This window comes from Pedobacter foliorum (assembly GCF_013266735.1).
In the GTDB taxonomy this organism is placed as follows: Bacteria; Bacteroidota; Bacteroidia; order Sphingobacteriales; family Sphingobacteriaceae; genus Pedobacter; species Pedobacter foliorum.
This window is the reverse complement of the sequence record NZ_JABSNU010000022.1, coordinates 1-57,671: the sequence shown is the minus strand read 5'-3', so window position 1 is coordinate 57,671 and position 57,671 is coordinate 1. Positions and strand designations below refer to the sequence as shown.

Sequence of the window (57,671 nt, the reverse complement as noted above, 5' to 3'; positions counted from 1 at the left end):
ACTGGAAAGGTAATGGTACTTAAATCTTTTAGTCCCGGAAAAAATGGTAAAGATTGGACACACGCTGCCAATCTGCAGTACACGAGTGGTAAATGGAATATTAGCTGGCAGCATGAATATGTGGGGCGTAATTATACTGCCGAGGTAGGTTATGTGCCACGTCAGGGTTACATAAAAATGGCGCCTCAGATTACACGTCTTTTCTTCCCTAAAAAAGGACCGGTGCTGAGCCATGGCCCTCAAATTTCATCAACCAATTTCTTTGACGAGAATATGCACCGTACCGACAATGAACTATTGGGCTCTTATGGCGTGGTATTTAGAAGTAGAAATACACTTACTGTATGGGGGTCTGGTACTTATATTAAATTGTTGCAACCATTTGATCCTGTAAGTACAAAAATAGATACGTTGGTAGCCGGAAGTGAACATAATTGGAGTACTGTTGGTGTCGATTATGCTTCTAAACCTTCGAGCCTATTCACTTATACCTTAAACGCTCGCTATGGCGGATACTATGCCGATGGTAAACGATTAACCTTGGGTGGTGAATTTGGCTACCGTTTTCAACCTTATGTTAGTATTGCGCTGAGTGCAAACTACAATAAGTTGGATATGCCGAAACCATGGGGGTATAACGATTTTTGGTTGGTAGGGCCAAGGTTGGATGTGACTATGACAAATACATTGTTTCTTACCGGCTTTGTGCAATACAATGAACAAATGAAGAATATGAACGTAAATACCAGGTTCCAATGGAGGTATCGCCCTGCATCTGACTTGTTTATTGTATATACTGATAACTATTTGCCAGAGCCTTTTGCTGTGAAAAACAGGGCTTTAGTAGTGAAATTAGTGTATTGGTTAAATATTTAGCAAATCTTCATCAAATCTTCATAATTGGTGAGTACGTTTGTGATGAGAGCGTTAATTTAAATGACCTGCAGCATTAATTTGTTGCGGGTTATTTTATGCCTTGTCAATAGTGCTTTCATAAAACAACTTACAAAGTTTGTTTGTTAGAGTTAAGCCAATCTCTTTGAGATGTTTAAAATAAATCATCCCCTCAAACTCCCTTTTTGGAGGGAGGTAGCCATTGTTGCGATGACTTGTGCACTGTTTTGTCTTTCCTGTACTGCTAAACGTAGTTTTACTTCAATTCCACCGGTTAAACTAAACAAAGCAGTCACTCCAGTTATAAAACAGATAGATAGGATTGATGTAGCATCCGAATTTAAAAAGGTTTTTGAAGCCCGACATCTTGCTTTTAATTATCCGGATCGGATAGATTCTTTTTATAAAATCAACAATTATCAGCCGGTGCTTGTGCCAAGGTTTATGCCGAAACATGAGCTACAAACTTTAGAAGACTATTTAATGAACGCTAATCTTCATGGAATAGCGCCAGACGTTTTTTCGGTAAGTCGTTTGAAAGATCTGTTGGAGAATTACGGTAATAAAAAAACTCGGACAAAAGAACGGGAGGTTTATCGGAATACTATGGAGTTGGAGTTGCTTGTGGCAGATGTGATGATTAAATATAGTACAGCCATGCAGTTTGGCCTTGTTGATCCGACAAGGGTTTACACAAATTATAGCACGCCAACGCTTAGACCCGATAGCACAAGTGTTATGCAGGTATTTGAAGTAAGGGATATTAAAGCTTATCTGGAGAGTATACAGCCAAAGGAGCCTGATTACCTCGCATTGCAAAAAGCGCTTAAAGCAGAAACTGGAGTAGAAAATGATACACTATATCGTGCGTTGGTTGTAAACCTGGAGCGATTAAGGTGGAAGAATAAACCCGTAGCTGGGAAGTATGTTCTGGTAAATATTCCGGAGTTTACATTGAGTGTAATAGATAGTGGAAAACCGGTGCTTAGTATGAAGGTTTGTGTGGGAGAGCCGATCCCGAATAAGGAAACTCCGCAATTGGCGAGTATGATTTACAGCGTGCAGGTTAATCCAGTTTGGAACATTCCAGAAAGTATTGCTGGCAATGAAATCATTAAATATGCAAAAAGGAACAGGTACTATTTTGCCAACAATGACATCAATGTATATAGAAATGGTAAGCAGGTTTATGATCCTGAATCTATAGACTGGAAAACTGAAGAAACAGGTGCTTATTCTTTTAAACAGCAACCTGGTGAACAAAATCCTCTGGGCAGGATCAAGTTTTTATTTAATAATGAGAGCAGTGTTTATTTGCATGATACTCCTGTGCAGTCGCCATTTAAGCAAGATGTAAGGGCGGTAAGTCATGGGTGTGTTCGTGTGGAACAGCCTTTGAACTTAGCTTATGCGTTATTTGGTAAAGGGGATAAGTTTGATCAGATTAAGAAAGCAATGGCCAATGGTTATCCGAAAGCAAAATATATAGGACTGCCGGTTAAAATACCTGTTTGGATTAACTACTGTACGGCTAAGGTTGATGAAAAAGGGAAAGTCCATGTTTTTAAGGATATTTATGGTTTGGATGATGCTTTGTATAGGAAGATATCTTTTCCGTTTTCTCAGCTTTATTAGTGATTCTGTAATTTTTTTGCGAGAATGCCATGATGTTTAGTCTTATTTTTGCCATAAATTCATTTACCCTTATTTTTTTTGATTTGCTAGGGGCATCTTTGCCACCAATTATAATACACAAATCATTTTTTAGGGTAAGGCTCAGGAAATCTTATCGGTAGAAATAAAAACAGAAACAATAATAATGATTCAAAGGTTAGGTAAAATTCTCGTTTCAACTCGTACCACGGGTGTGATGTTGTTGCTTTATGCTTTTTCTATGGCAATGGCCACTTTTGTGGAAAATGACTATGGCACATCAGTCGCTAAAGCACTAATTTATGACTGTTGGTGGTTTGAATTGATTATGGTAATTCTGGTATTGAATTTTATCGGGAATATTGGCAGATACCAACTTTTGCAACGTAAAAAATGGCCTTTGTTGGTGTTTCACCTTGCATTTGTGCTCATTTTTATTGGTGGTTATATCACCAGATATATAAGCTTTGAGGGTTCGATGCATATCCGAGAAGGCGAAACTAGTAAAGACATTATATCAGATAAGACCTTTATTAAGGTGCAGATAGGTAAGGGTGATGCAGCATTGGCATATGATGATGTGCCTGCTAATTTAACTTCTAACCGCATTCCGGTGTATTTAAAGCCTTTTAAAAAGACGTTTACTTCTGAGTACGATTATAACGGAGAGCGTGTTAAGCTAAAGGTTGTCGATTTTTATGCAAGAGCGCAGGATTCATTGGTGCGCGGTACTACTGGTAAACCAACCTTACACCTTGTTGTACTCGAAAATGGTAAACGTGTAAATAAATATATTCCTACGGGTGGTGTGCAGTTGATGCAGAACATGTTGGTTTCTTTTAATAAAGAAACTCCGGGAGCTATTAATATATCAGATGCAAGTGGTGCACTTCAAATTTCTTCGCCATACGAGGGTAATTATATGATTATGGCTACTCAGGAAAGAAAACCTGTTGTTGGTAATAATGTTGCTCAGCCTTTCAATTTAAGAAGTTTGTATACTTACGGCGGACTAGCATTTGTTGTTCCTGAACCTGCAATACCGGGTCGTATTATGTATTTTGAGGGAGATAAGAGGACTCATGAGCATGATTTGGATTTGGTTAAAGTACAAATCACTACACCAACTGCTGTTGATACGGTTTCGTTTTACGGCGGAAAAGGAATGACAAATTTCCAACATCAAAGTGAAGTTGGTGGGTTAAGGATTTCTATGGCTTATGGCTCTAAGATATATAAAGCGCCATTTGAATTGAAATTGGTAGATTTTAAGATGGAGAAATATCCGGGTAGTAATAGTCCGGCTTCTTACTCTTCTGATGTAATGATTTTGGATGGGGCTAATGAAACGCCGTATAAAATATTTATGAACCATGTATTGGATCATTCGGGTTATCGCTTTTTTCAGGCAAGTTTTGATGAGGATGAAAAGGGTACTATTTTGTCTGTAAACCACGATTCGCTGGGTACAAACGTTACTTATGTTGGTTATATTTTACTTTTCTTAGGCATGTTTGTTACGTTGTTCTGGAAAGGGACTCACTTCTCGAAATTGAATGAGCAGTTAAAAACGATCTCTAAATCGAAAGCATTGTTATTGTTGCTTTTCTTCCTGCCTGTTGGCGCGGCTTTTAGTCAGAAGATAGATATGCACGGTACGGATGGTGCAACTACTCATATTCATGAAAATGGTGAGGTTCACGATCATAATCACAATGTTGTACCAAGTGCGGCTAATGCTGTGATGCCTGGTGATAGTGGCACATCTGAGCACAAACATGAGCATAATGATACGCAACTGTTTTTGCCGACTAAAACTTTAGATCCGGTACAATTTGCTTCGTCTATTAAAATAGATGCAGCTCATGCTGATAAATTTGGTCATTTATTGGTGCAAAATATTGACGGTAGGATAGAGCCGGTTAACACGATGGCGTTGGAAATCCTTAGGAAATTACACCGTAAGGATCGTTTCCATACCTTAAATGCTAACCAGTTTTTCTTGTCTATTTCGACCATGCCTTTTAACTGGATCAACGTTCCGTTGATTAAGGTAAATACTAAAGGTGGTCCTGATTTGCTTAATACTGTGAGTGCGAATCCTGAAGGTTATACTTCGATGGTAAATCTGATAAAGATTAATCCTGATGGCACTGCTGAGTTTAGATTAAAAGACGATTATGCAAAGGCTTTTGCTAAGAAACCGGCTGAGCAGAATAGCTATGATAAGGATGTAATTGATCTGAACGATAAGTTACAGGCTATGGAGCAATTGATTTATGGTCAGTATTTACGTGTTTCTCCAATTATTGGTGATGCAAATAATACATGGATTGCTATGACAATTAGTGATTTGGATAGTATTTCGGTTAAGCCAAGTGCTATTAGTCGTTATGTTAAGTCTGTAAATGAGGCGCAGGTATCAGGTAACTGGTCTTCGGCTGATGCAGCGTTAAAAGATATTAATGATGCACAGCAAAAATATGGCAAGAATGTAGTGCCTTCACAGTCGAAAGTTGAATGGGAGATCAGTTATAATTCATGGAATATATTCCTGAATTTGATGATTACTTATGCGATTTTAGGGGTGGTGATACTTTCGCTTGCCTTTATGAAGCTGTTTAAGAATTCTAAATCGCTAGATACACTGGTTAAAGTGGTTTTAATACTGATCGGCATTGCCGCTACTTTGCAGGCTGTTGGTTTGGGCGCTCGTTGGTATATTTCGGGGCATGAGCCTTGGAGTAATGGTTATGAAGCGGTATTGTTTATCAGTTGGATAGGTGTTTTGTCTGGCTTGCTGATGTATAGAAACAGTAATGCATTTATACCTGCTGCGGGTTGTTTAATTGCAGTTATTTTGATGGGATTTGCGCATGGTGGTTCTCAAATGAATCCTCAGATTACTCCGTTGGTTCCTGTGTTAAAGTCGTACTGGTTGATGATCCACGTAGCAATTATTACTTCTAGTTATGGTTTCTTTGGGTTAAGTGCATTGATTGGTACAGTTGTTTTGATACTTTATGTGATTGATAACAATAAAATTAGTGCAAAGGTTAAGGCTTCGATAACTGAATTAACAATTGTTAATGAGATGTCGTTAACGGTAGGTTTGTTTTTACTTACTGTGGGTACGTTTTTAGGTGGTGTGTGGGCAAATGAGAGTTGGGGCCGCTATTGGAGCTGGGATCCGAAAGAAACATGGGCGTTTATTTCTGTTATTGTTTATGCGTTTGTATTGCACGTTCGTTTAATTCCGGGCTTAAGAAGTAAGTACTTGTTTAATTTGCTGTCGCTGTTGGCCTTCTCTAGTATCATCATGACTTACTTTGGGGTTAATTACTACTTAACTGGTTTGCATTCGTATGCGCAGGGTGATCCTGTACCGATTCCTTCGTGGGTTTATATTACGCTGGCGGTAGTTTTTGCTTTGGCATTTGTTTCTTATAAAAGGTATAAGGCCAGGAGTAAGAAGTAATCTCATACCTTTAAGTTATGAGTAAGATTTATTCAATAGCAATATATCCCTTTGGATCTGTAATGGATGAGGTAAGGGCTTTGAAGGACGAGCTTGCCTCTTTAATTGGTTGGTATGGCAGTAGGAATTCAAAAGCCCATATAACAATTGGTGAGTTTGAAGCAGATTTAGAAGGGAAATTGGACAGTATTAAATCCCAACTACGTAAACTTTGCGAGACTGAATTCCCTCTAGATTTAAGATTTGATCACGTAGGTGCATATGAAAAAGGAACAAATAGTGTAATTTGTATATTGCCGGACAATGAATCTGAAACTATACTGAAGCCACTTATGAAGAGAATTCAGAAAGGTCTAAAAGTTAAGTTGACTTATAACAGTTCTAATCCTCACATAACAATAGGTAGAAAGCTAGATGAAGAAAAATTATCAGTAGCAAATACCTTATTTAAGGACAAGAAAATAAAATTAAACTTTTGCTGCGACAGAATAGTTCTTCGTGTTCGTGAAGGTAATAGTCAATTTTTAGTAATTGAAGAGTTTGTTTTTCAAAGCAAACCTAGCTCGTCCTCAGATGAGCAATTGTCAATGTTTTAGGTATATTATCTTTGAGTTAGGATAGTTAAAAAAACATCTTGTTTTTTCGTATTTTTGTAATGAGCAGATCGATGTTTAAGTGATTTAATCGTAATTCTAAGGCATGAAGCACGAAAGAAAAATAGTTATGGTAGTTAATCAGGTTAAAATGGAAGATGAAGATCGTCTTGATGTTTTATTCTGGCTTAGTAGACCTGTTTCGGAGAGATTATCTGAAGTTAGTCGCCTAAGGAAAAATTATTTTACATGGTCAGATGGCGAGTTTCCTGAAAAAATTGAGAAGGTAGTGCACCAAAGGAAATTATGATCTTCGAACAGGATTTTATTGATTTTATAGAATTGCTCAATCTTCATAAGGTTGATTATATGATAGTTGGTGCTCATGCACTTGCATATCATGGTCGCCCGAGACATACAGGAGATTTAGATATTTGGATTAAACCTAGTGCTGAGAATGCATCAAAAATGATCAAGGTATTGAATGATTTTGGTTTTGGGTCTTTAGGTTTAACTGAACAAGATTTTTTAAAAGAAAACTATGTTACTCAATTGGGATATCCTCCTCTAAGAATAGATATCTTAAATGCAATATCAGGAGTTGAATTTGATGAGGCTTATATAAATAGAGTGGACGGTGAGGTAGATAATCTTAAGGTTAACTTTATTAATGTCAGTGAGTTTATCAAAAATAAAGAAGCCTCTGGGAGAAAAAAAGACCTTGGGGATATTGCCTCCATAAAAAAGGGAAAGATTTAGCTTTTAGGTTGTTATAGCATATTTGGTAACATTCTCGTATATTAAGAGTCTGATTATTAAATTGTTTAATATGAAACCCCTATTCTCCTTTCTTATCGTTTTCAATTTGTTATGCGGTGTTACTTTTGCCCAGCAAACTCAGGAAAAATATATCAACGAAATAAAGTATCTGCTTTATTTACCTGAAAACTATAACAAAGATGATCAACAAAAATTTCCTGTGGTATTGTTTTTACATGGAAGCGGTGAGCGCGGAGATGATGTAAGCAAGGTGGCTGTAAATGGCTTGCCTAAGCTGATCGCCAATGGGAAACAGTTCCCTTTTATAGTTGTGTCGCCACAAGTTCCTGAGGGAGAACGTTGGGAAAGTACCGACTTGATGCGCCTGATGAAGGAAGTTAAGAAGAAATATAGAATTGATGAGGATCGTTTGTACTTAACCGGTTTAAGTATGGGGGGGTATGGCAGTTGGGATATGGCTATGAAATACCCTAATATGTTTGCTGCAGTTATACCTATTTGTGGGGGTGGGGATGTATCTAAAGTTTGGACCATTAGACATACACCAGTTTGGGTTTTTCATGGAGGTAAAGATAATATCGTTCCACTTAAACAGAGTCAGGATATGGTTGATGCTTTGAGGCCTGTTAATCCGGATGTTAAGTTTACCGTTTTCCCTGAGGATGGTCATGACAGCTGGACTTCTGCTTACAACACGGATAGTTTGTACACCTGGATGCTGGGCATCAAAAAGTTTAAATACAGCAAGGTTCCTGTAGATCAGAAAATATTGGATACTTATCAGGGTTCTTATTATAATGATCTAGCTAATGATACATTGAAAATAACCGTTGCACCAGGAGTAGTTACTATGATTAGGAAAAAAGGGGCGATTGAGCTTAAGCCTTATGCAAATGATAAGTTTTTTGTAAATGAAAATGATCCGGTGGATGCTGTGTTTTCTGGAAAAAGCCGAAAAATGGAGCTACTAATAAATGCTGACAGACAGTATATCTATAAGAGGATTGGTGATTAAAAATTACAGTTGTTATAAGTGATCATTACCTGTTTAATGTTAAAATTCCTTAAGATGATGTAAGAATTGCTGAATTTTTTTGAGCTTTATTTAGGTATCATTGAAGAACTTTTTACACTAAACCTGTATATCACAAAATGAAACCACACAAGAAACAAATTTATGCACTATTTATTTTCCTGCTATTTCAGCTCAGTCTCACTGCTCAGGTTAAAAAAACAGGGCAAGTCGTGCAGGACTTAAAACTGTGGGATAATAAGCCTGCCAAAGATTGGATGACTGAATCTTATCCGATAGGTAATGGCAGAATTGGCGGGATGGTTTTTGGAGGGGTTAGCCAGGAACATATTCAGTTTAATGACAATACCTTATGGTCAGGAGATGAAAACGACAGGGGAGCTTACCAAGCTTTCGGTGATATATTCATTGATTTTGAGGGTAGGGATTCGAGCTTTACTAGTTATAAAAGGGAGCTTGATCTGAATACAGCTTTACATAGAGTTAACTATGTAAAGAACAATATTAAATTTAACAGAGAATATTTCTGCAGTTTTCCGAGCAAAGTAATGGTTCTTCGTTATACGGCCGATAAAAAAAATGCTTATTCGGCTGTTATTGGGCTTAAAGATGATCACGGAGCACAAGTTTCTGTTGATGGTACAACTTTAACTTTTACCGGACATCTTGGGAATGGTATGACCTATCAGGCTACTGCTTTAGTAAAAATAGAAAATGGCTCGAGCAGTGTGGTTTCGGATAAAAATGGAAGCGCAAAATTGAAGGTTACTAAGGCTGATGCTATTACCATAATCTTTACAGCTGCAACAAATTATAGTAATAAAAGAGAGTTAAACTGGAAAGGAGAGGAGCCTGGTGTCAGGATCAAGCAGATCTTAAATCTGGTTGCTGCTAAGCCATATAAAACGTTGTTGGCTGATCATGTGAAAGATTACCAAAACTTGTTTGGTAGGGTATCATTGAATTTAGGTGCAACAAGTGCTGCTAACCGAAGTTTACCAACAGGAGCACGGGTTATCAATCATAATAAACAAGCAGATCCGGAATTAGAAGCGTTGTTGTTTCAGTACGGTAGATATTTGTTGATTGGTTCTTCGCGTAAAGGTGGGTTGCCAGCCAACTTGCAAGGATTGTGGAATAATAGTTCAAATCCTCCTTGGGGTAGCGACTATCATTCTAACATCAATATTCAAATGAACTACTGGCTTGCTGAACCGACTAATCTTTCGGAATGTCATGTTCCATATCTGGATTACGTAAATAGCATACGTGAAGTTGCGAAACTACACACCAGGAAAGAATATGGTGATGTACGCGGATGGACAGTGAAAACAGAAAACAATGTTTTTGGAGGTGATAGCTTTTTATGGAATACTCCAGGCAGTGCATGGTATGCACAAGCGCTTTGGGAACATTACGATTTTACTAAGGATAAAAACTACTTAAAGACATTTGCTTATCCAATTTTAAAGGAGGTTTCTGAATTTTGGGATGACCATTTAAAGAGAAGACCAGATGGGACGATAGTGGCTCCAAATGGTTGGTCGCCAGAGCATGGCCCTAAAGAAGATGGTGTGTCGCATGATCAGCAGATTATTTACGACTTGTTTACCAATTATATTGAAGCAGCAGATATTTTAGGTATTGATGGAGATTACAAGGCTCATATTGCTGACTTGAAAAGTAAGTTACTAAAACCAAAAATTGGTAAGTGGGGACAATTACAGGAATGGGAGACTGACCGTGATGACCCAACTGATAAACACAGACATGTTTCGCATCTTTATGCATTGCATCCTGGAAAACAAATCAGTATTACACAAACTCCTGAGCTTGCTAAAGCAGCTAAGGTAAGTTTGTTAGCACGTGGTGATGAATCGACAGGGTGGTCTATGGCTTGGAAAATGAACTTCTGGGCAAGATTACAGGATGGTAACCATGCTTATGTTATCCTTAATAATTTTATTAAGCTTGCTGGTGGATCTGGTACTGACTATAACGGAGGTGGTGGAATTTACAGCAACTTGCTTTGTGCACATCCTCCATTTCAAATCGATGGTAACTTTGGCTATACTGCCGGCGTTGCAGAGATGTTGTTGCAGAGTCAAACGGGAGAGATTCAATTGTTGCCTGCTTTACCTGATGCATGGGTAAATGGTGATGTTAAAGGTTTAAAGGCAAGAGGTAATTTTGAAATTGTTGATATGCAGTGGAAAAACGGAAAGATTGTTAAGTTGTCTGTTAAATCTTTATCTGGTGGAGATTGTAATCTTCGCGTTCCTAATACTTTAAAGTCGGTTGTTGCAGTGAAAAGCAGCAAAGATGAGAATGGATATAAGTACGGATTTAAAACTGTAGCCGGTAAAGTTTACAGTTTTGTAGGTCAGTAATTAATAAAGACAGGACGGTGCATGACACATATGTCGAATTAATTACGGATAATAGTGAGTTTTTTGGGCTTTTCCCGAAAACTCACTATTAAACCGAATATGAAATTATGTGTTAAAAAGTTGCTGCAATTCTTTGCAGTATTTGCTCTCTTGTTTGTTTTTAATCTTACTGTTTTTGCTCAAAAATTAAGCGTTAATGACCTTAAGGTTGAGCATCTGGAAGATCCTTTAAGTATAGAAACCCTAAAACCGAGGTTTAGCTGGAAGATAAATTCGACAGTGAAAAATACCTTGCAATCGTCTTATGAGATTAGGGTAGGTGCAAATAAAGCTTCAGTTAAGGCAGGTAAAGATTTGGTGTGGAAAGCGAGTGTTTCTGGTGATCAGTCTGTATTGATAGATTATGCCGGAACTGAGTTGCAATCGAAGAAGAGATATTACTGGCAAGTTAGGGTAAAGGACAATCACGGCAATACTTCGGTATGGTCTGAGCCACGGCTTTTTCAAACAGGTCTGGTAGATTCTGATTGGACTGCACAATGGATAACTGTATCTGGAAAGGATACTTCTAAGGTTAGTCCGCTATTTAGAAAAGAGATTTCATTAAAAAAAGAAGTTAAGTCGGCCACGGCTTATGTTACTGCTAAGGGCTTATATGAGGCTCAAATAAATGGTAAACGCATCAGTGATAGTTATTTTGCACCGGGCTGGACTAGTTATAATAAACATCTTCAATATCAGGTATATGATGTTACTGCTTTTCTGAAAAAGGGTAGTAATGCAATAGGTGTTACCTTGGGTGATGGATGGTATAAGGGGCATATCGGTTTTGCAGGTCAGCATAATTTTTATGGTGATACCAGAGCACTGCTTTTTCAACTTGAGATAGAGTATTCGGATGGAAGCAAGGAAACTGTGCAAACTGATGATCAATGGAAATCATCTAATGGACCGATTTTAGGTTCTGATATTTACAATGGTGAAACTTATGATGCAAGATTTGAGAAACAGGGGTGGGCTTTAGCCGGATATAAGGAAGATCAGAGCTGGACAGGGGTAAGAACTTTAAGTAAAGGCAAGGACCAGTTAGTGAGTATGAGTGGTCCTCTTGTTAAAAAGCATGAGCAGTTTAAGGCTTTAAAGATTATTAAAACACCAAAAGGTGAAACAGTTGTTGATTTTGGACAGAATTTGGTGGGCTGGGTTCAGTTGAAAGCCAGAGGTGCTGCCGGAACAAAAATAACGCTTAGTCATGCTGAGGTACTGGATAAGGAAGGTAACTTTTATACGGTTAATTTAAGGTCGGCAAAACAACAGAATAACTATATTCTTAAAGGTGCTGGTGAGGAAGTTTTTGAACCTCACTTTACGTTTCAGGGTTTTAGGTATGTGAAGGTTGAAGGTTATCCCGGAGATTTGAAGGAAAGTGATCTTACTGCTATTGCTTTGTATTCTGATATGAAAACTACAGGTAAGTTTACTACTTCTAATCCGTTGTTGAATCAATTGCAGCATAACATACAATGGGGACAAAAAGGGAACTTTGTTGATGTGCCTACGGATTGTCCGCAACGTGATGAGCGCTTGGGGTGGACTGGTGATGCGCAGGCTTTTGCCGCCACTGCAGCTTACAATATGGATGTTGCAGGCTTTTTTACGAAATGGCTTAAGGATGTAAAATTAGATCAGTTGCCGAATGGTAGTGTTCCTTTTGTAGTTCCAAATGTTATTGGTGATGGCTCATCTGGCGCAGCAGGATGGGCTGATGTGGCAACTATCATTCCTTGGGATATGTATGTGGCATATGGTGACAAAAGAATATTGGAAAGTCAATATGAAAGTATGGTGGGGTGGGTGAAGTTTATGACTTCGGCCTCCAAAGACAATCTTTGGAATACAGGTTTCCACTTTGGTGATTGGCTTTTTTACAGACCTGATGATGATAATGATGGCAGGGCAGCCGTTACTGATAAATACATGATTGCCCAAACATTTTATGCACACTCTACTCAACTGTTGATTAATGCTGCAAGGGTTTTGGGTAAAAAAGACGATGAAGCAAAGTATACTTCGCTTTTAGCTGATATTAAAGCAGCGTATGTAAAAGAATATATGACTCCTAATGGGAGGTTGATTTCGGGTACTCAAACGGCTTATGTATTGGCCTTGCAGTTTGATATGTTGCCTGAGAATTTAAGACTAAATGCTGCCGGACGTTTGGTGCAGAATATTAGAGATTATGGTAATCACTTGACCACAGGTTTTCTTGGAACACCTTATTTATGTCATGTGTTGAGCAAGTTTGGATATGATAATGTTGCTTATGATCTTTTAATGCAGGAGACTTATCCGTCGTGGCTGTATCCTGTAAAGATGGGTGCTACAACAATTTGGGAGCGCTGGGACGGTATTAAGCCAGATGGTAGTTTCCAGACTCCAGATATGAACTCCTTTAATCATTATGCGTATGGTGCAATTGGTGATTGGATGTATAAAACTATTGCTGGTATTAATGCCGTAGCTGATCAGCCAGGTTATAAGTATATTGTAATATCGCCAAAACCAGGTGGTAAAATTACGAACGCAGCTGCTGAATTAGAAACTGTTTATGGTACAGTGAAATCTTCGTGGACGTTGGAGAATGGATTGTTGAAGCTAGATGTTGCCATACCTGCTAATACTAAAGCAAAAATCGTGTTACCAGGAAATACTCAAGAGATTGGTTCTGGTGTTTATCATTTTGAAAGTAAGATTTAAGAGGGGGTGATAACGAAAATAGGGTGTCCAAAAAGGTTTAATTACTATTTCATTATGCTCATCATCATACTGAAATAAATTCAGAATGATGATTTAGCCTTTTTGGACACCTCCTTTTAAAAATATGAATATTCAGATTCAGGATAGCCTTTGGGGAATTTACCATAAACATTGTAATAAGCTTGAACCTTACCACTTTCTATACATTTAAGGTTTTTTAGACGATCTATTTCTTCTTCAAAGGAGTCTGCAATTTCGGGATATTCCCCTAAATGTTGAAAGCTATCATGGACATGCGAATATGACATAAATTTCAAAAACTTTAGTGGAACAATATTTCCATATACATCTGAGCCTCGTTTTTGTCTTTTAGCGTCGATACTGAGAAAATGATCATTCTCGTCATAATCGTCCCAAATCTTTTGGCGCTCGTGTATTTTAAGCAGCCTATATTTGAGGGCTTCTTCTTCTAACTCTTTGATTTCGTTATACTCATCATCATCATCTAGTTCTTCGTCCTCTAATTCTTCCTCATCCGGCATTGATTCGTTTCTCAGTTGAAGTAGATTTTCGTTTTTATATTCCCATTCTAAACCTTCATCCTTTAATGCTCTGAATATAAATTCGTATATAGGTATAAGATCTATTGATTTAATGTCTGGCATTGCAAAATAACTGTACTTACTTAGATAATCTTTTTCAAGTATTTTAAGATCATTTATCAATTCTGAAAGCTGTAAGTAATAAGATTTTTCAGGGCCTAAAGTCATAGATTGAAGGTTTGAATTGTATACCACACAATAAGTAGTAAAGATATGGCGTATACAAACTTTCATTATGAACATCAATTCAGCTGGCATGCCTTCTGGTACTGGCTTAAAGCACATTTTGAAATCCTCAAATGACTTAAAGTGATCTGGCCAAAGCATGAGCAAATTTTTGTGTCCGTAACTTATTGCTCTACGGTTTTGTTTGTATTTTGAAGCTCGGCGTTTACGATATAAAAGATACTCTTCCTCGAGAGATTTTGGTTTCATAAAGTTGAACTTGGAATTTTCAATTCCATTTGGAGTTAGTTCCTGAAGGAGTTTCGGTATGGATAGAATTAGTTTTCCGATCAATACCCGTGTTTTGCTATGAGGAGCAGGTGTGTAGATTGACATGACGTTAATTGTTAAGTTAGTTTGAACTAAAATAACAAGAATTAATTATACGAACAATGGGGGAAGGCTATTGTTCAATAAATTTATTTGCATGTAAGGTGTTGTAACGTAGGTTTTTAATGTGTTTTTTAGGGGTAAAAGAAAGAGGAGTGTTGTTAAGCACCCCTCTTATTATTTCCAGATCAATTTATAATTCCGGATAATTGCTATTTAACATCAAACCATAGCTTAGTAGTAAGTAGGTCTGCACCTTGTCTGGCTACTGCGGCTTTGTAGTTTACACCGTTAAGTGATTGCTCACGCCCCGGGTATATAAATCTTACCGGTAGTTTTCCACCTAATGTACCGGCAACTGCTGGTGCAAGTTCAGGATAGTCAAGTCTTCTCCACTCAGTAAAGGCTTCTAACCCCTGACCAAATAGAGCGATCCATTTCTGATCTCCAATAGATTTTTTGTAGTTAGTAGCGTCGTATTTTACTGCTGGGAGATTAGTGTAAGTTGTGATGGCTCCTTCTGATATTCCATATTGTCTTAATGATTCTTCTACAGCTTGTTTATAAAGTGCCGCTGCATTTTCAGTACTAAAACCACGTGCGGCTACTTCTGCACGGTCAAACAATACTTCAGAATAGCTGATGATAACTGCAGGGGCAGATGGAGCAAGGAAATAAGCACCCGGTTTAGATGTTTTGTTTAATCCAAGGCTATTGGCATCACTTGTAAGCAAACCATTTGGAACACCAACATAAGTTTCTGGTGTAGCATCTTGAGTTGGACTAGCAAATATTGGTAGGCGAGGATCGCTTAAGCTTTTCAGTTTATCTACTATTGTTTTGCTGATTCTATGGTCGTTACGTGTATCAAAGGTATTGCTGATCGGGTTTTGATTTGGAGAGGTTGAATATACCAATTGTGCTATTTCAGCATTGCTGCTAATGAAATCACCACCTTCAGCTTTAATTTCAGCAAGTACAGCTTTGGTTTTTTCCGGTTCACGATCTGCTATACGTAAAGCAATACGTAATCTTAGCGCATTTGTGAATTTCTTCCAACGATCAATCTTTCCGCTGTAAATGATATCGCCTGCAATTGCTTTACCATCTAGCTTTAAATCAGCTTGTGCTGATTTCAAATCTTCAAGTAATCCGAAATAAACATCTTTCTGTGTATCATATTCGGGGGTTACAAATTGCTTTATCTGAATAGATTGAGAATAAGGGATATCGCCATAAGCATCTGTCAATAAAAGGAATGTCCATGATCTTAATACTTTAGCTACACCTCTGTAGTTGGTATTCTGTTGCGCATCGGCTATCTCAATTAGTTTGTTAAGATTGATAATGCCTTTTGTGTAACCGGTAATCCATAAGTCCTGAAGGTCTGTGTTAGCAAAGATGTAACGATCTGCATCAGTGTATTGTATTTTTGACCATTGTTGGATGAATAATAGACTTGAGTTGATGTTGTTGGTCCCCCAGTATGCATCAGTAGTGTTTTTTATTGCACCAGTTAACAAATAATCAGGCAGTGGATTTTCTGCAGCATTAGGGTTTTTATTGATATCTGCCAGCTCATCTTTGCAAGAGGTGAAAGAGGTTGCTATGATTGCAGAAAATAGGATTGGAATATATTTGAATTTCATGATGTTCTAGAATTTGAAGTTAAGGTTAAAACCAAATGATCTTGTTGTTGGAAGTGTTAAGCTTTCCAGACCTTGAGCATTTCCTGTATTTAATGCAGTTTCAGGATCGATGTTTGGCACATCTTTATGGATAATCCATAGGTTACGTCCTACTAGTGAGAATGTAGCATCCTGCAAGCCAATCTTTTTAACGAATTGAGAAGGAATGTTGTAGCTTAGTTTTACCTCTCTTAGTTTTATATAAGAAGCGCTGTAAACAAATTGCTCATCTGCTTTGGTTGTAGCTTTGTAATACTCTTCGGCAGGAATGATTTTACTGTTCTTTGTGCCATCGGCCAATACGCCATCAAAAATCATCCCGTCGTTAAATGTAGTGCCACCTGCCGTGTAGGTAAGTCCACCATTTTCAGTGTTTCTTCCTCTCATAGTGCTTGCAAGTACTCCTGTGTAAGTTCCTGTAGAGTTGGTTCCTGAGAATATTTTACCACCAATTCTGGCGTCGACAAGGAAGTTTAAATTGAAGTTTTTGTAAGTAAAGCTATTTGTGATTCCACCTACCCAGTTTGGTGTAAATTTACCAAGGATTTGTTTTGATGGATTAATAACAGGTGTGCCATCAGCACTTACCACAATTTGTCCTGCTGCATCACGTTGATAAGCTGTTCCGAAGAAAGTTCCGTAAGGTTGGCCTACTGCTGCCAGTACATCTAAAGTTCCACTTGTACCAATGTTGTAACTGCTAATAAGTCCTTCTTTATCTAGCTCAGTAACCTTACTGCGGTTAAGTGAGTAGTTTAAATTGATGTCCCAGCTGAAATCTTTTTGTTTAACAGGGGTTAGTCCAAGCTGAATTTCTAAACCTTTGTTGTTCATGCTTCCACCGTTAATTAGTTTCTGTGAATATCCGGTAGCCGAACTAACATCAACACTTAAAATTTGGTTGATACTGTTGGTGTTGTATACACTTAGATCTAGCTTAATACGGTTATCAAACAATCCTACTTCAAAACCAGCTTCTGCTGATTTGGTAATCTCAGGTAGAAGATTTGGGTTTAACGCTAGTGGATTTGCTGATTGTTGAGGGTTTCCGTTGAATGGAGTTGTAAAGCTATATGTATCAGTAAGTTGATAAGGGGCTGTTGCTTTACCTACTTTAGACCATCCTCCTCTTACTTTAGCAAAGCTAAGTACATCATTTTTAATGTCGAAAGCTTCAGTAAGAATTAAACTTCCGTTAACAGAAGGGTAGAAGTAAGATAAATTTGGTTTTGGTAAACTAGAATCCCAATCGTTACGTGCTGTTACATTGATGTAAGCATAGTCTCTAAAGCCTAATTGAGCTGATCCAAAGTAACTATAGGTTTTAAGTTTGCTGTAAAAGTTTGAAGATACTAACGGGTCTCTTGAGTTACTTAATGTGTACAAGCCGTTTACAGCTAGTTTAGTTGCTTTTTGATTGTTTTGTTCGAAGGTTGAAGTTCTGATATTAGCTCCAGCCAAAACATCTAATGAGAAGTCTGAGCTTAGTTTTTTAATGTATTCTAAACGACCTTCTGTATTGTTTTCATTAACTGTATATGAATCTTCTTCATATGAACCGAATGGTGTACCATTTGTTCCATAAGCAATTTTGATCTTTCTACGGTCTGTGTAATAATCATTTCCTGTTCTGAAGTTGGCTGATAATGCGCTAGTGATTTTGTAATTCAATTCTGCACTACCAATGATACGATCACGTTTCTGACCAACTGTATTTTCATAAGCAATGAAGTAAGGGTTGCTATAGTAACTGTTGTTCCAGTTAAAGTTGTTTCCGTTTTCGTCTTTATAGTTTTTAAGCTTGCTAATGTCTACTTGTCTTCCGAACCATGTAAATTGAAGCATCGGGCCTGTTGCACGTTTTCCACCGGTAGCAGGCAGGTTATCTGCATTGCTTTTGATGTAGTTTGCTGATGCGTTTAATGTTAACTTAGGTGTAATTCTGTAAGTGGTGTTTAATAATAATGAATTCTTGTCTTGAGAAGAGTTTGGTAATATACCGCCTTGAGTAAGGTTGTTGTAAGAGAATCGGATATCTTGTTTTTCTCCTGATCCGGCAATAGCAATACCATTATTAAGGGTATAACCTGTTTCGAAGAAATTTTTAACGTTGTCTGGATGTGCGATAAATGGAACTGCAACACCTTTGGAGTCAAATTGAGGGATTAAACGGCCATCTAATGCTGGTCCCCAGCTTTCATCAACACCGTCATTTATGCCTCCGCCTTTTCCATCAACAAAGCTAAACTTGCCACTTGTACCTTGTCCGAAAGAGTTTTGATAATCAGGTATGGTTAGCAAGTTTGAAAATGTTGTATTTGAGTTAACGCTGATACCTAGTCCTTTTTGTCCTCTTCCTGTTTTAGTTTTAATAAGTATAACACCTGCTGCAGCGCGTGATCCATATAATGCTGCTGCATTTGGGCCTTTTAGTACACTGATAGACTCTATGTCTTCTGAGTTAATATCTGAAATGGTGTTTGCAAAATCTCTTGAGCCACCTGTGCCAAGGTTTTGTGAGTTATCAACAGGAACTCCATCAACAACAAAAAGTGGTTGGTTGTAGCCTGAGATGGAAGTTTCTCCACGGATGATAATTCTTGAAGAACCCATATCACCCTGACTGCTGGTAGTTTGTACACCTGCAATTTTTCCTGCCAGTGAATTGACTATGTTGGTTTCTTTTGCTGTTGATATATCCTTAGATTTTAGTTCCTGAACTGAGTATCCAAGAGATTTTTTCTCTTTGGAAATGCCAAGGGCTGTAACAACAACTTCACTTAAAGCATTTGCGGAAACATCAAGCTTAATATTTAGTGTAGTGCTTGCAGCTGTAACGGTTACTTCTTTTGTGGTATATCCGATATAGGAAACATTTAATATATCATTAACATCGGCAGTAATAGAGAACTTACCGTTATTGTCGGTAGTGGTTCCTGTTTTTTTGCCTTTTACGGTAATTGAGGCCCCTGGGATGGTCTCTCCATCTGGGTTACTTGTAACAGTACCTGTTATTTTAACAGATTGTGCCTGTACAGTTTGTAGGAAAAAAAAGGATAAAAGAATCCCTACAAAAAATTTGTATGTTTTTAACATTTGAATTAAATAAATGGGTGTATAATAAATTCTTTTAGTTGCACTAGATATTGCAGCAGTGCATTCGTTTTTGACCGGCCATAAAACCGGCAGAGGAGTTGTTAGGTGGAGATGAGCAGCGCATTTCTTTTTGGTGTACTTTCTGTGTCATGTTTTTATACATTTATTGTTTAGGTCAGCCCTTCACATACTTGTCTTGAACAGAATTAGATTTGGTTAATGATGGTTGATAAGTAGCGTAACGCTATTTCATCTTATCTCTTTCGCTTTGCAGCGAATTGGAATTAGCACCTTTTACAATGAATTGTAGAGGTTGCTAAGACATCATAGGGCCAATCCCTCAGTCTTTCTTGATAAGCAGGAAGTTTTAAGAACCATTTGCTGGCACAAATATACAAATAATCTAGTAATCCTATAGGATTTAATAAAATAATTATTTTGTATTTTGAGCAGGACAGTACGGGTTGCTGAAAATGCCCAAGAAAATTAACATTGTAAACACACTAAATTTCACTTGAACTATTTTAATGAAACTTCTTTATTCTTTTTTGCTATTGCTCTTTGCTTTTTCTGCTGTAGAAAAGGCGTATTCTAATGAAACTAGACCGTCAAGTTTACAATGTGAACATTTAATAAATCCAATAGGTGTTGATTTATTAAACCCGCGTTTATCATGGATGATGACGGATGATCGTCAGGGTGCTAAGCAAACTGCCTATAGAGTTATTGTAGGTAAAGATTCTGCAGAGGTTGTAAGGAAAAAGGGGCTTGCATGGGAATCGGGAAAAGTGGTTTCTTCTGCCAGTCTTGTTAATTATAATGGAAAACCGCTTGAGGCATTTACCAAATATTTTTGGGCAGTTGAGCTTTGGGATAAAGATGGTAAACTTATTTCATCAGCTCCGGTAGCAAGTTTTGAAACCGGGATGATGAAAATTGGTAACTGGAAAGGTACCTGGATCAGTGATGGAAATGATATCGATAAACGTGAGGCTCCATATTTTAGAAAAGTATTTCAACCTGCTAAAAAGGTTAAATCGGCAAGGGCATATATCGCGGCTGCGGGTTTGTATGAATTATATTTGAATGGTAAAAAGGTAGGAAACCACAGACTGGATCCAATGTATACTCGTTTTGACAGACGTACTTTATATGTTTCTTATGATGTTACTGCACAAGTTCAGAGTGGTAAAAATGCTGTAGGTGTTTTATTAGGTAATGGTTGGTATAATCACCAATCTATAGGGGTATGGAATTTCGATAAGGCGCCATGGAGAGCAAGACCTACTTTTTGCTTGGATTTGAGAATTACCTATGAAGATGGATCGGTTGATGTAGTTACTTCTGGTGATGGATGGAAAACCAGCTCAAGCCCGATAGTACTGAATAATATTTATACTGCTGAGCATTATGATGCCCGTAAAGAACAACCAGGATGGAACACTGCTGATTTTGATGATAAGAAATGGAATGGCATCTCGTTAAGGGCAGCTCCATCTAATAACCTGGTAAGTCAGGTAATGCAGCCAATTCGTAATGTTGAGGAAATTCCTTCTAAAACAATGCAAAAAGTTAATGATACGGTATATGTGTTTGATTTGGGTCGTAATATTTCTGGAGTTACCAAAATTAAGGTAAGCGGCGAGGAAGGAACCACCATTCGCGTTAAACATGGCGAACGTTTGTATGCAAATGGAAGAGTTGATCTTTCTAATATCGATGTTTACTATCGTCCGAAGGACAATACTGATCCTTTTCAAACTGATATCGTTACGCTATCTGGTAAAGGAGAGCTTGAATTTATGCCTAAGTTTAATTACAAAGGGTTTCAATATGTAGAGGTAACTAGTAGCAAACCTATTCAGTTAACTAAGGAAAGCATCACCGGTTATTTTATGCACAGTGATGTTACTCCTACAGGTAAAATAAGCTCTTCTAATAAGTTGATTGACAGGTTATGGTGGGCAACTAATAACTCTTACCTGTCTAACTTAATGGGATATCCTACTGATTGTCCGCAAAGAGAGAAAAACGGATGGACCGGTGACGGGCATTTTGCCGTTGAGACTGGACTATTCAATTTTGATGGTATTACGGTTTACGAAAAATGGCTTGCTGACCATAGGGATGAGCAACAGCCAAACGGTGTGCTCCCAGATATTATACCTACAGGTGGATGGGGTTATGGATCGGCCAATGGAACTGATTGGACGAGTACAATTGCTATAATTCCTTGGAATATATACATGTTTTATGGTGATAGTAAATTGCTATCGGATTCTTATGGCAGTATTAAAAGATATGTGAATTACATAGAGCAAATTAGTCCTAATGGTTTAACAACTTTTGGTAGGGGTGATTGGGTTCCTGTGAAGTCACAATCTTCGTTAGAATATACGTCTTCTACTTATTACTATGTGGATGCAGTTATCCTTGCAAAGGCAGCGAAAATGTTCGGCAAACAGGCGGATTATAGTTACTACAGTAACCTTGCTGAGAAAATTAAAAAAGCAATCAACGATAAATATTTAAACCGTGCAACGGGTATTTATGCATCAGGTGTACAAACTGAATTAAGTGTAGCCCTGCAATGGGGATTGGTACCTGAAGAGCTTAAAACAAAAGTTGCAGAGAATCTTGCTAAAAGAGTCGCAGCTGATGGAATGCATCTGGATGTTGGTGTGTTAGGAGCTAAAGCAATACTAAATGCATTGAGTGATAATGGTCAGGCAGAAACTGCTTATAAATTAGCGGCACAGGATACTTACCCTTCGTGGGGATGGTGGATTGTTAATGGAGCAACGACTTTATATGAAAACTGGGATATAAAAGCAGAAAGAGACATCTCATTAAATCACATGATGTTTGGTGAAATAGGTGGCTGGTTCTTTAAAGGCCTTGGAGGTATTCATCCTGATGAGCTACAACCTGGATTTAAGAATGTTCAGCTTCGTCCTAATTTTGTTACGGGATTAGAGCACTTTGAAGCAGAGCATGATGGCCCATATGGTAAAATCGTTTCTTCATGGAAAAGATCAGGAAATGCTGTGATTTATACAGTAACTATTCCTGCAAATTCCAGTGCTACAATTACTTTCCCATTAGCAGATGGTAAAAAGGCATATAAGGACGGTAAAGCTGTTATGGTTAAAACTAATGTAGGAGCTGGTAAATACCAGTTCGAAATTAGGTAATACTTATTTGTCTGATATTAGGCAATTGCATTAAAATACTTACTTTTAGAAAGATGAAGACTAAGTTTTTTGATTTTATTCATATTGATGAGTATTCTGCAACGCCAAAATATTTGCAGCTGTCGAGCGCAATAATAAAAGCTGTTGAACTAGGTAAATTAAAGAAGGATAATTTATTACCTTCTATTAATGAGCTGAGTTATAAGCTGGAGATATCCAGAGATACTGCTGAAAAAGGATATAAGTATCTTAAAAACATTGGCGTAATCAATTCAGTTCCCGGTAAGGGCTATTATATTTCGAGTATTGATTTTAAACAGAAACTGAAAGTGTTTCTGCTTTTTAATAAGCTTAGTGCACACAAAAAGATCGTTTATGATGCATTTATCGCGGCACTAGGCGAAGATGTTTCAGTAGATTTTTACATCTACAATAATGATTTCAGACTTTTTAAGAGATTTCTAAATGATAAGAAAGAGGAATATTCACATTATGTGATTATTCCTCATTTTATTGAAGGCGAAGAATACGCACGAGATATCATCAATACCATTCCAAAAGAAAAGCTGGTTTTATTGGACAAAAAAATTAAGGGTGTTGATGGTGATTATGCGGCTGCTTACGAGAATTTCGAAAAGAATATATATGATGCTTTAGAGCAAGCACGTAATGAGCTTAGTAAATATCATACATTGAAGATTATTTTCCCTAAAAGAAGTTATTTCCCTAAAGAGATTTTAGATGGTTTTCATCGTTTTTGTCAGCAATATGCTTTTTCTCATTATGTAGTTAGCGATATATCTCAGGAGCCGATAAATGAAGGTGAAGCTTTTATTAATTTAATGGAAGCTGATCTTGTGAATTTATTAGAAAGACTGATTAGTATGAAATTCAAAATAGGAAAGGATGTAGGAGTAATATCTTACAATGAAACACCTTTAAAGAAAATATTATTGAATGGTATTACTACTATTTCTACTGACTTTAAATTTATGGGTACTGTGGCTGCTAATCTTATACTGGACAACTCCAGACGCCATGTTGAAGTACCTTTTTACTATACCCGCAGAGCATCAATTTAATTATTTTTAGGCTGTAGTGCATTTATTTGCACTTCTTCATGATAGTACATGACAGTTTTGAAAATCTACTTGTATAAATTAGGACTATTATTTTTAACCAAATATAAAGTTCAATAAATATGCAGGTAATTTTTGGGGTTATTTTCCATTTCATAGGAGGCTTTGCCTCCGGTAGTTTTTATATTCCTTATAAGAAAGTTAAGGGATGGGCCTGGGAAAGTTACTGGATTGTAGGTGGTGTTTTTTCGTGGTTACTTGTACCACCTTTGGCGGCTTGGCTTACCATTCCTGGTTTTGCTGATATCATTGCTTCTACTAATGGTAAAATCTTATTGCTTACTTACTTTTTTGGAGCGCTTTGGGGAATAGGTGGATTAACTTACGGATTGGGTGTGAGGTATCTTGGTGTTTCTCTTGGTAGTTCAATTATCCTCGGATTATGTTCTGTTTTCGGTGCAATAATACCTTCTATATACTATGACTTTAATCCAAAGGCTGGTAAAGATAGCTTCTCAGATATGCTGAATAGCCAATGGGGACAAATGGTTTTACTGGGTCTTGTAATCTGTATTATAGGTATCATAGTTTGCGGTAAAGCTGGCGGAATGAAAGAAAAAGATCTGGTAGCCGCAGGTAAAGCAGACCCATCTAATAAAGAGTATAAGATTGGCTTAGGACTTATCGTATCTATTATTTCAGGTATCCTAAGTGCTTGTTTTGCCTTTGGTATTGATGCTGGTAAGGATATGGCTAATGAGGCTAATGAGATCTGGAAAAGTACACACCCTGGTCAGGGAGAGTTTCTATTCCAAAACAATGTAACGTATATCATCATATTATGGGGTGGATTAACTACTAACCTGATCTGGTGTATGATATTGAATTTCCGCAACAAAACTTTTGGTGATTATTCCAACAAAGAAACACCTCTATTAAAGAACTACGTGTTTTCTGCACTAGCAGGTACAACATGGTTTCTGCAGTTCTTTTTCTATGGAATGGGAGAAAGTAAACTGGGTAACGGAGCCAGTTCATGGATATTACACATGGCATTTATCATTTTAATAGCTAATGCCTGGGGTATAGCATTAAAGGAATGGTCGGGTGTTAAAAAGAGAACTTTTGGTACCGTAATAGCCGGTATAGCTATCATTATTATTTCTGTGCTAATTGTTGGCTACGGAAATTCGATTAAGTAAAAACAAATTTAATTAATGAAATATTTTTATGACTGTTAGAACAACTGATTTTAAACATGTAAGTTATTTGTGGGATGATGCAAAGGCCGCTGAAATGGCCGGTGATGAGGTTGCATTGTTAATCTACCGTTCAAATTTATTAGGCGCTGATTTGAGGCTGACAAATTATGGGGGTGGGAATACCTCTTGCAAAGCTATCGCAAAACACCCTTTAACCGGAGAGGATACTGAGGTGATGTGGGTTAAAGGGTCTGGAGGCGATTTAGGTACATTAAAGCAAAGTGGTTTAGCTGCTTTGTACGTAGATAGCCTGCGCAATCTTAAAAATATTTACAGAGGGCTTGCTCATGAGGATGAAATGGTTGAGTTGTTTAATCATTGCATCTATGATCTGAAATCTAAGGCACCTTCTATTGATACTCCATTGCATGGCTTTTTGCCTTTTAAACATATTGATCATTTGCATCCTGATGCTGCAATAGCAATTGCTGCGGCTAAAGATGGGGAGCGTATCACCAAAGAATTGTTTAATGGAACAATTGGTTGGGTGCCATGGCAAAAACCAGGCTTTGAGCTTGGATTGCAATTGCGCAAATGTTTAGATGAAAACCCTGGAATTAGAGGTATTATGTTGGGCTCACATGGTTTGTTTACCTGGGGTGATACAGCTTTTGAAAGTTACATCAACACGCTTGAGGTAATTGAAAGATGTGCCGAGTATCTTGAAGAAAACTTTGGTAAAAATAAACCTGTATTTGGAGGTCAGAAAATTGAAAGTGCAGGACAGAATCATCGTCGTAAACAGGCAGCGGCTATTGCTCCTGTGTTGAGAGGTTTTTGCTCAAGTGAGCGTCATATGACTGGTCATTTTACTGATGATGCAAGGGTATTGGAGTTTATCAACTCAAATGATCTGGATCGTTTGGCTCCACTTGGAACAAGTTGCCCTGACCATTTTTTACGCACTAAGATTAGTCCATTGGTACTTAAGCTTGATGCCAACGAAGATATTAGTGATGTTAAAGCACTTAAAGAAAGATTAGCCCCTGAATTTGAAGCATACCGTAAAATGTATGCTGAATACTATAATTCTTGCAAACATGATAACAGTCCTGCGATACGTGATGCCAATCCTGTAATCATATTATATCCCGGAATAGGAATGTTCTCCTTTGCTAAGGACAAACAAACTGCCCGAGTTGCTGCCGAGTTCTATACTAATGCCATTAATGTAATGAAAGGCGCTGAAGCCATATCTGAATATACTTCCTTACCGAGACAGGAAGCATTCAATATAGAATACTGGCTTTTGGAAGAGGCTAAACTGCAAAGAATGCCTAAACCAAAACCACTTTCTGGTAAAGTAGCCCTCATTACTGGCAGCGCCGGCGGAATTGGTAAAGCTATTGCGCGTAAATTTATTGAAGAAGGTGCATGTGCTGTAATCAATGATAATGATGCTGGCAGATTGCAAAAAGCCAATGATAGCTTTAACAATGAATTTGGTAAAGATGCTTATACCGCAGTAATTTTAGATGTAACTGATGCTGCAAGCATTAAGAATGCTTTTGAAGAGGCAAGTTTAGAGTTTGGTGGAGTAGATATAGTAGTGAATTGCGCTGGTATCTCTATTTCGAAACCAATTGAAGAGCATACTGAAAAAGACTGGGACTTGTTATATGATATTCTTGTTAAAGGGCAATTTCTTATTACCCAGGCAGGTGTAGAGGTAATGCGTAAGCAGGATGTTGGTGGCGATGTGTTGAACATAGTTAGTAAAAATGCGTTGGTTTCTGGTCCAAACAACGCTGGTTACGGGTCGGCTAAAGCTGCTCAGTTGCACTTAAGCAGATTAAATGCCGCAGAACTGGGTGCAGATCATATTCGTGTGAATACCGTTAATCCGGATGCTGTAATATCTGATAGCAAAATTTGGGAAGGCGAATGGGCTGCCGGAAGAGCAAAAGCATACGGAATTAGTGTGCAAGAGTTGCCAGCTTTCTATGCAAAGCGTACCTTGCTTAATGAAGTGATCTTACCTGAAGATATATCTAACGCATGTTTTGCCTTTGTTGGTGGACTCATGAATAAATCGACAGGTAATGTACTGAATGTGGATGGGGGTGTTGCAAATGCCTTTGTTCGTTAACCTTTAAAACCTACACAAATGAAACTTGAAAATTATCACTTAGAATCACATAACAGCGAGCGCCTGGCTAAACATGAACGTCAGCTGGATTTCATTACATCAGAGATTTCTGATGCTCAGAGCATTATTCAGAAACTGGTAGATTTCCAGATTGCTATACCAAGCTGGGCTTTAGGTACTGGTGGGACACGTTTTGGACGTTTCTCGTCGGGAGGTGAGCCTAGAAATATTGAGGAAAAGATTGAAGATGTTGGCTTGCTTCATAAGCTTAATGGCTCAAGCGGTGCTATCTCATTGCATATTCCATGGGATACGGCTGATAATACAAATGCAATTAAAGCTTTGGCTGCACAACATGGTTTACGTTTTGATGCTATGAACTCAAATACGTTTCAGGATCAGCCAGATCAGGCACAGAGTTATAAATTTGGATCATTGCAGCATGTTGATAAAGCGGTTAGGAAACATGCAATTGAACATAATATAGAAGTTATTCGTCAGGGGGTAGAGTTAGGTTCTAAAGCGCTAACTGTATGGTTGGCTGATGGATCTTGTTTCCCTGGTCAGCTTAATTTTAGAAAAGCCTTCCAAAATACTTTGGAAAGTTTACGCGAAATCTATGCAGCTCTGCCAAACGACTGGAAGATATTTGTAGAGTATAAAGCTTTTGAACCTAACTTCTATTCGACAACAGTTGGAGATTGGGGGCAGTCTTTATTATATGCAAACAAACTAGGCCCTAAGGCATATACCCTTGTAGATCTTGGTCACCACTTGCCAAATGCAAACATTGAGCAGATTGTTTCTTTGTTGCTAATGGAAGAAAAGCTTGGCGGTTTCCACTTTAATGATTCGAAATACGGAGATGATGACTTAACTGCAGGAAGTATCAAGCCTTATCAGTTGTTCCTAATATTTAATGAGCTTGTTGAAGGTATGGATGCTCGGGGAATGGATCATAGAGAGGATTTGGGTTGGATGATTGATGCTTCGCATAATGTTAAAGATCCACTTGAAGATTTATTACAATCTGTAGAGGCCATTATGATCGCTTATGCGCAAGCTTTATCTGTTGATCGTGTTGCTTTACAGGATGCACAAGCTATTAATGATGTGGCACGTTGTCAGGAGATATTGCAACAAGCTTTCAGAACTGATGTACGTCCGTTAGTAGCTGAAGCACGTTTACGTACAGGGGCTGCATTAGCGCCACTTGAGGCTTTCAGGACATTTAAAGTGAGACAAGAGTTAATTAGTAATCGTGGATCAAAAACGGTAGCAACCGGGTTGTAATTGATGGGAGTTAAGATGAAGGCGATCCCTGTAATAGCAATTTTTGATGTTGGTAAAACCAATAAGAAGCTGTTTCTTTTTGATGAGAACTATAAAATAGTTTTTGAAAGATCGGCAAGGTTTACAGAAACGATGGATGAGGATGGGGATCCTTGTGAAAATTTGGAAAGTTTAAGGTTATCTGTTTTTGACTCTTTAAGGGAGGTATTCAGAAACCCGGCTTTCGAAATTAAGTCTATTAATTTTGCAACCTATGGTGCCAGTTTTGTTTATTTGGATGAAAATGGTAATCCTTTGGCACCGTTATATAATTACCTGAAAGCATATCCTGAGGAGCTTAAAGAACAGTTTTATAATACTTACGGAGGAAAGGAAGAGTTTTCTAACCGTACCGCATCGCCGGTTTTAGGTAGTTTGAATTCGGGAATGCAGCTGTATAGGATTAAGTATGAAAAGCCTGAATTGTTCAATAGGATAAAATATGCGCTCCATTTACCACAGTATCTTAGTTATCTGATTTCAGGTGAGACCTACTCTGATTTGACCAGTATAGGTTGTCATACCAATTTATGGGATTTCACTAAAAACACTTATCATGAGTGGGTTAAAAAGGAAGGGATATTTGAAAAGTTAGCACCTATTGTTCCTTCGAACAGTGTGATGCCTGCAGCATTTCCGGGCAATAACTATGCTGTAGGAGCGGGGTTTCATGATAGTTCGGCAGCTTTGGTGCCTTATCTTGTGAATTTCCATGAGCCATTCATTTTATTATCTACAGGTACTTGGTGTATTAGTTTTAATCCATTTAATTCTTCTCCGCTTACGGCAGAAGAACTGGAGAATGACTGCCTTTGTTACTTGCAGTATGAGGGCAAACCGGTTAAGGCATCGCGTCTTTTCTCTGGATATGAACACGAGCAGCAGGTAAAACGAATTGCCGCTCATTTTGGTACAGACATTATTACTTATCGAGCTGTTCCATATGATGTAAGGATTATTGAAGAATTGCAGCTTAAAGCCCAAACAGACATTACTTCTTTTGGAGAACGTGATCTGACTGATTTCGCAACCGATATTATTGCATATCATCAGCTGGTTTTAGACCTGGTAAATCAACAATATATAGCTACAAATAGGGTTCTTAAAGGAACACAAGTGAAGCGGATATTTGTAGATGGAGGTTTTAGCAAGAATAGCATATTTATGAATTTACTTGCTGTAGTTTTTCCTGAACTTGAGGTGTTTGCAGCTTTTATGGCGCAGGCAACTGCGGTTGGGGCTGCATTAGCTATTCATAAATCGTGGAATACAAAACCATTGCCAAATGACATTATTGAACTGAAATATTATTCAGTAGTTCAGCACCAGAATTAATTATCGTGAGGCAAATTAGCGGTAATTAATATTGGTTAATTATAGTTTATGAAAATTAAGTCGCCTTAACGGGCGACTTTTTGTATTTAGATAAATTGATAAGTAAAACGCTAGCCAGAATAACAACTAAACCTGTTACCTGAACAATGCTTATAATCTCATTTGCAAAAAATACAGCTAGTAATACAGCAACCACTGGGTTTACATAAGCATAGGTGCTAACCTGAGTTGCGGGGCGAACCTGTAATAACCACACATAGGCACTAAACGCAACTATTGAACCGAATATAATTAGGTAGGCCGTTGACCACCATGCAGATTCGGGTACATTTTGAAATTGAAAGCTATTCATTTCTCCTGCTATAATGCTTCCGGGAACAAACACTATTCCGGCAATCAGCATCTGCCATGCAGTAGAAACTGATGCAGGCGTATTAGGCGCAGGGTGATATTTTGAATACAGGGATCCACCAGCCCAACCGATAGGGCCAATAATCAAAAGGATCATCCCTAAAACATTTCTTGAGTCTTGTTCAACAGAAAAACTAGCAGTGAGCTGTTCCCAGAACAATAGAATTACGCCTAAAAAACCTATAACTAAACCGGCAACAGTAAACTTATTGCTGAAGTTTTCTTTCCATTTACCCTTGTCTAGTATTACAAACCAGATCGCTGCTGACGAAACCATGATGGCAACAAGGCCGCTTGGTAAAAATTGTTCAACCCAGATCACTATTCCATTACCCACACCCAGCATGAGTATGCCACTAACTCCTGCATGGAATATGTTCTTTTTATTAAATACCGGGAGGCCTTTAAAAATACACCAACCAAGTAGAAGTGTACCAGCAATTATGAATCTAAATGCACCTAAAAAGAATGGAGGAAAACCAGCTACAGCCTTAGAAATGAAGAAATAGGTGGAACCCCATACCAGATAAACAATTAAAAAGGCTAATAAGACAAGTAAAAGTGGGGCTGATTTTTGTTGAACAGAGGGCATAATTCTTTTTTAACAAATAGAACGTTTATCAAAGAGAAAATCATTCTTTAATAAATTATATAACAATTCTATTACCAAATATGCCTTGTAGTCTAGTTACAGCTCTTCTCCGGTTGTCAAGTTTATTTCAGGTCTAGCATTAATGGTCACCCCATTTTGATTGATCACTGAATAATCGATTTCAATTGAATTGCTGTTAATCTTTACTTCGTTAATAACGCCACTTCTAATTGCCCCAATTTTTTCCAGAAGATCTACATCATACTTTATAGAATTGTCGGCAAGTTTTTTACACGTAAAACGAAAATCACTTGTTACTAGGATATATTCTGAAGCAGATAGGGCTTTTTCTGCATACTTAAGGTCTCTTGGAGAAGGGAAACTACCAACTAAGGTTCCTTGTTCATTGTATATAGAATTAACGGAACTTACTATGTTACCAGAGGTGTTTATTTTGCTTTTTGTAATTTGAGTAAGGTTAGTGGTCCAAGGTAATATTTCGGAAGTGTAAGGTTCATCTTTACCTGGTATTACCGAAGTGTAACTATTGGTGATTGCATTGGTATTCATGTCAATTTTTGTAAAGTCTTCAATAAAAGGATCAGAAGGATTGTTGATCTGACTCTCTCTCATTTGTCTGACGATGTAAATAGCCTTGTTTACCTCTTTTAGTCTGGTATAAAAATTATATCCGACAGATACTTTGCCTCCGCTTGCAGTTGGAATTTCAGTTGGGTCTTGTGTATAAGTTTGAACTTTTAATTGATTTCCTGAGGCATCAAAATATCCAATCCAGTATTTTTTGTCCTTTGCTCCGGCAATTACGTTGTAGCCTCTACTATCTTTAAACACTAAAACTTTAATAATAAGATTTTGCTTGTCGGTGATTTTTAATTTTAATCTGGAAACTAATGAGTCATTACCTAAGCTTGGGCCGGTATCTGGATCTTTTTCAGCAGGCTTTTTACTGCACCCTGCAATTGCAAGAAATATGATTATAAATAGAGTTAAATGTATTTTCATTAGGTTTAGTTTGGTTCTTTGTTATAACGATTTTGCTGAGGCGTAAACCTTTATTTGTGTTTAGTATCCGTTATGCGGAGCATGATATGGTAAATATATTGTTTTGTATTAAATAGTTAAAGCGGAATGTTAATATTTCGATTAATTATCTATTTTTATGAAGCCCTATTTTGAATTATCCAATTAACAAGATGAAGTATGAAAGTCTCTAAAGGTGCGATTGGAAAATTGCTGATATGTGGTTGTGTTAGTTTGGTGTTAGTAGCAAGTAACTCATTTGCTTCTGCATTCCATCCTGTTTCCCAAAGCAAGACAATCTTTGTTAAGATCAAGCTTAATACTAATGCCGGCATTAGTATTGAAAAGGCCGCATTAAAGTATAACAAGCGAATGGCCTATAGTTTTATGCTAGATGACGGTTATCGATCAGCTTTTTTATGTGCTTATCCGCTGTTAAATGGAGGTAAAATTAGTGCTCCTTTTATTGATGGGTGGCAGAAAGACCAGGGAGGAGATGGTAGTTTATCGAAAGGTCTGTTTTTTTCGGATGGTTGTGGAAATTCAATCCCTTTTCGTATGGGCATTGCAATTAATGCTGCCAGTCTTACTGAAACACCCGAAAACAGAGGGAGTTTATCGTGGTCGGAAGTTAAAACACTTTATAATTCAGGGTGGGATATTTTGAATCACAGTTACCATCATTCCACAAAGCATGGGACCAATTATTCTGAAGAAGTTCGGGAAAATGGTACTGCAGTGTTTAAAGGATTAGGGTTTCAAATGACGCAGTTTATTGTTCCTGGAGGGGAGGGTGATTCTGGTTATCAAGATGAATATGCTAAAGCAGCATTTGATAACGGGATAGTGGCAGTAGGTACTATCAATGGTGCAGGTCCTGTTATAAAAGTTGATAAACCTGTTAATCTTAATCGACTGGTTTATCAAAGGGAATTTATTAAAAGTACTTCAGATAAGGAATTTACCGATATTGATCAGCATTTGCATAAAATAGATTTACTTCTTAAACAACCTGAGGTATTGTGGTATAATGAGTTTACTCATGGTGTTGGGAATGATAATTTATGGGATATTAGTTTGACTTTTCCTGATTTTAAGTACTATATGACCTCAATTGCTAAAAGGTATGGATTAGGTGGAACTGATAATTTGTGGATGGCTCCTTGGCAGGAAGTTTATGAATATATATGGTTGAGAGATCGTATTAAAATAAATACTAAACGAAATGGACAGGATGTGACTCTGGAAGTCATTTTACCTGATATTCCAGCATCTTTTAGACATGCGGCGATGTCCTTTCATCTAAAAACTACTTCAACTTTTATTGTGATTTCTCAAAGTAAGGATATGAAAGTTACTACGAATGGGAAGGAGAAACATAGTTTGATGAATATACAGTTAACTAAATGATGTAATGTCTGAAACAGACGGTAATGTATTCAATCAATTTTATATATTTGCGGACTTGGTCTCCGTAGTTCAATGGATAGAATTTTGGTTTCCGGTACCAACGATATGAGTTCGAATCTCGTCGGGGACACTTGAAAGCTCTTAATTTAAATATTAAGGGCTTTTTTTATACTTTGGTTAGGGTTTAGATTAACTGCTCTTCTTCTCAGATGATTTAAAGAATTTGAAATAACTGAAAATTTTAACTCTGAATCTGTTTAAATATATCCAAATAAATACCGATGCAAAAGCTGTTGATAACAACCCAATCCACAAGGGTTCGTATTTAACGATCATTAAGATTTAACCTTTAAAAATTACATAGACTACAGCGCCTATCAAATGGATAAGCGTAGCTAAACGTAAAAACCTGTAGAACTTACTTCTAACTTTTCGATTTAGGTATTTATTTGTCCCGTTCATGTCAATGAAAGATCATGTAATAAAGTAAAAGATGAAATAGTAATAGTCCAACTAGGGATAGTGGTTCAGATAGGGTGAATTGCTTGTTATTGAGTTCGTTATTTTTCATATAGTGAATATACAAAAAAAATAATTATTAATTCAATTAGGCTTTTGAGCCGATTAAATAAAATAATCGGCTCAATATTTATGATTGGCAATATGAGCAATGGCTTCATTTTACCTAATTGACAAAGGAATTTCACCTATTTCAATTGCATTTGCTAAAGAGTTAGGGTGTGTCAATGGCTTTCTGACAGGTTTAAACAGATTCCACCACCTTATGAAATCATTTTTGCAAGGTTTCCAAGTTGTTTTAGTTTGAATTTGAGGTCATCGGACCAAGGCAAGCCTATGCATAGTCTCATGCAGTTTTCAAACTGGTTTTGTAGGGTAAACATCCGCCCCGGCGAAATACTAATATTCTTTTTAATGGCCAGGTCATATAATTTTATGGTATCAATGTCTTTGTTAAATTCTACCCAAAGTGCAAGCCCTCCTTGTGGCCTACTTACTTTTGTATCTACAGGGAAATACTCAGCAATGGTATGGATATAGTTCTGATAATTGCTTTTTAAAGCACTACGAAGATGGTGAAGATGATTTTCATATCTACCAGTTTTTAGGAAGTTACCAACCGCTTCTTGAATGATAGAAGCTGAAGATATAGAATGAACAAACTTTAATTTAAGTAACTTTTCCTTGTGTTTACCAGGGGCAATCCAGCCAACACGATAACCTGGAGCTAGTGTTTTAGATACAGAACTGCACCATAAAACATTATCCTCCTTGTCGAAAGATTTGCAACATTTTGGTCGCTGAGAACCAAAATAAAGATCGCCATATATATCATCCTCAATAAGGGGAACGCCATGTTTCGCTAAAAGCTCGACAACCTCTTTTTTATGTTCATCAGGCATACAGCTGCCTAAAGGAGTGTTAAAATTAGGAACCAATAAGCAAAGATTAATTTTGGGGATAACCTTTTTTAGGGCATCTATTTCTATTCCTGTAATTGGATGTGTTGGTAATTCCAGTACCTTAAGACCTAAACTTATTGCAAGCTGTAAAATCCCTGAATAGCAAGGACTTTCTACTGCGACAGTATCACCGGGTTTCCCCAAAGCCATAAGGCAAAATGATAAGGCATTCATGCCGCCACTGGTAGTAATCAGGTCATTTTCATTCAAATTTCCGCCCCAGGTTAATGAGCGTACAGCAATCATTCTTCTCAATTTAACATTGCCTTGAAGCGGCTCATATTCTGTACCTCCTTCCTTTAATTCCCGTATAGCATGTAAAATTTCCTTTTTTAGTTTTGCTAACGGCAATAAATTGCCAGATGGAACCCCGATTGAGAACAGTGTAAGGTCATCTCTGCCCATTTTAGCATAAACTTTAGTAATTAATTCATTTGGTTCTTTATCATTAGCGATAAGCGAAGGACGGCTGATGTCCGGAAGAGACAATTTTTGCTGAAGTAATTTACTTACAAAATAGCCTGATTGCGGTTTTGATTCAATTAAGGATTGTGCTTCTAGCTCGAGGAATATACGTTTTGCTGTATTCATGCTAACGCCATGTTCGCGACAAAGCATCCTTACAGAGGGAAGTTTTTCCCCAGCCTTTAAAACTCCATTTCTGATTTGGAAAGCAATTCCATTTGCTATTTCGCTGTATAAATAAACCTTAGCCATTTTTTGAAACTATTAACTGTGTCCATTCAAATTTACAAAACTGGGGCTGTAGTTGTTATGTGTTCTAGGGTAATTTTGAACAGAAATTTTTAGATAGATGACAGAAATAATAAATAAGAAGAAATCTTCCAGCGGTTGGGCTAATGGCTTTATTGGTGTAATTGTATTTAGTGGGTCATTACCGGCAACAAGAATAGCCGTTTTGGATCTCGATCCGGTATTTCTAACAGTTGCGCGTGCAACTATTGCAGGAGTACTTGCGCTCTGTGTTCTGTTGATTTTTAAAGAAAAGCGGCCTACACAGAAGCAGATATTTCCTTTACTTATTGTCGCATTAGGCGTGGTGGTTGGTTACCCTCTTCTATCCGCATTGGCTTTGCAACACGTTACTTCTGCGCATTCTATTGTTTTTCTGGGGATGTTGCCACTTGCCACCGCCATCTTTGGAATAATGCGTGGGGGAGAACGTCCTCCTGCAATATTTTGGCTTTTTTCAATAGTGGGCAGTCTTTTGGTTGTAGGATATTCAATTACACAAGGTTTTGCTGCTTCTCCTATTGGAGATGTTCTGATGCTAGCAGCCATTATTTTATGTGGACTTGGATATGCTGAGGGAGCCAAACTCTCCAAGACACTTGGGGGCTGGCAGGTAATCTCCTGGGCATTGGTATTGTCCTTGCCAGTAATGGCACCGCTAACATTCTTTTTGCGCCCAGAATCATTTGCTGCTGTTAGTATAGCGGCCTGGTTTAGCCTAGCCTATGTTGCTTTGTTTAGTATGTTTATTGGCTTTATCTTCTGGTATCGGGGCTTGGCTCAGGGGGGTATTGCAACCGTAGGGCAGTTACAACTATTACAACCATTTTTTGGTTTGGCACTAGCAGCTACTTTACTTCATGAGCAAGTAAGCTCGGGTATGTTAGGGGTAACTGTCGGCGTAATTCTATGTGTTGCCGGAACCAAGAAATTTGCCAAATAATAAATAGATTTACGAATAAAACCTGTACTTATGTTTATACCTAGTATGTTCAAATTTGATAGCGAAGCTGAAAAAATTGCCTTTATGAAGCAATATAGTTTTGCAACAATAATTACCACTAATAATAATGTTCCTTTAGCCACACAATTACCTTTTGTTATAACTGAAAGGGAGGGTAAGTTGATTTTAAGTGGTCATTTTGCATTAGCTAATGAGCAGCCTAAATACATAGAAGAAAATACTTCATTGGTTATCTTTACCGAACCTCACGCTTATATTTCGCCTTTACATTACGACAAAAGAGAAAGTGTGCCTACCTGGGACTACATTGCTGTACATGCTTATGGGAAAGCAAAAATTATTACAGATGAAGACTCTAAGCTTAAAACATTAGAAGAAATGATTATGGTTTATGAACAGGGTTACCTGGAACAGTGGAATAGTCTTTCTGATAAGTTTAAAAAAGGGATGATAAAAGGAATTGTTGCTTTTGAATTAGAGGTCTCCGACTTGCAGGGACAGAAGAAATTAAGTCAGAACAAATCTGAAGTAGAGCGCCAAAGGATTATTGATCAACTGGAGAAAAGTGAGAGTTCAGTAGAAAATGACTTAGCAGATCATATTAGGAAAACTATCTAAGTCTCATTATATGAGCCCCTTCGGTTTTTATACTTTAAACACAAATAGGCAAGTAAAGCACAAAAGCACATCATTAAAATCATTGGATATGCAGTACGGTTATAGAGTAAACTTAGTACTGATGTAATCAAAAATGCAGATAGATAGCTTAGTGCTCCGACCAACGCAGAGGCAGATCCGCTGAATGAAGGGATGGATCCGATATACAAAGAAGTCGTATTGGGAAGAATCAAGCCAAGCATAGACAGGAATATAAAAATCAAACCCAGTAAAACCGGGAAAGAACCATTAAAGTGCAATGTAATTATCAGTAATAAGCCTGTAACCAATTGGCAAGTGATGGCAAATTTGGTGATTCTTTGAACCTCAAAATGCTTCAGTAACTTTGTATTAAGTATTCCTGTAAAGATTACTCCTATGGCCAAAGCCGAAAACATAAAGCCGAATTGCTTTTTACTTAGCCCATAAATCTGTGTAAATATAAATGGCGAAGCTGTAATAAAAGAAAATGCCGCGCTGTTGCTAATGGCTCTCACCAAAGCATAATTAATAAATGCTGGATGTTTTAGACAATAGGAGTAGCTGTTTAATATGCCCGAAACATTTAGTCTTTTATCATCTGATGCAGCTTTTCCTGCAGGTAAAACGGTTAAACATCCAACCAGCCCTAATCCTGAAACAACTGCCATAATTAGAAATAAATACTTCCAGGTAGATCCTTCGGCTAACATACCTCCAGCTATAGGTGATAATATTGGAGAAACGCCCATTATTATCTGCAAAATAGTGAAAACGTGAGCTGCATTTTTATCCTTATAGATGTCGCTAACCAACGCTCGGCAAATTACCTGACAGGCACTTCCTGCAAGTCCCTGGATAAATCTGAGCGCTAAAAATAAAGAGAAGGAATTGGTTAGTAAGCAGCAAATGCTGCAAAGAACATAGACCGTTAAGCCGATTCTTAAAGGTGTTTTTCTTCCCCACACATCAGATAAAGGGCCAATAAGTAATTGACCAAAAGACATACCGAAAAGAAATAATGTTACTGTACTCTCAATACGAACAATCGGCACTTTGAAATAATTGGCCATTATGCCAAATGCGGGTAAATAGATGTCAATGGAGATGGAGCCTATTGCTGTTAAAATGCCTAAAGTTAAAGTTATCAATAAGGGCTTCGCATTGATTTTCATCTGTGTATTGAGTAACTGATTTTATGATCAGTAAAACTAATTTTATTATTGGCTCCTTTGCAAATTTTGCTAGTAAATAAAAAAGCTTTTATTAGGATTAAAGCTAAAATATCAGGTCAGTGCAGGATGCAAGTTCAAATGAATATGCCTATTTTTAAAATTCAAGATAACCAGATACGACACATCAGCTATGAACAAATTGAGACTATTAATAGCAGTCCAGATATTTTCTATTCTTACCATTCAAAATACTAAGGCCTTTCAGCAACAACCATCAAAGATTGATCGTAAAGCTGTAGTTACCAGGCATAACATTACTGTCACTGATAGAAATTTAAAAGGGCCAAGTCAGGTGGGGAATGGTGAGTTTGCTTATGGTTTTGATATTACAGGCATGCAAACCTTTACTCAGGCTGGTAATACTATGTCTAACTGGGGTTGGCATGAGTTTCCCTTACCTACTTCAGAAACACCTGCGGACTTTAAAGGACAGGAATGGGAAGCGCAAGGGCGAATGATCAGGTACGATATTCAAAACAAAGAGCAAGAAAAGCTTTCTGATTGGATGAGGGGCAATCCGCAACGCATCAATCTCGGTAGACTAGGCCTCATACTAAAGAAGAAAGATGGAACAAAGGCTGTACTAAATGATTTGCAAAATCCGGTTCAAAAAGTAGATCTCTGGACCGGAATAGTCACCAGTACATTTGAACTGGAAGGGCGTAAGATAAAAGTAACAACCGCTGGACATCCTACACAAGACGCCATAGCTGTCAAAATAGAAGCAGATAACCTGAATGATGGTCTTATCGGTGCATTTATTGAATTTCCTTATGCTTCAATGGGGGAATTTGGAAATGGAGCAGACTGGAATAACCCAGGTAAACATAGTACAGAGGCCGTATTTTCTAATGGAAGGACAGACTTTCACCGACAGTTGGACAATACAGAATATGATGTTAGGTTAGAATGTAAGAATGGAGGAACGATAAAAGAAACAAAAGCACATAGATACGAACTTCAGTTTGCAGGTAAGGATCAGGCAGAAATCAGCCTTTCTTTCTCTAAAAAACCTATAAAATCTAACTTACCAACTTTCCAGCAGACCAATAATGAGAGCATTAAGAAATGGGAAAACTTCTGGAAAAGCGGAGGGGCAATAGACTTGTCTGAAAGTAAAGATCCGAGGTGGAAAGAACTGGAAAGGCGTATAGTGCTCTCGCAATATGTTATGGCTATCAATGAGGCAGGATCTTTACCCCCACAAGAAAGCGGATTGGTTAACAATGGTTGGTATGGTAAATATCACTATGAAATGATGTGGTGGCATGGTACACATTATGCGCTGTGGGACAGGTGGCCATTACTTGATCCAAGTTTAAAAGCATATGGAGATCATTTGGAATCATCTGCGGCAAGGGCGAAAAAACAAGGGTATGAAGGTGCCAGATGGCCGAAAACCATTGGAGACCATGCCCGTTGGGAATGGCCTTTAGAAATCACAGCCTTATTGATTTGGCAACAACCACACCCAATATTCTTCGCGGAACTGGATTACAGGGCTCATCCAAATGAGAAAACGCTTAATAAATGGAAGGATGTGGTATTGCAATCTGCTGATTTTATGGCTTCGTATGCACATTATAACAAGGAGCAAAACCGATATATCCTGGGCTACCCCCTACAGGTGGTTTCCGAAAATGCAGATCCTCGCACTACAATCAATCCTACGTATGAGCTTAGTTATTGGCGTACAGGTTTAAAAATTGCTCAGGAATGGCGCAAGAGATTGAAAATGCCGGCAAGTCAGAAATACACAGACGTATTGGATAAATTATCACCACTTCCGGTAAAGGATGGACTGTATGTTTCATGGGAAAACATTGATGACATGTGGAAAAACTACACCTTTGAGCACCCTGCTTTGATTGGTGCATATGGTATGTTACCAGGTGATGGAGTTGATGTGCCTACAATGGAAAGAACATTAAAAAAGGTAGGTGAGACCTGGAAATTTAGCCATACCTGGGGATGGGACTTCCCTATGCTAGCCATGTGCGCTGCAAAACTAGGCCAAGGGGATAAAGCATTAGATTATTTGCTCAACTACCCCGGTTTTCGTTTAGAAGAACATGGTTTGGTTGACGGAGGCGGACCGTTTCCTTATTTTCCAGGCAATGGCGGTTTGCTTTACGCAGTGGCCATGATGGCTGCTGGGTGGGATGGCGCACCTGCCGGCAACGCTCCGGGTTTTCCTAAAGACGGCTCATGGGTAGTAAAATGGGAAGGGTTAAAGAAAGCGTTATAACTATTACTTAGTTCTCCCATTTGCCCAAATATCTTTAATCGTATCTTCGTCGCCATGGCCATTAGGCACCGCTGCACTACGGTTATTGGCGTCGTACCATTTCTTATCTGTAAGTCTTGTCGTTTGTCTGCTTCCTGGCATTTCAAGAAACCCATTAGGGTCAGCTTTTGCAAGCCAATTATAGGCGTAGTGTAACCAATCACGACGATACTGATCATTTTGTTTTGCAAACCAACTGATCTCATCATAACCCCAAACATAGATGTCTCCAACTGGTTTGCCCGGGGATTTGCTTGCCCCAAAGTTGTCAAGTTCAACTAAGTAGGGTAGGTGCTCACATGACCAGCCGCTTGGAGTTATGCCCCCTTTGCTGCGGTTAAAAAGAGCATCTGAATGTCCAACTTTAAGAATTGCCTCTTCAGGTTTTTCCGGTGTTTCCAAAATTCTTAAGGGAAAGGAATGAAAGTCCATTAATAATTTACCTTCACGTAAAAAACCACCACTTGGCACGTGTGAATCACATATCAGCATATTTCTTCTTGCATGTTTAGCCGCATATCCTCTAATCAGATTCAATACCTGTGCGTAATGATCAAGGTTCTGGTCATTTTTATTCATTAGCTCAACCTGACCAAAGTGTATGCCCTCAATGCCCGCATCTATGTATGAAGCAGCAAGAAAATAGAATAAAAGTTTAGTCTCAGGTCTGCTGATGTCGGGCACCCCAGAATTACCCCAATGCTTATTCATCCTTCCATCGGCATATAGAATGTCCGCATAGCGAAAGTTTCGTTTTTCTGCTGGAAGATTAAGCGCTTTAAAAGCCCATTCCGGTACTGGGACCTTTTCAATTTCAGGAGTTACAATTTCAAAAATACATGCTTGTAGTATAATATCCGGATCTATCTTGTGTACTCTCGCGGCAAATTGCTTTTCCTGTTCAAAGTTTTTTAGAAGATCAGCCTCACCTCCCCATTGGCAAACTGCACGACCGATAAACTTGGCGCCAATATTTTTAATCATCCTTAGGTTATCATCAAAATTACCTTCCCCTGTAAGCATTCTTTGCATGGTTATAGACCGATCTAAATAATTTTCAAGTACTTTTCTGGAGATTTTACCCTTGAATTTGTAGTCAGTTTTTTCTGGAGAGATAGGTTTCGATGTTGTTATTGCGGCCTTGGTTGAAGTAGTCAGGCAAATAAAAGTCAGTACTATTAATGTAGCTCTTAGCATGTCTAATGGTTATGTGAAATATTTGGTCGACTAAATTTATGTTATTTTGTTTATTAAAATAGCTATTTGAGTCCTCCATTTTTCACTAAAGGTCTCCATGTTTAGTAGTGCTTATATTTATTCTGATATTTTTCTCATTATAAATGCCTTTTTTAAAAATAAAAAGGCATTTTTGCAGCCGTAAAGCAGTGAAAATCATGTAAAGAATTTAGTGTATATGGAAGAGGAAGTTGTTGTAGAAATCGCAAGGCTATTGGAGCTTGAAGACGATGCTCAATTAAAGGTTTATTTAGATGATCTGAATATTTCGGACGTAGAACATCTGATAGACGAACTCCCCCAGTACGCGGTAAAATTTATTGAAACATTATCTGTTAAAAGGGCTGTAAACGTATTCCGTATCCTTGATTTTCCTACTCAGGAAAAGATCATTAAAAAGCTTCCAGGTAATAAGTTAGCAGAACTAATCAATTTACTTCCACCGGATGATCGTACTTCACTTTTTAGTGAACTGAAAGGTGATGCTGTTAAAAAACTGATTATACTTTTGCCCGCTAAAGATAGGATAGAGGCACTTTCACTTCTTGGTTATGAGGAAGATAGTGTGGGTAGGTTAATGACTCCAGACTATGTTGCTGTTAAAAAGGACTGGACTGTAACCCGTGTACTTTCGCACATCAGACGTTACGGTAAAAACTCTGAGACCATTGATGTAATCTATGTGATTGATAAGGATGGCATACTGTTGGATGACATCAGGATCAGGGAAATCTTACTTGCAGATCCCGAAGCTAAAATAGGAGACCTTACGGATAAACGATTAATTGCTTTAAAAGCAAGTGACCATCAGGAAGAAGCCATTAATATATTTAGGATGAATAACAGGGTTGCATTGCCTGTTGTTGATGATAACAACGTATTATTAGGTATAGTGACGGTTGATGATATCCTATGGATTGCGAACGAAGAATATACTGAAGATATACATAAAATTGGGGGTACCCAAGCCCTAGATGAGCCTTATCTAGATATGCCTATTCTAGGTTTGTTTAAAAGAAGGATTGGCTGGCTTGTTGTACTTTTTCTTGGAGAGATGCTTACCGCTACGGCGATGGCGCATTTTGAAGCTGATATTGCTAAAGCAGTTATTTTGGCAATGTTTGTTCCTTTAATTATTTCCAGTGGAGGTAATAGCGGTTCTCAAGCATCTACGCTAATTATTCAGGCCATGGCTCTTGGCGAAATCACCATTGGTGATTGGTGGAGAGTTATGCGAAGAGAGATTATCTCTGGCTTGATGCTAGGGCTTGTGTTGGGTTCAATAGGTTTCCTAAGAATTTTTGCATGGACCTTCTTTACTGATATGTATGGTCCGCACTGGATGCTTATAGGTATAACTGTTGGGGTGGCATTAGTAGGCGTTGTATTATGGGGCTCACTTGCCGGATCAATGCTTCCTTTATTGCTTAAAAAACTTGGCGCTGACCCTGCAACCTCATCTGCGCCGTTTGTTGCCACGTTAGTGGATGTAACAGGCTTGATCATCTATTTCTCTGTAGCAGTGCTGTTCCTCACGGGAGTGCTGTTGTAGCGCTTTCTGATAGAAGATATATTGTTGGTGATGATGGTGCGAGCCTAGTATTGGAAGAAATACGATAAAGTGATAGCGACAATTATGTTTATACCGCCGTCATCCTGAATTTATTTCAGGACCTCGCACTAGTTAGGCTTCCTTTCTCTTGAGAGGTCCTGAAATAAATTCAGGATGACGATAGTAAAAAAAGTAATCGTGTAAAAATGACCATATACAAAAGCGCCTGTATCAATATTATTGATACAGGCGCTTTTGTAAAATTTTAAACTCTTAACTGTTAAATTTTTAACCGTTAAACGTTAAAACGGAAGTGCATAATATCTCCGTCTTCAACAACGTAAGTTTTTCCTTCAACGCTTAGTTTTCCGGCATCTTTACATGCATTCTCAGAACCTAGAGTTACGAAGTCATTATATTTAATTACCTCAGCACGGATAAATCCTTTTTCAAAATCTGTGTGAATTACACCGGCAGCCTGAGGCGCAGTAAATCCTTTTGTAATCGTCCAGGCTCTTACTTCCTGTACACCGGCTGTAAAGTAAGTGTATAGGTCTAATAATCTGTAAGCAGCGCGGATTAGTTTATTTACACCCGACTCAGTTAAGCCTAAATCAGCAAGGAATTCCTGACGTTCTTCATAGCTTTCAAGCTCAGCAATCTCAGATTCAATTTTAGCAGAAATAACCAATACCTCAGCGTTTTCATCTTTTACTGCTTCTTTAACACGCTCAACATAAGCATTGCCATCTATAACTGAATTCTCATCAACGTTACAAACGTACATTACCGGTTTTTGAGTAAGTAAGCCTAAATCCTGAATAAATTCAAAATCTTCAGCTGCAACTGCTGCCGAACGAACAGATTTACCACTCTCAACGTGAGTTTTTATAACACTTAGAATATCGAAAGTTCTTTTGGCATCTTTATCAGTTTTAGCCATTTTTTCAACCTTCTGAATACGTTTTACAACAGTATCCAAATCCTTAAGCTGTAATTCAGTATCAATAATTTCTTTATCACGGATAGGGTCTACCGATCCATCAACGTGAATCACATTTCCATCATCAAAACAACGTAAAACGTGAATGATCGCGTTTGTTGCTCTAATGTTACCTAGAAACTGATTACCAAGACCTTCTCCTTTTGAAGCTCCTTTAACCAAGCCGGCGATGTCTACAATTTCAATTGTATTCGGTACAATTCGGTTAGGGTTTACGAGTTCTGCAAGTTTAGTTAATCTATCATCCGGAACAGTAATAACACCAATATTTGGTTCGATAGTACAGAAAGGGAAGTTCGCAGCCTGAGCTTTTGCGTTAGATAAACAGTTAAATAAAGTAGATTTTCCAACATTTGGTAAACCAACTATACCACATTGTAATGCCATGTATGTTTTTTTCTTGATTTGGCGCAAAGGTATCAATTTTTTAAAAATATTCTTTATGTTTAGGCAAGCTAAAAGCCTTTAAAAAAACAATACAATTAAACATGGAAGATTTTGAGAAAGAAAATCCTGAGGAAACAACACAAAATGAACCTCAGGAAGTAGAAGAAGTTTTGTTGACTGTAACAGAAGACATTCGTAGTTACATATACGAAACAGCCAGGTGGACCAAATTTCTATCTATCGTAGGCTTTGTATTAACCGGAATCATGATCCTGTTTTCATTTAGTACAGGAGCAATAATAACTGCAATGAACGTCAGCTTAGGGGGTGCAGCAAATAACCCTTGGGCAGCATTTGGAGGAGGTTTCCTTACAGTTTTGGTTCTGTTATTTGCTTTGCTTTATTTTTACCCAAGCTTGTTATTGTTTAAATATGCTAATTCGGCAAAACAGGCCGTATTATTTGGAGATCAGCCGGCGCTAAGTGTAGCAATGGGCAAAATGAAGTCGTTCTTTAAGTTTTGGGGTATCATTACCATTACCGTATTAGGTCTTAATACTATTTCTTTCCTTTTGGGAGTTGTAGCTCTTTTAGGTGCAGGTAGCGTAGCCTCTTAATCTAAGCACAAAACATATTTTACAAGGTTCCGTTAGCATATATCGGAACCCTGTTTTCTATAGTATGTTTAAAACTCCTGATTTCCTTTTTTAATAAACTCTCAAAGTAAGGATTTAATAATCTGGCTAAACCTAGGCCAACCCCTCCAATAGGAGGATGATAAGATAAAACCACCTTTAAAATTGTACCTGTTTTATCGGCTGTTTCAGTAAATTTAACCCGGCCAACATGACTTATCAATGAACTTGGAGAAGAACGCCATCCAATTAAACGATTCGGTTCATCCTTAATAATCTCTGCATCCCAGTCTATCGAAAATAAGCTGCCCATTACATTGGTTTTCCAATGAGACAGGTTTTCATCAATCACCTCCACATTTAGCAAGTGCTTAATACTTCCCGGAAGGTTATTTAAATCGCGCCAGTAAGCGTACACTTCATTGGCAGGTCTATCTATTTCAAATTCGCCCCTAATATTTATTGCTCTCGGTTTATTGCTATCAATGCCAAGTTTTTCATAAAAGAAACATCTGCCTGTAAACCCTCTGTAAGCCATGTAAGCCCCATATAAAAACTGCGCTTTAAGTGGGCGTCTTATACCTCTGGTCATTAAAATACCGCTTAACAGTACCGAAACCATACGCTCTGTAAGACCTATGTTCTCGTAATGATGCTTTTCAATGGAGAATTTTCCCGACCTAAGTTTCAAATTAGTTTCATGTGTTTTCATTAGATGGCTCATTTTATTGGCTATAATTACAGAATAACAGTTCTGTAATAGATAAGTTTTAATATTTGCCGAAATCGTTTATTTTTATGACAAAATCATAGAATTTTTAACACCACTTTAATCGCAATTTTAAAGTTCTTATCTAACCATACACAATGAAACTATTAAAAACCTATTCCGCTGCGGCTTTATGTTCATTATTGTTTACTGCAAACAGTTATGGGCAATCAAGCGTAGCAGCACCTAAACCTTATGGTGCGGTTCCTAACAAAAATCAGTATGCGTGGCAACAAATGGAATATTATATGTTTATCCATTTTGGCCCAAATACATTTACAGATAAAGAGTGGGGGCATGGCGATGAAGATCCAAAGGTATTTAATCCTAAAAAACTAGATGCTCGCCAGTGGGCACGTACAGCAAAAAATGCAGGTATGAAAGCAATCATCATTACGGCTAAACACCATGATGGTTTTTGCCTGTGGCCAAGTAAATTCAGTAAACATACTGTTAGAGAAAGCGCTTGGAAAGACGGCAAGGGAGATGTGTTAAAAGAACTATCTGCAGCCTGTAAAGAGTACGGTTTAAAATTCGGAGTTTACTTATCTCCATGGGATCGTAACCACCCTGAATACGGTACTCCTAAATACAATGATGTATTTGCCAATACACTTAATGAAGTACTGAGCAATTACGGAAGTGTTTTTGAGCAATGGTTTGATGGTGCAAATGGAGGCGAGAAAAAGCAAGCTTACGCCTGGCCTAAGTTTTATAATGTAGTTCGTAAAAACCAACCTCAGGCAGTAATATTTAGTGATATCGGTCCGGATATTCGTTGGATGGGTAATGAAAGAGGTGTTGCAGGAGAAACCAATTGGTCTACCTTAAATACTGATGGCTTTGGAGTAGGAGCAGAGGCTCCAGAAGGTAAAGTGCTTAATACAGGAAATGAGAATGGTAAATACTGGATTCCTGCGGAGGTTGATGTGTCTATCAGACCAGGTTGGTTTTATAGTGCCAATACCGATAATCAGGTTAAAACACTTGATCAGTTAGAATCTATTTACAACACTTCAGTTGGACGTAATAGTAACTTGTTGTTAAATGTGCCGGTAAATCGTGATGGTTTAATCCACCCAACGGATTCTACCAGATTAATGGAATTCAAAAAGTATCTTGATGTAGCTTACAAAACTGACCTTGCAAAGGGTAAAAAAGTAACAGTAAGTAACATCAGAGGAAAAGACAAGAAGTTTACTGCGCAAAACTTAACCGACGGAAACAACGAGACTTATTGGAGTACCGATGATCAGGTTAAAAATGCAGTGATTACTATCGATTTGGGTAAAGAGACTGAATTAAACCGTATTGTACTTCAGGAGTATATTAAACTAGGGCAAAGAGTTAAATCTTTCTCTGTAGAATATCTGGAAGGATCTGAATTTAAACCTTTAGATACTCAAACTACTATTGGACATAAAAGAATTTTAGTATTCCCAACTGTAAAGACCAGCAAAATCAGGGTAAACATTTTAGAATCAAATGCCTGCCCGGTACTTTCAAGCGTACAACTTTACAAAGCACCGGACTTATAGGCATTAGTTCTGGGGTACAGATGGTAAACTTAAATGCTTAACCTTTTTTTGGTATGCCCAATAGACAACTATTGGGTATACAAATAGGTTAAACAAAGTATTGGTTATTAAACCTCCAATAACCACAATTGCTAAAGGTTTAGAAGCTTCTGAACCTATTCCTGTTGATAATGCAGCTGGCATTAAACCAATTGCAGCCATTAGCGCTGTCATAATTACCGGACGCATCCTGCTGGCAACACCATCTCTCAGTGCATCAGCAAAAGTCCAATCAGGACGATGTTTTAACTCAACCATGTTGCTTTTAAATCGGGTAATCAGAATTACACCATTCTGCACACATATTCCAAACAAGGCAATAAACCCAATCCCTGCCGAAATATTAAAGTTTACTCCGGTAGCCAGCAGGGCAAGTATGCCACCAATCATGGCAAACGGCACATTGTTTAATACCAATAATGAATCTTTGATGTTTCCGAACAGTACAAACAGGATGAAAAATATAAGTAACAAACTGATAGGTACAGCTTCCGACAAACGACTGGTAGCTCTTTGTTGGTTTTCAAAATCACCTGCCCATTCCAGTTTATATTCTTTAGGAAGTTTAATTTGAGCCTTTACTTTTGCTTGTGCTTCGGCAATAACACTTCCCATATCTCTACCTCTTATCGAAAATTTAATAGCTCCATAGCGTTCGTGTTTATCCCTGTAAATGATACTAGGGCCTGTAATTTTACGAATAGTAGAAATCTCACTTAAAGGGACTTTAGCGCCAGAAATAGTAGGGATGCGTAAGGCTCCAATTGAAGCTTCATCTTTTCTGAAGTCTTCAGGATAGCGGATTCTAAGATCAAACTTTCGCTCTCCTTCATAAATCTGGGTGGCTGCTTTACCGCCAATAGCCATTTCTATAATAGAGTTTGCATCCTCAGTTCTAACTCCATACAGAGCCATTTTGCTTTGATCCAGGTTGATCTGCAATTCAGGCTGACCTAAATTTCTAAGAATCCCTAAATCTTCAATTCCGTTAACTGTTTTTAGGATGTTAAATATTTGTTGTTCATGCTTTTCAATAAAGGTATAGTCGTTGCCAAACATTTTAACAACAATAGACCCCTTTACGCCAGATACCGCTTCTTCTACGTTATCAGAAATAGGCTGAGAAAAGTTTAAGCTAATACCGGGGTAGCCTTTCAGTTTTTCCTGCATACGCTCTACCAGTTGCTCTTTGGTTTGCTTGCGTTTCCATTCCGATTTAGGATAAATGTCGACCAGGAATTCCATATTGTAAAATCCGGTAGCATCGGTGCCGTCATTTGGCCTGCCGGTTTGCGAAATCACCTGTTTTACCTCCTCAAAGCTTAAGAATATCTTACGCATTTCGTTTGAAAGCTTTTTGGTTTCATTCAACGAAACGCTTAGCGGGGCACTTGCTCTTACATATATCGATCCCTCATCTAGCGTAGGCAAAAACTCTGTACCTAAAAATTTAAAGCTAAACAGTCCAACCACAAGTATGGCCATAGCTATACCAAATACAAGCTTTCGGGCTTTAAAACATGCCGTGTAAACTCGCATCACAACTTTTGTGAGAAACTCTAAAAATATATTGTGTTTCTCTTTAACGTTCTTTCTCAGCAATACACTGGCCATTGCGGGCACAAGTGTAAAGGTTAATAATAGCGCACCTAACAATGCAAAACTGAGTGTCCATGCCAATGGTGAGAACATTTTACCCTCTACCTTTTCGAAAGTGAAGATTGGCATTAAACCGGTAATGATAATCAGCTTGGCAAAGAAAATACCCTTTCCATTTTCCAGACAAGCTCTTTTAATGATACCCAATTTACTCATCCGGTTAAATTTCTCTGTACCGTTTTTATGGGAGTTGTAATCGAGGGCCACAAAAATCCCTTCAACCATTACTACCGCACCATCTATGATGATCCCGAAATCTATGGCTCCCATAGACAGTAAATTGGCCGACATTCCCTTTAGTTTTAAACAAATAAAGGCGAAGAGGAGTGCCAATGGGATAATTACCGAAACAATCAATGTGGTTCTCCAGTCGGCCATAAATAAGAACACAATCAGAGTGACAAAAATGATCCCCTCAAGCATGTTGTGCATTACCGTATGAGTGGCAAAGTTTACCAGATCCTCACGGTCATAAAATGGACTTATCTTTACATCACCCGGTAAAATGTTTTCATTTACATCCTTAATTTTCTCTTTAAGGTCGTGTATTACCTCACTTGGATTTTCGCCTTTGCGCATAACAACTATGCCCTCAACAACATCAGGATCATGATCTCTACCAACTTGCCCTAACCTTGGTAAGGCCGATTCTGTAACCTCGGCAATGGTTTTAACATATACCGGCGTGCCATTAAAGTTATCTATAATGATGTTCTTGATCTCATCGATGTTGTTTAAAACACCAATTCCGCGAACTACATAAGCTTGTCCGCTTTGCTCAATTACATCACCACCAACATTAATATTGCTCTTAGAAACAGCATCAAAAAGCTCAGTTGCGGTAACCCCATACTGTAAAGATTTCTGAGGATCAACGGTGATTTGGTAGGTTTTAACTTCTCCACCAAAGCTTACCACATCGGCTATGCCGGGTACAGAAAGCAGTTCACGTTGTACCACCCAATCCTGCAAGGTTTTTAGTTCCCGAACAGATTTCTTATCACTCTTAAGTGTATAGCGGAAAATCTCTCCTGTAGGACCATATGGAGGTTGTACTTCTGGTTTTGCACCAGAAGGGAGGTCGGCCTCATCCAAATGATTGTTAATTTGTACCCTTGCAAACTGATAGTCAACATTGTCTTCAAAGGTGACTTTAACTATCGATAATCCAAATAGAGAAGAAGAGCGGATACTTGTTCTTTTCTCAGTAGGGTTCATCGCAATTTCGAGTGGTCGGGTAACAAACTTTTCAACCTCTTCGGCACTACGACCGGGCCATTGTGTTATAATGGTTACGTTGGTGTTAGTTACATCCGGAAAAGCCTCAATAGTAGTGTTCTTGAAACTTAGATATCCCGCCAGCACTAAAATAAAGGTGGCAAAAAATACGAAGTATTTATTTTTAAGGGAAAAGTTTATGATCGACTTAATGAATTGATTCATTACTGTAAGTTAAGTGGTTATTGAGGTTTCAAACTGTCGTACAGAAATAGTTGTTTAGAGGCAACAACCCGGTCGCCGGCATTAAGGCCCTTGCTGATGTAAGCCTTGTCTTCAAACTTTCTACCTATTTCTATTTCCTGAATGCGTACTTTTTTTACAGGATCAAGTACCAGTACGTAGTATTTATTGTTGTCAAAAATGAGACAATCTGTACTTACCACCGGCAAAGTTGCACCATTTCGGGTGGCAATTTGTACAGTTGCCATCATTCCCGGTTTCAATAAATAACCGGGGTTATCAATCACTACGCGTGCATTCATTACCTTACTGTCATTGTCTAATATGTTGTATATCTTACTTATTTTACCTTTAAATGCCTTGTCTGGATAAGATAGGATTGAAATGTTAACCTCATCGCCCTCTTTAATTTTGGAGATGTCTGATTCGTAAATATTAACCAAAGCCCATACGTCAGAAAGGTCGGCTATGGTAAATAAGTTTGCATTATTGTCTGGTCTAACCTGCATATTGCTGGTTACGTTTTTATCGATAATGAAACCAGATATTGGTGCCTTTAATGCATAAGTACCATTTTTATTGCCTCCATTTAATGATAAAATAGATTTGCTTCTTTTGTCTTCGGCCTGTTTAACCAGCAAATCATTTTTTGCCTGATCAAGATCTCTTTCCGAAGCCAATCCGCTTTTAAACATATCCTCAGTAAGTTTTACGCTGCGTTGGGCATTCCTTAACTCTGCCGAAGAGCTGATGGCTTCCTTATCAAAGCCTGCCATTTCAGCACTGGTCATGGTGGCTAGTAGTTGTCCTTTACTTACACGATCACCAAGTTTGGCCGGAACATTTTGAACCAAACCACTTACCATAGGGTAAACTTTAGACATCCGTTCTTCGTTGGCCGTAATCTTTGCCGAGAAATTAAGGTCGGCCTGGTTATTAGCACCCTGTACCGTATCTATTTCCAGTCTTTTCAATAAAGAGTCTGTAACTACAAAATTATCCTCCTTAGGAACCTCTTTTGACTGCTCCGAGCAGCTTGGTAAAAGTATAACAGCGGCAGAGAAAACAGTGATCGCGCCGATTGTTTTAATGATTTTTTGCATGTGTGCGTTATTTAAAAATGGTTGATCCGGTAACAAAATTGATTTCTTCCTTGGCGTTCATCCGCTCGTATTTTAGCGTGTTCATTTGCAGCGTATTCGCTTTGTAAGAATCATAGAAATCCATAAACTCTAGTAAGCTGATGTTTCTGTTTTTAAAGTTTTTAATCACTTCTACAATCAGTTTGTCAAAATCAGAATTGAAATTGCTATCAAAACCACGGTATAGTTTTTCTGTCCTTAGTGCCGAAGCATAACTGTTATACACTTCATTTTCCAGAATTGCTTCTTGCTGATTTAGATTAGAACGCCCTTCGTCAATTGCAATTTTCGCCTTCTTTATTTCTCCCTGATTTCTGTTAAATAAAGGGATTGGAAGTTTTATTCCGATACCTGTATACTTGTCTGGATAACCACCTCTGCGGTCATAAGTAAGAGACAGCTCTACATCAGGTACAGCATTGGCCTTTTGTAATCTTAAGTTGTTTTCCGCATATGCGATTCCTGTTTTAGCCAGCTGAAGATCTGCACGATAGGTTATTGCTGTATCAAGTAGGTTGCTATATGCTTTTTTATCCGGCTGATAATTGTTTTCCTCATCTGCAGAAACAACTAAAGCAAGATTTGCATCAGGCTTGATGTTTGTCATTAGTTTAATCTGAGTTTGCAGGTCTTCAATATCATTAAGCAGACTGTTGTATTCGCCTTGCAGACTGTATAAAAGAGATTTAATCCTTATGATATCCTTCATGGCAACATTTCCCATCTTTAATTGTTGCTCATTAGCGCTCAATAAAAGTTTTAAGGAATTAATCTGCTCCAGATACACTTTGGCAGATTGCTGATCATAATAAGTCTTGTAAAAAGTAGAACTGAGCGTATAACGCAAGGTGCGCATCAAATCGAAATATTCATATTCGGCCAGTTTAACTCCAGTTGTAGCCAGCTTAATATTTTTATTACGCTTACCGGCAAGCTTAATCATTTGAGATAGAGCACCCTGATATTGCCCCGTAGTACTATTCGTTTGGAGGAATTTCTTCGTGTCTTTGTTGTATAGGATATTCTCGTAACTGATTTCAGGATTGTCAAATAAGCGAGCAGTTATCACATCGGCTCTTGCCTGATCCGTTTGGTATTGCTTGGCTATTAGCTGGTAGTTGTTCTTTACGAAAAGACTTTCGGCATCCTGTAAGCTTAACTTAATCGAATCTGTTGCTTGTGCAGAAGCTGCGGTCGCAGAAAATAAGAGCAGTAAACAGCTTAAAAAGGTATTGAATCTAAAAGGTATCATGACCATTTGTATAATGTTTGGTCAAACCTACTTTAGATGAATTAAACTGAAATTAAAGAGAAATTAAAATCGGGTTAAAATGGAGGGAACACCACGTGGAAGGTAGTGCCTTCGTCCTTTTGTGACGATACTGTGATTGTTCCGCGGTAAAGTGTAATGATTTTATGAGCCATATATAAGCCCATTCCATTGCCGGTATGTTCGGGTTTGGTAGAGGAACTGTAGAACGGATTAAAGATATTATTTAGCTCTGCAGCGTCTATTCCTACACCTGTGTCAGCAATAAAAATATGGATGCCATCTTCTTTAACATCAAGCGTGCATTTTACAGGTTGCGAATCCGAAAACTTAAAAGCGTTGGAAATGAGGTTGTCAATGGCAATTTGCAATAGGGTAGGGTTGCAGGAAATGGTTAGCTGATCTTCATCCATTGGAAGATCTTTCATTTCAACTACCAATTTATAGGCATCCGATTTTTGATTCCATTCTTGTTGAAGCCTCCATAGCATTTCATCAATACGCACTTTTTCTAGATGAGTAGAGCCGTATTCCAAATCAGCCTGAGCAAGCTTAAGTAAACTGCTAATAATGTCTTCCAGCTTTTCAGCGTCCTCAAGTACTGATGTTAGGGCTTTTTGGTATTCTTCCTTACTACGGTCTTGAGAAAGCGCGATTTCAGTTCCAATAATCATTCTTGTGATAGGCGTTCTGAGTTCATGCGACGCATTAGCTACAAAAGTTTTTTGCAAAATAAAGGATTGCTCCAAATGCTCCATCAGGTTGTTAAAGTTCTGTGCCAGTAGGTATATTTCGTCTTTATTAGCACCTTCCTGTACCCTAAAATGCAGGTTGTTAGATTTAATGAGCTTAACCTGATCTATGAAAAGATTTAGAGGGAGGAGTATTTTTTTTGCAATCCATCGTGCAGAAAGCAAAAGCCCTACAAAGATGACAAGGAAAATGGCTCCCATTATTTTCAGAAGTTTATCTACTCTTGAAATGGTGCTTTGATCGATCGCAGAGGCAAGTATTACAAAATCACCTTGATTGTCTTTATAGTAAATACCAACTACTTGTCGGTTTCCATCTTTAAACCTGATTTTTTTATATCGCCTAACCTTTTCGATAGTTTCATGATTCCAGTATTGCTGATCATCGCCAATAAACGTTGCGTCATTTTTGCTATTGTATATACGGATTACCTCTCCGTTTAGCTTTTCGAGGTACTGCTCACGTACACGGGTTAGAGAGTCTGTCGATATTTCATCGGCTTCCAGATAAAGTTTTGCCGTAACCATAGTCCGATCTGTAAGTCGGGCAAAAAACTCGGCCTGCATAAATTTTATGAAAGTAAAATATACGGCAGAAAGCACGCAAAGTAACACCAATGTGCTGATTAGCGTAAAGTATAATGCCAGCCGATCTTTTATTTTCATGCCTCCTTTAGGATATAGCCCATCCCAATTTTTGTGTGTATCAGTCGCTTATCAAATCCCTTTTCAATCTTCTTTCTAAGGAAGTTGATATAAACATCAATTACATTGGTTCCTGTATCAAAACTAATGTCCCATGCGTTTTCTGCAATGTACTGTCGGGATAGTAATCTGTTGGGGTTTTTTAAAAACAGTTCTAAAAGGATGTATTCTTTAGCCGTAAGTTCAATTGGTATTCCGGCCCTTTTAACAGATTTACTATACGTATCCATAGTAATATCAGCAAAATTGAGGGTGTTTTGACCGTCCGGTTTTTTATCGCTTCTCCTTAAGAGCGCTTCCAAACGAGCCAGTAGTTCTCTGAAGTGAAATGGTTTAAGCAGATAATCATCGGCACCGGAGCTTAAGCCAATTACTTTGTCTTCAATAGAGCCAAGAGCTGTGAGTATAAGGATAGGGAGGTTTTTGTTCTTTGTCCTCAATTCGCGACAAACTTCTATTCCGTTTAAGCCGGGCATCATAATATCAAGTATTACCAGATCATACTCATGATCTTTAAATTCTGCAAGAGCCAAACTGCCATCATGAATAGGGGTAACATGGTATTGATGTTCTTCTAGCCCGCTTTTTATCAAGGCGGCTATTTTTACATCATCTTCTGCTAATCCAATTTTGAACATATCTCGCAAATATATAGTATTTGTTAATTTATAATAATGCAAATGTATTAGAGTTTTATTAGGAGTGAATTTTAATTATTAAGTAATACTGAGGCTGTTACTAAGGTTTTGCCAGGGCTTTAACAGGGCTTAGGCCCTATCAAGGCCCTAGCAACGCCCTAGTAAGGCCCTAACAACGCCCCCAAAACATAAACTGGAAATTCAGCTTGAATTGAACATGTCTTAAAGAATATTTTTCTTAATTAATTGGAACTTAATGTGATTAGTCGAAAAATCTCCGTACCTTCGCGCAAATTTTATGAAGAAGATAGTTGATTACAGGAAGTTATTGGGTGTACAGAAGGATGCCGAATTAAAAGAATTAAAAACCATTTATAGGGGTTTAATGAAAGATTGGCACCCTGACAAGTTTCAGGATAGCGAAGAAGCTAAATTAGAAGCAGAAACCAAAAGCAAAGAAATTATTGAAGCTTACCATTTCCTGGTTAGCATTGCTCCGGAAACGCTTGCGCTTTCGCTTGATGAATATACTCAAACTACTGCAACTTGTGGTATTGCTGATTATAGCTGGGCAGGTTTAGTGTTAACCGTTCATTTTCTTGATGGCAGTGCTTACGAATACTTCGGTGTTCCTAAAGCTGTTTATGTAAAATTAGTAAATGCTGATTCGCCGGGTAGGTTTGCACGCAGACATATTTTTGGCTCTTTCCCTTACAGAAATATTGTAAAACTGGAAACAGCTTAAGTTTAAAATTCATATCTGAATTATATAGATCGCTACGCCCTTAGCATTAAAAAATGCCAAAGGTGTAGCGATTTTTGCTTTTAATCCGTTTTAGCTGCAAAACTTAAAACATGGATATGAAAGTGTATTTTTTGGTGATTCTTGCTTTTACAACTGTAGGTTTCTATTCCTGCGAGAAACAAAAATCTGAACCAAATATTGAGCAAAAACTGATTGGGAATTGGGAGCTTAAGTTTTCGAGGGGCGGTTTTACAGGAGAAACTAAACCGGCCGAAGAAGGGAAAAGGTCTGTTTTGGCATTTAAATCTAAAGATACCTATCAACAGCTGGAAAATGGAAATCTTGTTAAGGAAGGTAAATACGAGTTCTCAACAATAAAAAGCATTTATTCCGGACAAATTGAAACCGCAATATCATTTAATGAAGTTGATACACCTGCTAAAGAAATAAGAAAGTATGTAGTGTCTTTAAGAAAGGACTCATTATTTCTTAGCGATAATTATTACGACGGATATAGTACGCTTTATTTGAGGGTAAAATAATTCAATTTACTTTTTTATCTTTAAGTATTAAATCCATCAACTTAAATTATTGCCATGAGAAAATCAGCACTTTATTTAGCACTTATAGCTTTGCCTTTGGCATTTAGCTGTACCCAGGGAGGAAATAAAACTTCGGAACTGAAAGATAGTACCAAAATGGATACTGCAGATGCCCAGGTTAGTAAAGAATGTTTTATTGCTATAGATGGGGTAGATACTGCACATCTGAATGTAGTGACTTCTGCTCAGGGAAAAGTTACAGGTGGTTTGGTTATAAAATATCTGGAAAAAGGAACCAACGATGGCTTAATTGCCGGGAAATTTAGTGGGGATACATTGTTTGTTGATTACACCTTTAAGATTGGCACAAACAAAACCATTTATAAAAATCCGTTGGCGTTATTGAAAAAAGACGGCAAATTGGTGTTGGGTGTTGGTCAGATTGAAACTTCATTAGGGAAATCGTATTTTGTAAAAGGAAAGCCGATCAATTTTGAAAGAGGCAGATTCACTTTTGCACCAACGGAATGTAAATAGGATAGGATAGGATAGGATAGGATAGGATAGGATAGGATAGGATATCGCAAAAAGAGGGAGGCAAAAAGGTTTAACTACGATTTGGTTCCCCTCAATCGTCATCCTGAATTTATTTCAGGATCTCTCAAGAGAAAGAAAGCCCTGCTAGTGCGAGGTCCTGAAATAAATTCAGGATAGCGAGCGACTATCAACATAGCGAGCGATTATCAACATGGCGGGTGATTATCAACATGACGAGTGACTGTCAATGGGATGAAAAAAAAGGAGCCTGTATCATAAATCGTGATACGGGCTCTTTTGCGTCTACCTGTATTCCTATAGTCTTGATTATTAACAATTTAAGTTGTTTTTTTTCGTTTTAAATTTGATTTAACTTATTGATTTTCATACATTTATGATGTAAATCAGTAGTAGATATGGCCAACAAGAAACCCGTTTTTA

General features: G+C 37.9%; 40 protein-coding genes, 1 tRNA gene and 1 riboswitch (1 of these 42 running past the window's edge). Of the genes, 26 read left to right on the top strand and 15 right to left on the bottom strand.

Features of this window, described 5'->3' with window-relative positions; translation table 11 throughout:
* From HQN83_RS24200 to HQN83_RS24160, 9 genes are all read left to right on the top strand, one after another.
* Window positions 1-876: the final stretch of a DUF5916 domain-containing protein gene (locus tag HQN83_RS24200; RefSeq protein ID WP_173094174.1), read on the top strand. Its footprint begins 1,299 nt before the window's first position; the window shows 876 of its 2,175 coding nt (coding positions 1,300-2,175); its start codon lies off the left edge, out of view; it ends in the stop codon at window positions 874-876.
* A gap of 168 nt (window positions 877-1,044) precedes the next feature.
* Window positions 1,045-2,529 (top strand): L,D-transpeptidase family protein, encoded by a 1,485-nt coding sequence (locus HQN83_RS24195; protein WP_173094172.1) that lies wholly within the window; start codon window positions 1,045-1,047, stop codon window positions 2,527-2,529.
* A gap of 184 nt (window positions 2,530-2,713) precedes the next feature.
* A complete protein-coding gene (gene ccsA / locus HQN83_RS24190) occupies window positions 2,714-6,025 on the top strand; it encodes a cytochrome c biogenesis protein (protein WP_246254578.1) in 3,312 nt (1,103 codons plus the stop codon).
* Between the two features lie 17 nt (window positions 6,026-6,042).
* Entirely contained in the window at window positions 6,043-6,621 is a 579-nt protein-coding gene (locus tag HQN83_RS24185; protein WP_173094170.1) for a 2'-5' RNA ligase family protein, read from the top strand.
* Window positions 6,622-6,724: 103 nt separating this feature from the next.
* A complete protein-coding gene (locus HQN83_RS24180) occupies window positions 6,725-6,928 on the top strand; it encodes a hypothetical protein (RefSeq protein ID WP_217277465.1) in 204 nt (67 codons plus the stop codon).
* The gene (locus HQN83_RS24175) at window positions 6,925-7,377 is read left to right on the top strand and encodes a hypothetical protein (RefSeq protein WP_246254577.1); all 453 of its coding nucleotides are present in this window, start codon (window positions 6,925-6,927) and stop codon (window positions 7,375-7,377) included. The genes HQN83_RS24180 and HQN83_RS24175 overlap by 4 nt, the downstream gene beginning before the upstream one ends.
* A 70-nt stretch (window positions 7,378-7,447) precedes the next feature.
* Window positions 7,448-8,413, top strand: coding sequence for a carboxylesterase family protein (locus HQN83_RS24170; protein WP_173094168.1), 966 nt, complete (start codon window positions 7,448-7,450; stop codon window positions 8,411-8,413).
* Between the two features lie 137 nt (window positions 8,414-8,550).
* Window positions 8,551-10,821: a glycoside hydrolase family 95 protein gene (locus HQN83_RS24165; protein WP_173094166.1), complete on the top strand. Its 2,271-nt coding sequence runs from the start codon at window positions 8,551-8,553 to the stop codon at window positions 10,819-10,821.
* Window positions 10,822-10,920: 99 nt separating this feature from the next.
* Window positions 10,921-13,578 carry a glycoside hydrolase family 78 protein gene (locus HQN83_RS24160; protein ID WP_173094164.1) on the top strand — a complete coding sequence of 886 codons (2,658 nt, stop codon included), beginning with the start codon at window positions 10,921-10,923 and terminating at the stop codon, window positions 13,576-13,578.
* A 116-nt stretch (window positions 13,579-13,694) separates the two neighbouring features.
* On the opposite strand, the gene HQN83_RS24155 is transcribed toward HQN83_RS24160, so the two are convergent.
* The 3 genes from HQN83_RS24155 to HQN83_RS24145 all read right to left on the bottom strand — a co-directional run bounded on the left by HQN83_RS24155 (window position 13,695) and on the right by HQN83_RS24145 (window position 19,519).
* On the bottom strand, window positions 13,695-14,741 hold the full coding sequence (locus tag HQN83_RS24155; RefSeq protein WP_173094162.1) for a hypothetical protein: 1,047 nt from the start codon (window positions 14,739-14,741) through the stop codon (window positions 13,695-13,697).
* A 206-nt stretch (window positions 14,742-14,947) separates the two neighbouring features.
* Window positions 14,948-16,384: a SusD/RagB family nutrient-binding outer membrane lipoprotein gene (locus tag HQN83_RS24150; RefSeq protein WP_173094160.1), complete on the bottom strand. Its 1,437-nt coding sequence runs from the start codon at window positions 16,382-16,384 to the stop codon at window positions 14,948-14,950.
* A gap of 6 nt (window positions 16,385-16,390) precedes the next feature.
* On the bottom strand, window positions 16,391-19,519 hold the full coding sequence (locus HQN83_RS24145) for a SusC/RagA family TonB-linked outer membrane protein (protein WP_173094158.1): 3,129 nt from the start codon (window positions 19,517-19,519) through the stop codon (window positions 16,391-16,393).
* Between the two features lie 251 nt (window positions 19,520-19,770).
* Window positions 19,771-19,879, bottom strand: a riboswitch (SAM riboswitch).
* 167 nt (window positions 19,880-20,046) lie between these two features.
* Between HQN83_RS24145 and HQN83_RS24140 the strand changes: the two genes are divergently transcribed.
* The 6 genes from HQN83_RS24140 (at window position 20,047) to HQN83_RS24115 (ending at window position 29,810) form a co-directional block, all read left to right on the top strand.
* A complete protein-coding gene (locus HQN83_RS24140; protein ID WP_173094156.1) occupies window positions 20,047-22,713 on the top strand; it encodes an alpha-L-rhamnosidase in 2,667 nt (888 codons plus the stop codon).
* Window positions 22,714-22,766: 53 nt separating this feature from the next.
* Window positions 22,767-23,795, top strand: a complete 1,029-nt coding sequence (locus HQN83_RS24135) for a GntR family transcriptional regulator (RefSeq protein ID WP_173094154.1) — start codon at window positions 22,767-22,769, stop codon at window positions 23,793-23,795.
* 119 nt (window positions 23,796-23,914) lie between these two features.
* Window positions 23,915-24,994: an L-rhamnose/proton symporter RhaT gene (gene rhaT, locus HQN83_RS24130; RefSeq protein ID WP_173094152.1), complete on the top strand. Its 1,080-nt coding sequence runs from the start codon at window positions 23,915-23,917 to the stop codon at window positions 24,992-24,994.
* A 28-nt stretch (window positions 24,995-25,022) separates the two neighbouring features.
* Window positions 25,023-27,143, top strand: a complete 2,121-nt coding sequence (locus HQN83_RS24125) for a bifunctional aldolase/short-chain dehydrogenase (RefSeq protein WP_173094150.1) — start codon at window positions 25,023-25,025, stop codon at window positions 27,141-27,143.
* 18 nt (window positions 27,144-27,161) lie between these two features.
* Window positions 27,162-28,436, top strand: a complete 1,275-nt coding sequence (locus HQN83_RS24120; RefSeq protein WP_173094148.1) for a TIM barrel protein — start codon at window positions 27,162-27,164, stop codon at window positions 28,434-28,436.
* 3 nt (window positions 28,437-28,439) lie between these two features.
* The gene (locus tag HQN83_RS24115) at window positions 28,440-29,810 is read left to right on the top strand and encodes an FGGY-family carbohydrate kinase (protein WP_394353514.1); all 1,371 of its coding nucleotides are present in this window, start codon (window positions 28,440-28,442) and stop codon (window positions 29,808-29,810) included.
* Between the two features lie 55 nt (window positions 29,811-29,865).
* On the opposite strand, the gene HQN83_RS24110 is transcribed toward HQN83_RS24115, so the two are convergent.
* Window positions 29,866-30,813 carry an EamA family transporter gene (locus HQN83_RS24110; protein WP_173094146.1) on the bottom strand — a complete coding sequence of 316 codons (948 nt, stop codon included), beginning with the start codon at window positions 30,811-30,813 and terminating at the stop codon, window positions 29,866-29,868.
* 96 nt (window positions 30,814-30,909) lie between these two features.
* Complete coding sequence (locus tag HQN83_RS24105) at window positions 30,910-31,836, bottom strand: hypothetical protein (protein WP_173094144.1); 927 nt, start codon at window positions 31,834-31,836, stop codon at window positions 30,910-30,912.
* Between the two features lie 198 nt (window positions 31,837-32,034).
* Here HQN83_RS24105 and HQN83_RS24100 point away from each other — a divergent pair, with 198 nt between their 5' ends.
* Together HQN83_RS24100 and HQN83_RS24095 are read left to right on the top strand one after the other, a co-directional pair.
* Window positions 32,035-33,264 (top strand): polysaccharide deacetylase family protein, encoded by a 1,230-nt coding sequence (locus HQN83_RS24100; protein ID WP_173094142.1) that lies wholly within the window; start codon window positions 32,035-32,037, stop codon window positions 33,262-33,264.
* A 58-nt stretch (window positions 33,265-33,322) separates the two neighbouring features.
* A tRNA-Arg gene (locus HQN83_RS24095) sits at window positions 33,323-33,394 on the top strand.
* Window positions 33,395-34,046: 652 nt separating this feature from the next.
* Here HQN83_RS24095 and HQN83_RS24090 read toward each other — a convergent pair.
* Window positions 34,047-35,462: an aminotransferase-like domain-containing protein gene (locus HQN83_RS24090; RefSeq protein ID WP_173094140.1), complete on the bottom strand. Its 1,416-nt coding sequence runs from the start codon at window positions 35,460-35,462 to the stop codon at window positions 34,047-34,049.
* Between the two features lie 97 nt (window positions 35,463-35,559).
* On the opposite strand from HQN83_RS24090, the gene HQN83_RS24085 reads away from it, so the two are divergent.
* Window positions 35,560-36,441, top strand: coding sequence for a DMT family transporter (locus HQN83_RS24085; RefSeq protein ID WP_173094138.1), 882 nt, complete (start codon window positions 35,560-35,562; stop codon window positions 36,439-36,441).
* A 30-nt stretch (window positions 36,442-36,471) separates the two neighbouring features.
* A complete protein-coding gene (locus HQN83_RS24080; RefSeq protein WP_173094136.1) occupies window positions 36,472-37,080 on the top strand; it encodes an FMN-binding negative transcriptional regulator in 609 nt (202 codons plus the stop codon).
* Here the strand turns inward: HQN83_RS24080 and HQN83_RS24075 are convergent.
* The gene (locus HQN83_RS24075) at window positions 37,077-38,273 is read right to left on the bottom strand and encodes a multidrug effflux MFS transporter (protein WP_173094134.1); all 1,197 of its coding nucleotides are present in this window, start codon (window positions 38,271-38,273) and stop codon (window positions 37,077-37,079) included. The two genes, HQN83_RS24080 and HQN83_RS24075, sit on opposite strands and share 4 nt — an antisense overlap.
* Window positions 38,274-38,463: 190 nt before the next feature.
* On the opposite strand from HQN83_RS24075, the gene HQN83_RS24070 reads away from it, so the two are divergent.
* Complete coding sequence (locus tag HQN83_RS24070) at window positions 38,464-40,581, top strand: hypothetical protein (protein ID WP_217277464.1); 2,118 nt, start codon at window positions 38,464-38,466, stop codon at window positions 40,579-40,581.
* A 3-nt stretch (window positions 40,582-40,584) separates the two neighbouring features.
* Here the strand turns inward: HQN83_RS24070 and HQN83_RS24065 are convergent, their stop codons facing one another.
* Window positions 40,585-41,817: a hypothetical protein gene (locus HQN83_RS24065; protein ID WP_217277463.1), complete on the bottom strand. Its 1,233-nt coding sequence runs from the start codon at window positions 41,815-41,817 to the stop codon at window positions 40,585-40,587.
* A 217-nt stretch (window positions 41,818-42,034) separates the two neighbouring features.
* Here HQN83_RS24065 and mgtE point away from each other — a divergent pair, with 217 nt between their 5' ends.
* On the top strand, window positions 42,035-43,408 hold the full coding sequence (gene mgtE / locus HQN83_RS24060) for a magnesium transporter (protein WP_173094132.1): 1,374 nt from the start codon (window positions 42,035-42,037) through the stop codon (window positions 43,406-43,408).
* Between the two features lie 295 nt (window positions 43,409-43,703).
* Here the strand turns inward: mgtE and ychF are convergent, their stop codons facing one another.
* On the bottom strand, window positions 43,704-44,798 hold the full coding sequence (gene ychF / locus HQN83_RS24055) for a redox-regulated ATPase YchF (protein ID WP_173094130.1): 1,095 nt from the start codon (window positions 44,796-44,798) through the stop codon (window positions 43,704-43,706).
* Between the two features lie 101 nt (window positions 44,799-44,899).
* On the opposite strand from ychF, the gene HQN83_RS24050 reads away from it, so the two are divergent.
* Window positions 44,900-45,415, top strand: coding sequence for a hypothetical protein (locus tag HQN83_RS24050; RefSeq protein ID WP_173094128.1), 516 nt, complete (start codon window positions 44,900-44,902; stop codon window positions 45,413-45,415).
* A gap of 19 nt (window positions 45,416-45,434) precedes the next feature.
* Here the strand turns inward: HQN83_RS24050 and HQN83_RS24045 are convergent, their stop codons facing one another.
* Window positions 45,435-46,145, bottom strand: a complete 711-nt coding sequence (locus HQN83_RS24045; protein ID WP_173094126.1) for an SRPBCC family protein — start codon at window positions 46,143-46,145, stop codon at window positions 45,435-45,437.
* A gap of 155 nt (window positions 46,146-46,300) precedes the next feature.
* Between HQN83_RS24045 and HQN83_RS24040 the strand changes: the two genes are divergently transcribed.
* Window positions 46,301-47,740, top strand: a complete 1,440-nt coding sequence (locus HQN83_RS24040) for an alpha-L-fucosidase (protein WP_173094125.1) — start codon at window positions 46,301-46,303, stop codon at window positions 47,738-47,740.
* 3 nt (window positions 47,741-47,743) lie between these two features.
* Here the strand turns inward: HQN83_RS24040 and HQN83_RS24035 are convergent, their stop codons facing one another.
* The 5 genes from HQN83_RS24035 to HQN83_RS24015 form a co-directional block, all read right to left on the bottom strand.
* Window positions 47,744-50,881, bottom strand: a complete 3,138-nt coding sequence (locus HQN83_RS24035; protein WP_173094123.1) for an efflux RND transporter permease subunit — start codon at window positions 50,879-50,881, stop codon at window positions 47,744-47,746.
* A gap of 17 nt (window positions 50,882-50,898) precedes the next feature.
* Window positions 50,899-52,002, bottom strand: a complete 1,104-nt coding sequence (locus HQN83_RS24030) for an efflux RND transporter periplasmic adaptor subunit (protein WP_173094121.1) — start codon at window positions 52,000-52,002, stop codon at window positions 50,899-50,901.
* Window positions 52,003-52,009: 7 nt separating this feature from the next.
* Window positions 52,010-53,293 (bottom strand): TolC family protein, encoded by a 1,284-nt coding sequence (locus HQN83_RS24025; RefSeq protein ID WP_246254576.1) that lies wholly within the window; start codon window positions 53,291-53,293, stop codon window positions 52,010-52,012.
* 74 nt (window positions 53,294-53,367) lie between these two features.
* On the bottom strand, window positions 53,368-54,729 hold the full coding sequence (locus tag HQN83_RS24020) for a sensor histidine kinase (protein WP_173094117.1): 1,362 nt from the start codon (window positions 54,727-54,729) through the stop codon (window positions 53,368-53,370).
* Window positions 54,726-55,406 carry a response regulator transcription factor gene (locus HQN83_RS24015; protein ID WP_173094115.1) on the bottom strand — a complete coding sequence of 227 codons (681 nt, stop codon included), beginning with the start codon at window positions 55,404-55,406 and terminating at the stop codon, window positions 54,726-54,728. The genes HQN83_RS24020 and HQN83_RS24015 overlap by 4 nt, the downstream gene beginning before the upstream one ends.
* A 298-nt stretch (window positions 55,407-55,704) precedes the next feature.
* Between HQN83_RS24015 and HQN83_RS24010 the strand changes: the two genes are divergently transcribed.
* The 3 genes from HQN83_RS24010 to HQN83_RS24000 all read left to right on the top strand — a co-directional run bounded on the left by HQN83_RS24010 (window position 55,705) and on the right by HQN83_RS24000 (window position 57,230).
* The gene (locus HQN83_RS24010) at window positions 55,705-56,151 is read left to right on the top strand and encodes a KTSC domain-containing protein (protein ID WP_068886564.1); all 447 of its coding nucleotides are present in this window, start codon (window positions 55,705-55,707) and stop codon (window positions 56,149-56,151) included.
* Between the two features lie 116 nt (window positions 56,152-56,267).
* Window positions 56,268-56,693, top strand: coding sequence for a hypothetical protein (locus HQN83_RS24005; protein WP_173094113.1), 426 nt, complete (start codon window positions 56,268-56,270; stop codon window positions 56,691-56,693).
* A 54-nt stretch (window positions 56,694-56,747) separates the two neighbouring features.
* Window positions 56,748-57,230 carry a hypothetical protein gene (locus tag HQN83_RS24000; protein WP_173094111.1) on the top strand — a complete coding sequence of 161 codons (483 nt, stop codon included), beginning with the start codon at window positions 56,748-56,750 and terminating at the stop codon, window positions 57,228-57,230.
* The last annotated feature ends 441 nt before the right edge of the window (window positions 57,231-57,671 follow it).

Excerpts from the sequence above, each read along its gene's own strand:
- HQN83_RS24125 (WP_173094150.1), top strand. The coding sequence starts at position 25,023 with ATGACTGTTAGAACAACTGATTTTAAACATGTAAGTTATTTGTGGGAT.
- HQN83_RS24155 (WP_173094162.1), bottom strand. The coding sequence starts at position 14,741 with ATGTCAATCTACACACCTGCTCCTCATAGCAAAACACGGGTATTGATC.
- HQN83_RS24115 (WP_394353514.1), top strand. The coding sequence starts at position 28,440 with ATGGGAGTTAAGATGAAGGCGATCCCTGTAATAGCAATTTTTGATGTT.
- ychF (WP_173094130.1), bottom strand. The coding sequence starts at position 44,798 with ATGGCATTACAATGTGGTATAGTTGGTTTACCAAATGTTGGAAAATCT.
- HQN83_RS24110 (WP_173094146.1), bottom strand. The coding sequence starts at position 30,813 with ATGCCCTCTGTTCAACAAAAATCAGCCCCACTTTTACTTGTCTTATTA.
- HQN83_RS24020 (WP_173094117.1), bottom strand. The coding sequence starts at position 54,729 with ATGAAAATAAAAGATCGGCTGGCATTATACTTTACGCTAATCAGCACA.
- HQN83_RS24160 (WP_173094164.1), top strand. The coding sequence starts at position 10,921 with ATGAAATTATGTGTTAAAAAGTTGCTGCAATTCTTTGCAGTATTTGCT.
- HQN83_RS24150 (WP_173094160.1), bottom strand. The coding sequence starts at position 16,384 with ATGAAATTCAAATATATTCCAATCCTATTTTCTGCAATCATAGCAACC.
- HQN83_RS24065 (WP_217277463.1), bottom strand. The coding sequence starts at position 41,817 with ATGCTAAGAGCTACATTAATAGTACTGACTTTTATTTGCCTGACTACT.
- HQN83_RS24075 (WP_173094134.1), bottom strand. The coding sequence starts at position 38,273 with ATGAAAATCAATGCGAAGCCCTTATTGATAACTTTAACTTTAGGCATT.
- HQN83_RS24135 (WP_173094154.1), top strand. The coding sequence starts at position 22,767 with ATGAAGACTAAGTTTTTTGATTTTATTCATATTGATGAGTATTCTGCA.
- HQN83_RS24080 (WP_173094136.1), top strand. The coding sequence starts at position 36,472 with ATGTTTATACCTAGTATGTTCAAATTTGATAGCGAAGCTGAAAAAATT.
- HQN83_RS24050 (WP_173094128.1), top strand. The coding sequence starts at position 44,900 with ATGGAAGATTTTGAGAAAGAAAATCCTGAGGAAACAACACAAAATGAA.
- HQN83_RS24000 (WP_173094111.1), top strand. The coding sequence starts at position 56,748 with ATGAGAAAATCAGCACTTTATTTAGCACTTATAGCTTTGCCTTTGGCA.
- HQN83_RS24035 (WP_173094123.1), bottom strand. The coding sequence starts at position 50,881 with ATGAATCAATTCATTAAGTCGATCATAAACTTTTCCCTTAAAAATAAA.
- HQN83_RS24085 (WP_173094138.1), top strand. The coding sequence starts at position 35,560 with ATGACAGAAATAATAAATAAGAAGAAATCTTCCAGCGGTTGGGCTAAT.
- ccsA (WP_246254578.1), top strand. The coding sequence starts at position 2,714 with ATGATTCAAAGGTTAGGTAAAATTCTCGTTTCAACTCGTACCACGGGT.
- HQN83_RS24015 (WP_173094115.1), bottom strand. The coding sequence starts at position 55,406 with ATGTTCAAAATTGGATTAGCAGAAGATGATGTAAAAATAGCCGCCTTG.
- HQN83_RS24185 (WP_173094170.1), top strand. The coding sequence starts at position 6,043 with ATGAGTAAGATTTATTCAATAGCAATATATCCCTTTGGATCTGTAATG.
- HQN83_RS24195 (WP_173094172.1), top strand. The coding sequence starts at position 1,045 with ATGTTTAAAATAAATCATCCCCTCAAACTCCCTTTTTGGAGGGAGGTA.
- rhaT (WP_173094152.1), top strand. The coding sequence starts at position 23,915 with ATGCAGGTAATTTTTGGGGTTATTTTCCATTTCATAGGAGGCTTTGCC.
- HQN83_RS24045 (WP_173094126.1), bottom strand. The coding sequence starts at position 46,145 with ATGAAAACACATGAAACTAATTTGAAACTTAGGTCGGGAAAATTCTCC.
- HQN83_RS24145 (WP_173094158.1), bottom strand. The coding sequence starts at position 19,519 with ATGTTAAAAACATACAAATTTTTTGTAGGGATTCTTTTATCCTTTTTT.
- HQN83_RS24175 (WP_246254577.1), top strand. The coding sequence starts at position 6,925 with ATGATCTTCGAACAGGATTTTATTGATTTTATAGAATTGCTCAATCTT.
- HQN83_RS24040 (WP_173094125.1), top strand. The coding sequence starts at position 46,301 with ATGAAACTATTAAAAACCTATTCCGCTGCGGCTTTATGTTCATTATTG.
- HQN83_RS24180 (WP_217277465.1), top strand. The coding sequence starts at position 6,725 with ATGAAGCACGAAAGAAAAATAGTTATGGTAGTTAATCAGGTTAAAATG.
- HQN83_RS24025 (WP_246254576.1), bottom strand. The coding sequence starts at position 53,293 with ATGATACCTTTTAGATTCAATACCTTTTTAAGCTGTTTACTGCTCTTA.
- HQN83_RS24120 (WP_173094148.1), top strand. The coding sequence starts at position 27,162 with ATGAAACTTGAAAATTATCACTTAGAATCACATAACAGCGAGCGCCTG.
- HQN83_RS24070 (WP_217277464.1), top strand. The coding sequence starts at position 38,464 with ATGAACAAATTGAGACTATTAATAGCAGTCCAGATATTTTCTATTCTT.
- HQN83_RS24100 (WP_173094142.1), top strand. The coding sequence starts at position 32,035 with ATGAAAGTCTCTAAAGGTGCGATTGGAAAATTGCTGATATGTGGTTGT.
- HQN83_RS24165 (WP_173094166.1), top strand. The coding sequence starts at position 8,551 with ATGAAACCACACAAGAAACAAATTTATGCACTATTTATTTTCCTGCTA.
- HQN83_RS24030 (WP_173094121.1), bottom strand. The coding sequence starts at position 52,002 with ATGCAAAAAATCATTAAAACAATCGGCGCGATCACTGTTTTCTCTGCC.
- HQN83_RS24105 (WP_173094144.1), bottom strand. The coding sequence starts at position 31,836 with ATGAAAATACATTTAACTCTATTTATAATCATATTTCTTGCAATTGCA.
- HQN83_RS24090 (WP_173094140.1), bottom strand. The coding sequence starts at position 35,462 with ATGGCTAAGGTTTATTTATACAGCGAAATAGCAAATGGAATTGCTTTC.
- HQN83_RS24170 (WP_173094168.1), top strand. The coding sequence starts at position 7,448 with ATGAAACCCCTATTCTCCTTTCTTATCGTTTTCAATTTGTTATGCGGT.
- mgtE (WP_173094132.1), top strand. The coding sequence starts at position 42,035 with ATGGAAGAGGAAGTTGTTGTAGAAATCGCAAGGCTATTGGAGCTTGAA.
- HQN83_RS24140 (WP_173094156.1), top strand. The coding sequence starts at position 20,047 with ATGAAACTTCTTTATTCTTTTTTGCTATTGCTCTTTGCTTTTTCTGCT.
- HQN83_RS24005 (WP_173094113.1), top strand. The coding sequence starts at position 56,268 with ATGAAAGTGTATTTTTTGGTGATTCTTGCTTTTACAACTGTAGGTTTC.
- HQN83_RS24010 (WP_068886564.1), top strand. The coding sequence starts at position 55,705 with ATGAAGAAGATAGTTGATTACAGGAAGTTATTGGGTGTACAGAAGGAT.